Source organism: Ornithinibacillus gellani, from assembly GCF_003730295.1.
GTDB classification, from domain to species: domain Bacteria; phylum Bacillota; class Bacilli; order Bacillales; family Amphibacillaceae; genus Ornithinibacillus_A; species Ornithinibacillus_A gellani.
The window spans coordinates 1-57,671 of sequence record NZ_QTSZ01000051.1 but is presented as its reverse complement, the minus strand read 5'-3'; the positions used below and the strand labels follow the sequence as shown (position 1 = coordinate 57,671).

The window sequence follows — 57,671 nt, the reverse complement described above, 5'->3', positions numbered from 1 at the left end:
CTTTTGATCAAACCGTCGTTATCATACAATCTTCTTTGGATATGGGTGACCAAATCTGAAGAAATAAAGCTCCGCCCCAGAAAAATATGATAAAAGGCGGGAAAACTATTTTTAGCAAATAAGTTCTTTGGATATTGCTTTTTAAGTGATTCAAACTGATCATTCTCACGATCCAGTATATAGATGCTGTTTTTATTCTTCGTGATTGAATGTTTAAATAGTTCGAAGCCCGATTCTGAGGCTCCCTGTGAAAACTTCTCAAAATATATATCATAGACATCTTTATTCCACTTGAACCTCGTCACAAGGTAGGCAAGGAATTCCTTGAACACAATCAGCTTGCTTAAATACGTGGAAACCACAATGACAAACTGACCGGTAATGGATTTTCTTACATACATTTCTACCTCTGTATTCGGAATTTTGGTAGATAGCGTATTGTAAATGAAATGCTTTTTATTATATTTGTCACTCGATTTACCATTAAAGTTGTAATAGTAATCCAGCTCCCTATTATGCAGCTTCACAAACATCGGATTATTGATCTCACTAACATCCTCATAATGCGCATAAATATCCTTTAAAGGAATCCTAACCCAATAGATATGCGCAAGCAAAAGTAACTTATTGGTCTTATAGGAAAGTAAGGAACGAATCTTCTTCGGAAACAGAAAATGCACCTTATACTCCTTCGCCTTATCATAGCCAACAGAGACACTAATATCCTGGAAGTTATACTCCCTAAACCGCAACACACCAAACACATGCAATGAGGAGAACATCGCCAACAGAAAAGTCCTTAGCATCGGATGCTTCTCACACTTATCCGCAATCTGCATCGGCGAAAGAAAGTGATGCCGCTTACTCCGCACAAATGAAATGTTCTTATTCGCATCCGCGTAAAAGATAATCTGCTCATTACCAAACGCTTCCGTAGCAATAAGCTCCATTTCATTGTAATCCTCCGCCTTCACCTTCTCCATCCCATGATTCCGATAAACATAATACTTCTTATTATGCTTCTTACCTTTAAGGTTGGTATTCCCACTAAAATCACAAAAGCCATTCTGCAAATGAACTTGACCACCATAAAACTCACAAAAACGATTACCCAGCTGCTCAACAAAAGATGCCACTATATCTCAAAACTCCTTTGGTTTCTGTTCACCTAGATTCTGCTAAAGCGTATTATAACGTATTTTTTTCGATGCGTAAAATTGAAAAAGGAAGATTAGTGGCAGCAAAGAGCGCTTGGAAGGGGAATGAACGTGAATTGTAATTTTATCACGTAAGCATGGTGGAGAAGGATGAAAACGGTGATGGTGGGGGGAGTGGAGAGGTGGTAAGAGAGGAGTTTATGTTAGTGGTGGCGGAAGGATGACAAGTTGGATAGGTTATACTTAATTGGACAGATTCGTAGTGGTGCGAATATCTATTTTTCATAAAAAATACTATTTTAAAGGATTTTCCTTGTTTGATGAATAACTTATATAGTGTGACTTTTAAATGAAAGAGGAATAGAAAAATCAGTTATCCAGTAGCATGTTTAATTCTTTCCAGATATTAAATATCTAAGATAGGGTGATTATGATTGAAACGAAAAACAAAGGTTCATATCGTTGGATGGATACTAATTGGCATCCTAGGATTACTCAAATGGCAATATCCAGAAGAAACTTATATCATAACTTCTGGCTTTGGGGGACTTATTGTTGTTCTATTTGTTTCTTATTTGATTTTTTATCCGTTAATAGGAAATAAAAAGAACAAATAAGTTTAACCACCACGTATGATGATAAAAATTATTTCATGTGCCTATACTTATTCTGTGTTTTTCGGACGGAAAATTGAGATATTCCTAGTGATATAATGAATGATTTGGATAAAAATTCGGTTGTAAGACTTTTAATGTACCGAAAAGACTGGATTCTTAGTTGGTATGAAAGAGGTGGAATTCATGAATGAAAGAGCATTTGAACGGTGGCTGATTTGGCAAAATATTAAGACCAGGCAACGATATCATGTTGGTAGGTTACTTCACCAAGACGGTACGTATACTTTTACCTACGAAACGAACGGTTATAGAAGAAAGTTAGCTGAAGCAATGGACAATGATTATCGACCGCATTTGGCGTTTCCAGATACGAATAAAGTGTACACTTCGGATAAACTTTTTGGTCCATTTGCTAGGCGATTACCAGACCCGAGAAGACCAGATTATCAGACTGTACTACAAAATTTAGGACTTTCTAATGATTGTACAGAAATGGACGTTTTACGTGCAACTGGAGGTATTTTAGCCACAGACTCATATGAATTTGTAGCACCAACCTTCGTAGAAAGTAAACTCACCGCTTCCAAGTCCCCCTAGTATTATGGTTATGTGTTACGATGGTGCTAATACATACAGAGATATCATATGAAATCACTAGGAGAGATACAATGAATTCAACTGAATTACCCGATCTGTTGTTGAGTGCCGATTATAAAAAGGTACACAGTCAGATGAGTGAAGCATTTCGGAATGAAGTATCCTTGAGGCAACTACGGAAGTTAGGAAAGAAGTTTCATCGGGATGTGGAGGCATACATTTTCCAAAACAAGCTGCCTCTTGCGGAAGGAGTCATGCAATATAGTTGGATGGACGAGCGCCAAACGAAAGGTTTGAAGGCAGTATTTGATGTGCATGCTACGATTCTCGGTTTGCAGATGTTTCCACTTTCCAAGCATCCTGAAACAGACCAGATTTATACGAAGACGGTTTTTGATCTCCCTTTTAAGGATGAATGGTTCGTGTTTTGGGGTGGTACAAACAATCTCGTAAACTATCATTATGACTATGAAAACCAGCGCTATGCCTATGATTTCATCATTATGCAAGGGGACAGTTCTTATGATGGCAATCCTGCCTTAAATGAGAGCTATTATGCATTTGGAAAAGCATATCTGGCACCAGCTGATGGTACGGTTGTTGCTGTGGAAAATGATGTGAAGGACAATGAACCGGTTGGAAAGATGAATGAGGATGATTTGAAGGGAAACTATGTCATCATCGACCACGGTAACTCGGAATATAGTTATCTGGTGCATTTCAAACATCAGTCTATCCAAGTGAAACCAGGTGATCAGGTGAAGCGAGGCGACCTGCTTGGACAAGTCGGCAATTCCGGACATTCAAGTGAAGCGCATATCCATTTTCATGTAGCTGATTCTCCGGACCCAATGACCTCCAAAAGCATTCGAATTAAGTTTGGGGAAAAAGCGGAAATGAAACAAGGAGATGTCGTTTCAAATGAAAAGAAACCGCTAGAATAATGGCGCTGTACCCATTATTCTAGCGGTTGTTATACATAAATTCTACCTTAAAATTCCTCATAAACGGCTGGGTCTTGATCTTTTTGACGCCCATCTGGGCGAGTGAGCGCATGGATTGCATTCATTTCTGCTTCATCAAGAGAAAAATCAAAAATAGAAATGTTTTCTATTTGTCTTTTTCTTGATGCAGATTTAGGAATAGGAATGGAGCCAAGCTGATGGTGCCAACGCAAAATGACCTGTGATGGTGTTTTTTGATATTTGGAAGCAATTTGTTGAATCGCCTCTTTTTCAAAGATGTGATTCGCACGTGCAAGTGGACTCCATGACTCGGTTTGGATATCATGTTCAGCATGCCATTTTCTTTGCTCCGCTTGATTGAAGAAAGGATGCAGTTCAATTTGATTGATACTTGGTTTTACGCCTGTTTCTTTTTCTAGTCGTTCCAAATGCTCCGGTAAAAAATTACACACACCAATGGAACGAACAAGTCCCCATTTTTGGGCTTGAATCAATGACTCCCACGCTTCCACATAATGATCCTGGATCGGGTTTGGCCAATGAATCAAATACAAATCATAATAATCTAAGTTGGCACGATAAAGCGATTCTTGGATAGTAGGAATCGCGCGCTCATATTCCTGATAGCGCCCCGGCAACTTGGACGTAATCCGCAATTCCTCTCTTGGAACGGTACTCCGTCGAACTGCTTCTCCCACGGTTCCCTCGTTCTCATAATTATAAGCAGTATCAATCAGTCGGTAGCCTATATCAATCGCACTTTCTATCGATTGAACACCAGCATTCCCATTCAGCGCATACGTACCAAATCCAATTGCCGGTACATTTAAGCCATCATTCAAAATAATCTCCGGAATTTGCTTATTCATTCACTATCAGCTCCTAACGATATATTATTAGATTATCATTAGGGGAAGAAGGATATCAATAAAATGCAAAGGAAAGACTTTTTGTTTCATTTCGGACACGTCCTTTTTATTTATGCTACCATAATATAAACAAACCAATCGTTAGGAGTTGCGAAAATGCAGGAAATGATATTTGACATTTCGCCTGATAAATACAATACCTTAAGTGAAGCTGAGCGTTATTTATTAAATTATATTTATGAACACTTAGATGATATTTCGACGATGTCCATTGTTAAGTTAAGTGAGAATGCTAACGTCTCTACGGCTACAATTGTTCGTTTGATGAAGAAGATTGGTTATGACGGTTATACGTCTTTTAAATACGCCATTCATGAAAAAATGGGGGCACCCAAAGTTCATAAGGAACTAGAAGATATTGATATCAAGATAAAACGTGCTATTCTCAAAAATGAAAGCGAAGTCATTAAAACCATACAGATGCTATCGATTGGAACCATTGAAGATGCGATACAAAAAATAAACGACTCACAAAAAATCTATATTTTCGCAAGAGGTTTTTCGGAAATGATTGCAAACGAAATGGCGACGAAGCTGCAGTTGCTTGAGAAAAATTGTGAGGTGCACAATGATCCGAATATCATTAAAATGAAATCACAAAAGCTGAAAGGAAAGGAATTAGCTATTTTTGTTTCTTTAAGTGGAGAGACGCAGGAATTGATTGAGGCTTGTAAAAATTTACGGATTAATAATATCAGTACGATTACTTTAACTACGAAAATGGACTCGAGCCTGGCCAAACTATCAGAATTAATTTTCTTGGGATATAAAGATTCACATTCTTATTTTCCCGATTATGAGGTTCGCTCAAGGCTTCCGCTCCAAGTGATATCCCGTATATTGCTGGATGCATATGTGATTCGTACGACATGATTTTTTTACTTAAACATTAATAGTATAGTGACAAAGGGGTGTTCATCCAATCATTGGTTGAACACCCTTTTTTATTTGCAATAAAAGAATGTACTCCTTTTTATCATCCTCGGTTATGTTCTCATGTCATCTATGACCAAGTTAAGAACACAACTCCAATGTAAACCTTTACACAAGCTGAAAACATTTACATCCTTTTTTGTGAAATAATAAATATAACGTTAAGGGAGGTGATTGGATGATATATACATGTACGTTAAACCCAGCAATTGATTTATTCATTGAAGCAGATGATTTGCTGCCGAATAAAGTAAACAGAACGAAATCGGAAGACTATCAAGCAAATGGAAAAGGTGTTAATGTTTCAATCATCTTGAAAAAATTAGGGATGGGTAGTACAGCACTCGGTTTTAAAGCTGGTTTTACAGGAGCTTATATACAAGATGAATTGCACGCAATGGGTATTGATACTGATTTTGTTGAAATTGACGGGATTACACGAGTGAATATATTTGTCCATACGGGAGACCAAGAATACAAAATTGTGAATCGAGGTCCTAACGTAGACACGAATGCTTATAACAAAATGATTGAAAAGATAAAGTCGTTGCCAGACCAATCCACATTGTTTGTTTCAGGAAGCGCTCCAAGAGGCGTTGATGAGTCTATATATAAAGAAATTGCTAAGATTGCTTTTGATAAACAAATAGATTTGATTCTAGATATTAGTTCCGAAGTATTAATGGATTGTTTGCAATATAATCCATTTCTTATTAAACCAAATAAAGAGGAATTGGCTCATTTTTATGGTAAAGAAGATTTGACGGAAGATGACATTATTTACTACGGACGAGATCTTTTGGACAAAGGTGCAAAACACGTCTTAATAAGTTTGGGTGAGGATGGAGCTATTTATATAGATAAAGATCATTTGTTAAAAGTGTCTTCTCCTAAAGGAAAGGTCGTGAACACGGCATGTGCAGGAGACACAATGCTCGCCATGTTTTATCAAAAAATGCAGGCAGGTTTTTCAATTGAGGACACTATGGTTTATGCTTCCGCCGCAGGATCTTCAACAGCATTTTCGGAAGGATTAAGTGATTTACAGGATGTTAGTGAGTTAATGAAACAGATTAATACGATTAATTTAAGGGGAGGAAAGAAGAATGGGTAAAGTGAAAATCGTAGCTGCTACTGGTTGTCCTACAGGAATAGCCCATACATTTATGGCTGAAGAATCATTGAAAAAAGCTGCAGAGAAATTAGGGGTAGACATTAAAGTAGAAACGCATGGGCAAGTCGGTGTTCAACATCAACTAACAAGGCTAGATATTCAAGAAGCAGATGGCGTTATTATTGCTGCGGATAAGGATGTAGATGCTGGCAGATTTAAAGGTAAACCAACCATCGATGTTTCCGTAAGTAGAGGGATTAAAGACGCAGAAAACTTAATCCAACAAATTATCGATGGGAAAGCACGACCTTATAAGGGCGCAAGTAATAATGAGGCTGCTCAAGAAGATTCTTCTGAGACTAGTTCAGGTAAACTTGGAAGAACCATTTATAAACATTTAATGAATGGTGTCTCTCATATGCTTCCATTTGTAGTCGGTGGTGGTGTATTAATTGCTGTATCCTTCTTATTCGGTATTCATTCAGCTGAGCCAGATCATGCAACATACAATCAATTTGCTGAGTTTCTAAAGAATACTGGTGGCGTGGCCTTTGGCTTGATGGTGCCTATTTTAGCAGCATTTATAGCGCAATCCATTGCTCAACGTCCTGGTTTAGTCGCTGGTTTTGTTGGTGGTATGATTGCAGATACGGGGGGCGCAGGCTTCTTAGGTGGAATAGCAGCCGGGTTTATTGCTGGTTATATTATTCTATTGCTAATGCGCATATTTAAAGGCTTGCCAAAAACACTGGATGGCTTAAAAGCTATTTTCCTTTATCCGCTCCTGGGTATATTTTTAACCGGTGCTGCCATGTATATGATCGTTGGTCCAATGACGACGATTAATGAGAGCATGATGAGTTTTCTGTCCCAATTCCAAGGCTCGAATCCGATTCTTTTGGGATTGATCGTTGGGTGTATGAGTGCGCTTGACATGGGTGGACCTGTCAATAAAGCAGCTTATTTAACAGGTACAGCGTTATTATCTGATGGGAATTTCTACTTTATGGCAGGGGTTTCTGCTGCATGTATCGCGCCACCATTAATTACTGCTTTTGCAACAGTCTTTTTCAGAAAGTATTTTAACGAGCAGGAAAGAAATGCTGGATTGGTTAACTTTATTCTGGGATCCACACACATCACGGAAGGTGCCATTCCATTTGCTGCCAAAAACCCATTAGTCGTTATACCAATCTTAATGGTCGGCTCATCCATTTCTGCTATATTGACTTATTTATTTGCTGTTCAAGTGCCAGCACCACATGGCGGATTCCTTGTACTTCCAGTCGTCACACATGGATTCCTTTGGGTACTCGCAATTTTGATAGGTTCCATTGTAGGTGGATTTCTTTTCGGTTTTTATAAAAAGCGTTATTATGAGAAAAACGAGGTAGGTGTTGAATAGTGGAATTATTAAACAAACAATTGATAAAATACCAAACCCAATTAAACAGTCAAGAAGATGTATTCAATGAAATTGCCTCTCTTGCTGTAGAAGAAGGGATTGCAAGTAATAAAAAGCGAGTCGTTAAAGGATTAATGAAACGTGAAAAAGAAAGTACTACAGGCTTTTTTGATGGCTTTGCAATCCCGCATACAAAGGATAAAGCAATCAAAGAAGCAGCAGTTGTGATCATCGTCAATGAAGCTGGGATTGAGTGGCAGTCCATGGATGGAAAACCAGCAAAATTTTTCATATCGCTTCTCATCCCTGAAAAGGAAGCAGGTTCTACCCATTTGAACTTGCTTGCTACAGTATCTAAAATGCTTGTAAGTGATGAAGCACGAGCGGAACTGCTTCAGTTGGATAGTGCGGATAAGATTTATGATTACGTTAATAGTCATTTAGAAGAAGCCCTCAATTAGTATTGGAGTAAAACAGTGAAATAACAATGTGTTAGAGAGAGGGATTGACAGATGGGATTAATAGCCATTGATTTAGATGGTACGTTAATAAATAATCAACATCAAATAAGTACAGAAAACATTAACGCGATTAAACAGGCACAAGCACATGGTCATACCGTTGTCATTGGAACAGGAAGAGCTTATTTTGATGTTCAAGAAATATTTAAAAAAACTCATTTATCCTTATATATCATCGGAGCAAACGGAGCTACTGTTCATTCTCCATCGGGGACCTCCATATTATCCGTTCCGATGCCAGATGAGGATTCTGAGAGAATCGCCAATTGGCTTGAAGCGAATAATATCTATTATGAAGTCTTTTGTGAGCATGCGATTTACACCTTGGACAGCTCTAAAGATATCCTTTTTCAGGAAGTAAAGGATTTGGAACATCATGTTTCGAAAGAGGAATTTCAATTTATAAATATGCATCTCAAGAAGCAATTAAGCCAATCTGGTTACGCTTTTATGAATAGCTTTGGGGAAATTTTTCAGGCTCAAGAGAAAATCTACAATATCCTTGCTTATTCATTTATCAATCAAAAACGTTTGGCCGGTGTGAATGCGTTTAAGGATGAAAAAGACCTTACGCTAGTTACGTCATCTCCATTCAATTTTGAATTGGAGCACAAAGAAGCCTCCAAAGGAAATGCTCTGAAGTATTTAGCCAAAGTGTTAAATCTTGATTTGGATCAATCGCTAGCTATAGGGGATAGTGAAAACGACATCTCTATGTTCAAAGTGGTATCGAATAGTTTTGCCATGGACAATGCAAGCGAAGACGTGAAAAAGCATGCAAAATATATAACGAGTAGTAATGATGAGAACGGTGTAGCGAAGGCCATATATCAATTTATCACAGATTAACTAACCGTCAGTAAAGGCCTGATTCGTTCAACTAATAATCAGTGGGGAAGTGCGAAAGCCCCCACTGATTGAAGTTTCACTTTATAGAGTCATGCAAAAATAGCTACAAATATAAAACAGCTGGAGGAATAGTCATGCAACGTACACCAGGAAAACAAAAAGGCATAGAAGCGATTTCAGATGAAAATGGAATCGTGTTAGCTACCGCAATGGACCAACGTGGTTCATTAGGGAAGATAATTCAATCTTATAATGATAGCATTACTTATGACGAAGGTGTTTCAAAATTTAAGGAAGGGGTCAGCGAAGTGCTTGGAAATAAATCCTCCTCATTTTTACTTGACCCTGAATATGGCTGGGATGCTGCAAAGAAATTAAATAAAGATATCGGCCTGATCATGGCGTATGAGAAAACAGGTTACGACGCTTCCGAAAAAGGGCGTCTCCCCAATTTAGTCGATTATTATGCGGTACAAGACCTCGTTGAAGCAGGAGCGGATGCGATTAAATTACTCGTCTATTATGATATCGATGAAGAAGAAAAATACAATGACATGAAGAAAACGTTTATAAAGCGTGTTGGTGATGAATGTAAACAAAATGATGTCTTGTTTATATTGGAGCCTGTTTCTTACAGTGCGGCTGGCCTCGATTCGAAGGGCGCAGATTTTGCCAAAAGAAAACCAGCTATAGTGGCGTATTTCATGGAAGAATTTTCGAAGGATATGTACGGTGTAGATTTATTAAAAGTCGAGGTACCTGTGTCAATTTATCATATTGAGGGTCACTCGCAGTATGATAATTATGAGCCGGTTTATTCAAAAGAAGAAGCGGCTGCCTATTACCGTCAGTGCTCGGAAAAAAGTCGTCTGCCATTTATTTATTTAAGCGGTGGCGTAACGAATGAGCAATTTATTGACACACTTCATTTTGCAAAAGACGCAGGGTCTACGTTTAATGGATGCCTATGTGGACGTGCAATTTGGAAAGACGGTGTCCGCCCATTCGCAGAAGAAGGCGAAGAAACTTACGTCAATTGGTTAGAGACAACCGGCATCAAAAATTTAGAAAATGTACGTGAAGCCGTGCGGGAAACTGCTACACCAGTGAGATAATAAAAAACAGTAATCATTTGTTTGGCGTATTAAATTGAAAACGAACCTTAACCATAAAGGCTGGGGTTCGTTTTTTAGTATTTGAAACGGCTCGGATTGATTTGTTTTTCCATTCTAGGATGAGTCGTTTGTGTGGCGAGGTGGAATATCATTTAGAATATGAAAACCAACAGGGCGACCCGCTCGGTTAAATCGGAAATTCTAGGAATCAAGTGATTCGCATATTTGTAGTTGATACTCCGAAATGATTGACTTCCAAAAGCATTCAGATTAACTTTGATGAAAAAGAGGAAATTAAACAAGGTGATGTTATTTCATTTAGATGTTAGAATCAATTTCTAATAGGTAGTTCAGTATCCAATAAAAGTGATTATGGGAGGGCCAATGATGAAAGCAATTACTGTAAAACAGCCAGGTGGAGCGGAACAATTACAGGTTGTGGACTATGAAAAGCCCACGCCAAAAGCGGGAGAATTATTAATCAAGGTTAAGGCAGCTGCAGTGAATCGAACCGATATCGTGAATCGGGAAAGCAGCTCAGGATATTTAAACCATCCGATATTAGGTATCGAGGTTGCTGGAATCGTTGAAAGTGCGGGAGCGGATACGAAAACACCAGTTGGCACGCGTGTGATGGGGCTTGTCAATGGCGGGGCATATGCGGAATATGCTGTGATGCTAGATGAGAGGGCGATAGAGATCCCTGAAAACTTTTCATTTGAAGAAGCTGCTGCCATTCCAGAGGTGTTCATCACTGCTTTTCAAACACTATTTTGGATTGGAAAATTATCCGCAGGCGAAACGGTATTAATTCATGCTGGCGGCAGTGGCGTTGGAACAGCGGCGATTCAACTCGCCAAACAACTGGCCAATGCAAAAGTCATTACAACAGCTGGATCTGACGAGAAGTTAGCGTTTTGCCGTTCACTAGGTGCGGATGTATGCATCAATTATAAAGAACAGGATTTTGACAAAGAAGTCTTGAAGGCGACCCAGGATCAGGGCGTCGATTTGATCCTCGATTTCGTCGGGGCATCTTATTGGAATAAAAACCTTGCAAGCATCGCAGTCGATGGGCGCTGGGTACTGATTGGAGTCTTGGGTGGGGCCGAGATAGAAAAAATGAATATCATGGACATCCTCTCCAAGCGCATCCAATTGACTGGAACGCTGCTCACACCAAGAAGTGACGCGTACAAGGCAGAACTGACAGCTGATTTTTACAACCAAACAAAAGAGCTCTTCCACAGCAACAAGATGCTTCCTATCATCGATTGTGTATTTCCGCTTGAGCAAATCCAGCAAGCACATGAACATATGGAGAGCAATAAAAATACCGGAAAGATTATATTGAAGGTGGATTAGAGAGCGGCAAAATAAAAAGCCTGATTTCTTGTAGCACTTTGCAAGGAATCAGGCTTTTCTATGCTTATTCAACATATTTATTTTTCAAATTGTCAGATCCAATCCCACCAATAATCAAGAAAACCAATGGAATAAAATTGGATAAGTTTCTTGGTAGGCCTTCTGGGATGGTAATACTTGCGCTGACAAAATAATGCAAGCCCATGATAACCAATTTGGTAATTAACAGAAATGCGCCTAGCAAAAATACACTGTCAAAAAACGTTTTCCATTTGGGGTAGGCCAACTGTTTGCTGTCTCGAATTACTTTTTCCTTCAATTCCGCGTCACTCCTCAACATTTCATCTATTGTGATACCGAATAGATCACTTAAATCGATGATCACTTCGATACTTGGATAGTTCTTTCCAGTTTCCCATTTCGAAACAGACTGACGACTAACATGAAGTTTTTCAGCAAGATCGGTCTGTGACCAATTTCGTTTTTCACGTTCTTTTTTCAACCGTTCATTAAAAATCATGTTAATCATCCCTTTCCACAATTTCTATTATTGGAGGAGTGAGCAGCGAAGTAAAGATAGTTATAGGCGCACCGAGGTGCAACCGCAAGTTGCGGGCCTTCACATCAAGGTTTTCAAGTTAGCAGTTCCAGAAAAAAGTTTAGCTGAAATTAGTATAACATGGTTTATTTTTGTTTCCGTATTTGCATGTTTCCTGGCTGTTGCGCGAAAATAATTACAAAAGCGCAAAAATTTTAAAAAATAGCTTCACAAATGGAAATTTTCTGATATGATATAGGTATATATACTTAGTTCCAAAGATGGGAGAGGTTAAAAGAACTAGAAAAGATTGTATGTTATCCATTTTTCGACAAATGCTGTGAATGTAAACCAAACGAACTTGACCTTCAAAAGAATCTTCATCCAGAAAAGCTTCTATTTGAGAAAATCCTTCCATGTCACAACTTCTAGAATCTCACTTATATTTACCCTTATTTTTCTAAGTAACTACATGCTGTATGTTTACTGCTACCGTCATTCCAGGCGAGGGGGGCGGGATTGTTCTGCATGCCTTGCTACATATGTTTTCTTGTGACCAAAAATAGAATAGGGATGTGTAAAAATGTTAAAAGGATATGTCAAACACATTTTGTATCTGCCTTACAAAGCCGAGAAAAAAGTTCCTTATCTGGACAGCCATGTGCCAACTATTTGTCCAGTTTGCGAAGTACTGCAGGAACCTGAGCCGACAGCGATTAGCTATTACATGGAGCATGTCGCAAAGGTCGAATTTTATTGCGTCAATCCAAAATGCCAATCCACCTTTTCCGCATTATACAACCAAGGCGCTTACGATAACAAATACCACTTCTTTACCTTTTTATAGGGGAGGGGGTGTTTATACTCTCATAAATTGGATTCAAGGTTTTAACAGCTTCTAACATCCACTGGAAAGCGTATCTGATCCATCACAAATTGGATACATTATGCTTTCAATCACTTCCAAATACGCTTAAGCAGAACCTGTTGCAGAGGTGGGTTTTGCGCCGGGGTAGATGGGAGTGATTTTTTTATGAGATTTACTTGGTTGGGGTAGCCCAAAAGATGTGTTTGCTTAATGAATTCAATTGATAGATAATTGAATAAATATAGATTTTGCTAACACGAATCAAAAATATAGTTTGCCAATGGAGGGAAAATGATATGGCTGAGATCCTGTTATTTCACCATGCAATGGGACGAACGGAAGGTATACTTACTTTCGCGGACAAGATTAGGGAGGCTGGTCATACTGTACATGTTCCTGACCTTTATGAAGGGCGCCTATTTTTCTACAATTGAGGACGGTGTAGCCCATGCTGAGGAAATTGGATTGGAAGAGATCATCGAGCGAGGAGTAAACATCGCGCGCGAGCTACCGCATAAGATGGTTTATGCAGGATTTTCACTCGGTGTTATGCCAGGACAAAAGCTCGCGATGACATGTGAAGGCGCACAGGGTGCATTATTCTTTGGCTCTTGCATTCCTGCATCGATGTTGGGATCTTCTTGGCCAGTAAATCTGCCCGTGCAGATTCACGCAAAGGATGCGGATTCCACCGAATTGCTATTGCAACGTGTACATGATTTCCTACAGCGATTGGATGAGTAGCATGCAAACAGGGGCGTATAAAAATTAAATCATCGTCATGGGCTTTATTTTAATGTGAAAGTTGATGGAGAGGAAGCAGGTGGATATATTGTTCAAGAAAACAGTATATGTGGTGCACGGATTGATATTCTTATTGGTAACTGTTATTGGCATAGGTCCAGTATTTAGCATAGCCACACCAGACCCAGGTGGATCCTACAAGGTTTGGACTGTAATGATTGTGATTTTTGATTTGCTTGTGTTGGTATCTGCTTTTATACAATTAAAGATAAGGAAAACTTGGGTGCTAATATTATCCGCACTAGGATTGGTAGCTCTATTTGCCGTAACATTGCAATACATATATCCTTACATGCTGGATTTTTTTGTGAAATGAATTGGGTAATACATAACAGGCAAGTCACAGGGAAGTCTACACTTATTTTTGATTCACGACTGCTTTAACCCATGTTGTTTTATAGGGCTGTCATAACTAAGCATAAATTGACAGGATGTGCATTTCAAAAGTTGTTAGGATAAAAAATAAGGAGTTGAAGCTATGGCATGGGTAGAGTCGATACAAAAGGCAATTGAGTATGTGGAAAATAACTTATTAGAAGAAGTAACGATTGATAGCATTGCTAAACAAGCCAATGTGTCATCTTTTCATTTTCAGAGAACGTTTACAGTTTTAACAGATATAACGGTAGGTGAATATATAAGAAGGCGAAGGTTAACATTGGCTGGAGAGGAATTGCTGAATACAGATACGAAGATTATTGACATTGCCTATAAATATGGCTATCACACTCCCGAGGCTTTTTCCAAGGCTTTTCGCAGACAGCACAAGATCACTCCGAGTGAAATGCGAAAGAATAAGGGGAAGCTGCAATCCTATAACAGCCTGGTAATCCAGGTAACCTTGAAAGGGGCAGAACCAATGAAGTATAGTGTGATTGAGAAAGAAGCATTTCAAGTTGTTGGAGTGAAGCGGGAATTTTCTAGTGTGGCAATGGAAGAAAACGTGGCAGGAATACCTGAGTTCTGGGAAGAGGTCAATCAAAATGGAACGAGTGATTTGCTGTTTCAATTGAATGACGGAATCGTAAACGGTGTTTTAGGTGTTTGCGGAGAAATCACTGAAGCACAAAAGAAGGCTAATGTGTTCGATTATTGGGTAGCAACTTCTTACGCGGGGGAACTTCCTGAAGGGATGCATAGCATGATAATCCCTGCTTCCAAATGGGCAGTTTTTGAGGTGCACGGGCCAATGCCTTCTGCAATGCAAAATGCTTGGAAACGCATTTTCTCTGAATGGTTTCCTTCTACAGGATATGAGCAAGCCGGAACACCAGAATTTGAATTATATACAGATGAAGATCCGAACCATCCAGATTTATATTCGGAAATTTGGATACCGATAAAATAAGAAATTGATACGTAAATTTCAACGAATAGCAAATGAAAGCTATTCATGGCGGAAGCAAAAGTTACCTTATAAAAGTTACAACCGAAGCAAGTGTTGCGCTTCGGTTGCTTTCGCTTATTTCGTTTTCCAAATGGTAATGGGTATTATTCTTCACGTGAAACGTGTAATCTGCATCATAGATGTTATTAGTGTGGATATTCGGATTATCGTGTGGAATTGGAATTTGCTTGTATATGTAAAATAGATAAAAGGGAATGAATCAACAAGGTTTTTGTTCGACAAACGAACCAGATTGACACAAACCATAAATAAAAAAAGCGAGTGATATAATATTGAAGAATTATGTTGCGGTTACGTATGATGTCTGTGAACATAATGGTTTATACGAGGATATGAATGAATATGTTTTAGATTCCTCTGCCGATATAGACCAACAAGTAATGGGTTTTGCTGAAAAAGACATTGCTCCCTTGGTTAAAGTTTATGAGTCGGTTACAAGTGGTTTTGAAGCATTAACTCTGTATAAGGAATATAGGTTCAAGGAATATGAGTGCAATTGTGAATAGTAGAACGTTCTTCACGAAACGGGCGTGTTATTATAAGATTTATGTTTGTTTATAGGGTCGGATTGTTGAACCATGATTGTATTATTTAACTATACTAAGCAATGGAATTGTATCCATTTTTAAATTAAATTGAAAAGATTCAATTAAGCGTTATCCCAGCAGTTCCCCTGTCTGGACATGCTAGGCACCATGTTCCTTTCTTTACAAGTAAAGAGTAGTACTACGGTACATAATATAGGTGATGTCTGTTACCTATTTCTCGTTCGGCTTAGCGGCTGTGAAATCACGCTCTAAAATATTGGGTGTTACAATCTTCGTTTTGCCTTGAGATTTCCATTCTAACGGTCCATAACAAAGTTTGTTTTCGATGCTTGGTCTGTGCTTAGCCAATTTAGATGGGATAGTTCCTGAAACCATGCCTTTTCAATTTGGTCAGCTTCTGATTTTTTTGCTGTTTTGGTGGAGATTTCAACAACTGTATCTCCTTGATATGTCCATATTTCAATATCTGCTTCTGTCCCAAGAAAATAACCTGTATACGTTTGTACAGATGCGGGACCATAGGGAATCGTGTCATTCAGCGTTTCCTGGTACCATATTTTATTATCCCATCCTTCATATTTTTTGGGTGCTTCCTCTTTAAATAAACTTATCGCATAGCTTGGATTGATATCATCGAAATTTATTTGATTATTCTTTTTGAACTTTTCCTTACGACTGATAGAAAAAGTATCGATACGTTCTTTCCGGTCATTTTCGAATTTGTAATGATTCATATCTCCATGAAATCCTTTGGAATACGCCTCTTCAATCGCATCCGTTATTTCCATTCCCGGAAATACTTTCTTGTATGTCAGGTTTGCTTTTTTATCACCTTCGTATACGCGAAGCCGGTGAATATAATGATTTTTACGGAAAGTTTGTTCAGGCGTATCGAAATAATATACCTTTAGATTTTCATCGTGGGTAGCTTCAAATATTTGCAGTATCTCCGTTAAATCTGGAAAGGCATTCAGATCAAGATTGAATTTAACTTCATACCCTGGTTTAATGCTACTTTTGGCAAATACAGGGGTTGCCAGACATGCCATGATCGATAATAAAAAGGTGAAGAAAACCGCGACTCGCTTCATTGTATCATCCTCCCATTCATTCGTTTTTCTGAAGCTAATGTTTTTAATCGTTTATTTACATCAGTTTGCTTACGATGAAAGAAAATATACTTTAGTTGTATTTCATGGTAATGATATGGTGTCCACATCTATTATAGCTATAACAGAGATAGATGGAAAAATGACCGATTCAAATATTTTCAAATACTGGTGGTTTAAAACAATCCAAGTGGCTGGTTCAAGAGGGAAGTTGCATGCTGTATTTTGTCTGGATTTTTCCCTGTGTAAAATTTGCTTTACATGTACGAGATTCATTGCTTTCCGTATTGGCCATTCGTACAATATAGGTAGTAGCTGGTCTAGCGAGAGGTCGATTATAAATAAGGTGTGACATACATAGATGTTGAATATGGTACATGGTCCATGCGTTTCTGTGCTGCACATAATTAAAATGAATGAAGCAAAACTTCCGAGAATAAATGGCATTTCGGGTCATTTATTCTTGGGAGTTTTTTTGTTTTTTTCGGGAGTGAATTTTGAAAGGGGGGATGGGCTTTCGTTATGTTATAGCAGCATACATCAAAACGCAGCATACATCAGAACAATCAAAAATTATAATGGGGAGCGGATGAAAATTGAAGAAGTTTTATACGATGGTCATGAGTCTTTTATTAGTATGCAGTTTGTTTTCGTTTACGACTGTGGAGGCACAGGCAAGTACAAAAGGAGTCGACCAATTAACGAGTGAATTGATTTACTACTTTGGGGAAGAAGGCCATACGGATGTTTTAAGAACATTGGATGCCATGAAAGAAGTGTCGGCTGAGGATTATGGGCTTTGGAATGGTGTGATGGATCGCTGGTATTGGATTGAAAATGAAATGGTAGAAAATCACGATGTTGCACCAAATGGGCTGCCAGATAATGATAAGCATGTATTTGTCGTGCTGGGATTCGCCTTAAAGGACAATGGCGAAATGGAAGATGAATTGATTGGTAGATTGGAAGTCGCGCTCCGCAGTGCAGAAAAGTATCCCAATTCCTATGTATTGGTGACAGGCGGAGTTGAGAAAAACGGTTGGACAGAAGGCGATCGCATGCATGACTGGTTAATCGAAAATGGATTGTCAGAGGATCGCATTATTGTGGAAAATGAAAGCGCGACAACCGTTGAAAATGCCGCCAACAGCTTTGAGATTTTATACAATGATTACGACATGGACACTTTTTCCATGATCACCAGCCAATATCACCTGAAAAGAGGAAGCATCTTCTATTATACGATGGCCCAGCTTAAAGCTAGGGAACTAGGCGTAGCACCAATCACGTTTGTAGGTGAAGGAAATGCCGGCTGGTATCGCGCCGATAAAACAGAAGAACCCCTCTCCTTAAAGGCTCGGGGAATGTATCAAATTTCCGGAGTAGAACCATCCGAGAACTTGCCAATATCTCAGCTGGAAGACATCACGATTGAGGGCAGCCTGGAATCTTATTTATACGAGGACCTGGATGTAAAAGTAACGGCAACCTATGATACCGACTATCAGCGCGATGTCTCGGTGTTTGCCAATATCACAGGATTTGACCCAGAAATACTTGGAGAACAAAACCTTGAAGTAAGTTATGAAGAAAACGGAAAAACCATCACAAAAAGCATACAAGTTACCGTACTCGAACCAACCATCGACAGCATGCTGCAGCAAGTCGAGAAACTGCATGACAACGGGGAAATAACAGATGACCAAGCAGCCAGATTGCTAACAACGCACCTCACAGCAGTAAAAAGATACGAAGACACAGGCCAAACCGAAAAAGTAATCAAGCATCTGAACAGCTTCCAGGATCTATTAGAACACCAGCTAAACGCAGAACAAATCACCGAAGATGCCTATGACCAACTCAACCGCTCAGCGGAGTATGTGTTGGACGGGGTTAGTGGAGGAATGGCGGGAGCGGCTTAATTAGTGGGGAGGACAGGGGGGAGAACCTGTCCTTCTCTAATTTCTTTTAGTAGAGGGCATATGTTTACGTCGCAGTTGGCGGAAACAATGTCTAAGTTAGATGGCTTTTTCGTGGTTTGAATAAGAACATTATAATTGAATTTTATATAATAATTTATGTGTTTTTATGAAGAGAGAATATATGTTCAGGGCAAAAGGTCTTAGGTATAAAGTTTATATATCTGAATATTTGGTACAATTAAAAGAAAAGGGGGTTGCTTCCAATGAAGAACACAATTCAATTGAAGAAAAAAGAATCCAAACATATTCCTCATTTTGGATATGGAGAAGGAAAGGGGCTTATTATCGAGGAGAAATATGAGTGTCCGTGCAGGAAAGGTACTGTATACTATGATAAAGATGATATTCCTGGATTCAGAGACAAACATATTTATTCAGATTGCGACGAATGTAACGAAAAATATAGCTTTAGTAGAGGAATTGCAATGCCAAAATAGTTTACAGTAGGAACATACTGTGAAGTATCAATTATATTAAGACTAAGATTTACCTCCTCTAACGTGGAATATATTTATAAAAAATGAAGAAATGTATAACAATCTGAGTATTTCAGCTAATTTTTAGGGACATGTTTCACGAGAATATTGTTCTTGCGGATTAGTCAATACTATTGTGAGCCTGGTAGAGTGCTAGAATTTATTATATTAGAATATATTTTTTACTTTCAGTTTCTATGTCTATTAGTATGGTATTCATTTTACTGTAATCCATTTAAAAAGGAGAGTTAGAAATGAGGCGGGATTTGGAATTAGTAAGGAATTTGTTGTTATTAATTGAAGAAAATGATGATTGCAATGAACTTGACATTCCACAAGAATGGAATCAAAAAGTTATTTTTTATCATCTAAAGATTTTGGATCAAGCTGGATTCGTTAACAATAACACTAAAACAGCAGGTAATAAGATCTTTTTCTTGCATGCATCTTTAACTTGGAAAGGACATGAATTCTTAGATTCTATAAGAAACAATCACATTTGGAATAAAACTAAAAAGGGAATAAAAGAAAAAGGTTTAGAACTTGGAAATGTTCCACTTGAAATTATAAAAGAGTATGCAAAACTGCAACTAAAAAAGTTTTTAGCCTAGATTAATAACATTCATATTTATGGTTAACAAATTCTCTCACCCAATAGAATTGTATTTAGAAAGCTTGTATTATTTTAAATCTATGCGACATATATATAGGAACAGCTACCTTTAGAATTAATTTAGTATTTGGTAGTTTGTTCGGTTCATATAACAGGTTAAGATTTAGAAGATACACCCAAACAAAAACCGGCAAGGATTTTCCATGCCGGTTTACTCATGCTATTTATTTGCAAGGCTACTATATGCTTCGTGAATAAGGTTTTCCATTTCATCCAAAAATTCCTCTAGCATTTGCTCGCCTTTTTCCTTAGTGGCTAGTGTAGCATCTCCATATACTCCACTGTCGCTTAAATCTCCAAGAGAAATAGTAGATTTACCATATAAATTGGGTTGTTCTGGATATTCCTTGACGGCTTTATCCATGTCGACGAGCTCTGGCTTAATGGCAAGCATTAGGGATGTTTCAAATTCGCATGCGTGAATCATACCGTCCCAAGTTGAAGATTCACAATGAGCCTGTCTGATTTGTTCCATTTTCGGGTAGAACAGGTAGGAGACGGGCATGTCAATTTCGTCGGCTAGCTCTCTAGCAGCATATTTCATACTTGTATTATTGGAATCATGTCCATTGACAAGGATGAGTAATTTCACACCATATCGAGATACACTATGTGCAACATCTTTAATAATGCTTTCGACATGATGCTGCTGCATGGATACCGTTCCGGGGATATCACGCCATACCCATGAATATCCAAATGGAACCGCTGGTAACAGGAGGGCCCCAGTTCGCTCAGACAATCTTCTGGAAATACCTTCGGCCAAATAAATATCAACTCCAAGCGGGAGGTGATGTCCATGTTGCTCCAATGCGCCCATTGGTAGGATAGCAACTGGATAATCCTTCACTGCAGCAGCCACTTCATCTCTATTCATTTTGATTGATTCTCTAGCTGTATTCATCATTATGACTCCTCTGACAGTAATTGAATATATTGTTTGGCTTTGGCCATGATTGTCTCTTTGTGCTTGAGGCTTGCTCCTTTCGGAATTAAATCACTGCCAATAGCAAAAGAAGAACAACCAGCCTTTTGAAATGCTTGGATATTATCTTGGGTGACACCGCCAACCGCCATGATTTTCATATTTGGAAAAGGTCCGCGCAGACTTTTAATATATTCTGTGCCTAAGCTTGCTGCAGGGAATAGCTTAACTGTTTCAACTCCCAATGCACTTGCCTGCATGATTTCACCTGGCGTAAATACACCTGGATATATTTGTACTCCTTTGTCTAAAACATACTTCACTAATTCTCTATCCCAGCCGGGTGTAATGATATAGGTTGCACCAGCTTCTAGTGCAATGTCCACCTGTGATTCCTTGCAGATGGTTCCAACACCTAATTCGATTTGATCACCAAATGCTTTGGCTATTTTTTCAATACAAGCGAGTCCATTCGCTTCATCACTGAGTGAAACTTCCATACGATTTATACCAACATCCAGTAAAATCCCAGCAACATCTACAATATCATTGGGGGAGACGTTGCGAATGATAGCGATTAAGTTGTTTGTACTCATCTTTATCTCTCCAATCAAAATTGTGCTAACCAGTTTGCAGGATTCTCAATGAATATAGTATCTATTGTCGATTGGCTAATTCCTTCATCCAACAATCGTGGAATGAATTTCTTCAAAATATATCTAAACCCTGGACCGCCGCCATAGGCTTCCAAGTAGACTTGTCTACCCATATCTGCAGAGATAAGTAGTTGTTGGGAAAAACCATGGTTAATCATATTTTGTATCAATTCGACTCTTGTACTGTCTGGGTAATATTTGATTTTACTGGTGCCGTCAAATTGTACGTACGCACCACGTTCGGCGAGCTTTAAGTGATAGTAGGGATCAGCATTACGGTCACTATGTCCCACCCCAACTTTTGTTAAGTCTACGCCTTCTTCTTCCAAAATATCCAGTAGCTCAAGTCCCATCGTACCAGCCTCGGTATGAAGCCAGATAGGTGCGCCAGTCTCTTGCTGTGCTCGTGCTACTGCACGGGTTACTTTTTCTTCCAAAGGATGAATCTGTTGATTCCAAGCTCCTGATTTTAGAAATCCCGCTTTGGATGTAGTACCATCCATACCGTTTTGAACATCTCTTATTAATTTCTGTGTGATTTCTTCAATCGTTAAAGTAGTTACCCAGTTTGGAAAATATATATGCTTATTAAAACCAGATGTTGCAACGACGTGTACACCTGTTTCTTCAGACATACGTTTTAATTTCGAAGCATCTCTTCCATAATCAAGTGTAGTAGCATCAACAAGTGCTTGGCCACCTGCATGTTTAAAGCGCCATAGTTCACTCACACTAGCTTCATAATCGGTTAATTCCAAATCACGATCCTTTTGCGAATGAGGGGGATTTGTCCAAAGGTGCTCGTGACTATATGTGAAACCAAGTTCGTCCTTTTCAATATCTCCTAAAACCGTTCTAATTTTTTTCATTTGATTTGACCTCACTTTTTGATGTAGTTAAATGTTCCGCAAGATGTTCACGATACTAAAAGTTTAAAGTCCAATTCCAAAGAGTAATCCGATAAGCTTAATAAGAATGACTACGATAATCGCATCGGGGGATGCAAACCATAATCCACTAATGTTGTAGACTGATAGGTCGATTAAAGGGTAGGCGAGTGCGACCATTAATGAAAAAGTGAATCCCATGAAGAATCCGCCAATTATTGCGCCACGTAGTCCACCCCTTGCATTTCCAAATACTCCAGCAGCTCCACCCATGAAGAACAAGCCAATAACGGAAGGGAGGACAGCGACTGGTAAAAAGCTAGACATAAAGGTGACAATTAATCCACCGACTAAAGCTGTCAAGAAACCAATTGTTACTGCAACTGGTGCATAGTTGTAGAATATTGGAACGTCCAACGCTGGTTTAGCACCTGGAACGATTTTTTCACCAATTCCTTTGAACGCAGGAACAATTTCAGCTAAGAACATCCGTACACCCATTAATAGGATTAAGATACCTGCAACAAATTCCAAAGCCGAAAATATAGCAAATTGATAGCGGTTTACATCACCAGCAATTTCTGCCATTGCTGCATCACTTACGAAAGTGGCTGTAATTCCGTATGCTAGGACCATAATGATCCCCATTAAAATACTCATGTCCTTTAAGAAGTCCAATGACTTAGGTACTTTTACATCTTCGGTTGATTGTTCCTTGTTACCAAACTTTCCGCCAATCCAACCGGAAAGAGAAACCCATGAACTACCCCAGAATCCAAAAGCCACATTATCATTACCAATCACTTGTCTAACAGATGATTGGGATATGGCTGGAAATACGACCATTGCGATACCTTGGACAATGGATCCGAGAATAATCGTCATGGTAGAGGATAGTCCCATCTGATGAAAAACAATGGCCATCGTAGCAGCAAAAGAGAACATCATATGACCGGTTAGAAATATATATTTGAATCTCGTAAAGCGGGCGATAATAATATTAATTAAGAAGGAAAAGATGAGAATGAACGCTGTTTCTTTTCCAAGAATGACCTGAACTGCCGCCGCAATGGCGTTGTCTTCTGCAACTATTCCCGTTAAGCCGAATGCATCTGTAAACATTGCACTGAAGGGAACAAGGGCAGAAACAATAATATTTGCACCTTGCTGTAAAATAAGGAAGCCGAACAATGTCTTCATCGTTCCTTTGATGACATCGGATGCTGACTTTCTAAGCGCAATCAGACCAACACCAGCAATAATGGCAATGATAATGGAAGGGTTACTTAAAATAGAAACCAATACGTCAATCATGACTATCCCTCCTGGGCAAGTTTTTTAATCATGGGCAGTACTTTTTCTTTGATTTCCTCTTTGTCTAACAGGTTATCAATCGCAATCACTGGTGCAGCCTCATCAGATAACTCAGCTGCAATTTCACTGGAAGCAATAATTAAATCACAGCTTTTTCCTTTAGCACTACCTAAATCAGTTGCTTCACCATCCACGGTGTAACCATGCTCCTTCGCAATGGACTGAACTTCCATTAATAGCATTAAACTTGTTCCAAAACCCATACCACATACACTTAGTACATACATGTTGTTTTCCTCCTAAAATGTGATTATTTTTGATATATCTTCAAAGTTTTGTACTTCCAATAGTTGCTGATGCTTGTCCTTGTCACCAAGTATGCCTGCGACCTTTTGTAGCATCTCAATATGACCATTACTGCCTACTCCAGTAATGGCGCAAACCAATTTTACTGGATCATTTTTATCATGCCCAAACTCAATTGGTGTAGCTAGTCGTACGAGGGAAAAACCGCTAGCCAATGCACCGTTTTCTGGTCGCGCATGCGGGATAGCAATTCCAGGTGCCAATACAATATACGGCCCAACCTCCAGGAAACCTTTCAGCATAGCATCTACATATCGTGGCTCGGCATATCCAGCATCTACGAGTAAATTGCCGCTAATGCGAATGGCATCAACTGCATTTAGAGCCTGAACATCTAGACGAACTGCCTCTTCTTTTAGTAATTTCATGTCGTTCATTCCCCTTAAAACAATTTATTTTTTTCTCTTCCAGAAACCTTAATATTGTACTCGTATTTATCAGATCTACTAATCATTTCTACCATTTCAAATGGTGTTCCATCTGGGAGATAGGTTGTCCGAGTAATATGCATGACAGCCTCATCTGGTGGAATATTTAATGCAGACGCTTCCAAATCTGTCACCAATCTTGCGCGAATCTGCTCTGTTGCTTCTTCTAAGACGATGTCGTAATTTTCCTCTAGTTCTTCATAAAGAGATTCCCTTGTGAAACCTTTATCCAAGAAATCAGGAATAAATTTACTTCTTAAATAGTTAAACATTAGTGCAATTGGTTCCCCATCAACCAACCTGATTCTTTCTACACAAATAATTTCTTCATTAGCGGCCAGCTTCAAATTCTGCTTCATCTTGCGAGAGGGAGACACTGCAAATAACTTTAGCTTTTGCGTATCAGGTGTTTTACCTTTTAAATGCATTTCCTCTGTCCAACTCGTTATGCTGCTCGCATCTTGCACAATCTTGGTAGATCTTACAAAAGTACCCCGACCTTGCTCCTTCGTTACAAAACCTTCCAATACTAAATCATCTATTGCCTTACGAACCGTAATTCTACTAACCTGGTATTTCTCTTCCATTTCGGGTTCAGTTGGAAGTAGATCACCTTCTTTCATTTGCTCATTAATCTCTCTTAAAATCTTCTCTTTCACTTGCTTATATAAAGGCACTTTTGCTTTTGACATATATAGAAGCCTCCAATACATTATGATGTATATATTAAAAATATAATAATGATTATAATGAATATATCATGAAAGTGCTTTCTTGTAAATATAATTGTTTTTTTTGATGTATTTTGAAAGATTTTGAAGGTGGGAGGGGGTGTAAAACTAAAAAAAACCATTCAAGGAAGTGGATTATGAAATCAGCTACCTGAATGGGCTTTACTGCTATATTAAATCTATTTGGCTAAAGTTTTTTTGTTACCATTGATTTGTAAGCTTATTTATTAAAAATGCTTCAAACTCACACTTTCACGCATTTTTTGTAATGCTTTTCTGCCGGATTCTTTCGTTGCAATCATTACGTTGGTGTAGAGAACATCAATGATGGATAATTGGGCAATTCTTGACGATAGCGCTTCCAATCTAAAGTCTGTTTCATCTGAGATAGTAAATAAAGATATGTCAGCGTTCTCTGTCAAATAAGATTTTGCAAAGTTGGTTATGGCTATAATAGGGACGTTGTTTTTCTTCAATACTTGTGAAATCTCCAATAAGTCCTTCGTGGAGCCACTAAGTGATATCAGAATAGCAACATCATTTTCATCCATTTGTGACGCGGACATAATTTGTAGATGTGAATCCAAATCCGCGTTAGCATGAATGCCACTTCTAATAAATTTATGATAAGCATCTAATGCTACAATAGCCGAGCCGCCAGAACCAAAAAAATGTACTTTATTTGCCTTCATGATTGCATTAACAGTTTTTGTAATAAGATGTTCATCTTGAATTTGAAGTGTATCCTCTATGGTTTTAATATTGGAACGAAATATTTTTTCTGTAATTACACCAATGCTGTCATTTTCCTCTATTTTTTCGTTAATCTCATTGATGGGGGAAACAATTTCTGCTGCAAGTGCAATTTTCATTGCCTGAAAACCTTTAAAACCAATACGTTTACAAAAACGAAAAACGGTTGAGTCTGCAATTCGTAATTCTTCTGCAATCTGATTTATGGTGTAATGAATAACTCTATCTGGGTTTTCCAAAATAAAATTGGCAATAAGTAATTCCTTATCACTGAATTGACCATAATTATTTCGAATACGAGCGAGACAGTTTTGCGTGTTATTTAACATAAAATACCTCCTAAAGTAATAGGGAATACATTAAACATTAAAGTATTTATATATTTGATCAAACATTTTTCTAGTTGTTTGAAAAGAAATTTAATCCCGTATATATAGAGTATACGTGGTTTTTAGATAGTTTTCTATATTTTTTGGTAATATATCGAAAAAAATTCTTTTATAATATATGTTGAAAAAATAATATTCTTTTGATACATTAAATAAAATAGTTATTATAAGATTCAAATTTGTATTATATTTTCTGAATAAATTATTTTCTAATGCAAAATGTAAGCGTTGGCAATAGTGGATTTATTTGTAGGGTTTTTAGAATATGCGTTTCTAAAATAACTACAAACTCAAATAATAATTCACACTTTTTGAAAGGAGGATTCAATTTGTCAAATGGTTCTTATAGAAATGAAATTCTTTTATTAACACACGGAGGGTGGGGAGAAACGCTTGTTGATAAGCTGACAATGATTATTGGTCAAATAAAGGGTGTTAGTGAGATAGCTTTAAATCCATCTGATTCTCCAGAGGATTTCCTTCTGAAGGTGGAGGAAAAGATAAAGACGATGCCAGCAAATTCTTTGGTAATTACGGATATTGTTGGAGGTACTACATCAAATATGGCATTAATGCTAAGTAAGAAATACGATATTCATATTTTATCCGGATTGAGTTCTATGATGTTAATTGAAGCGGTTATGAGACAGAATCAACCTTATACCGAGGATAGTGTAAATGAAATTAAAGAAGCTGCAATTATGAATTGCCAGCAATTAAAGCTTCCCGCTGAGGATCAAGCGAAATAATAAAATAAAAATCTTATAAATTAAAAATTAGGAGGAAATTTAAATGGCAGAAATAGAAATGGTTCGGGTGGATTTTCGCTTAATACATGGACAGGTAATTACAAAGTGGATTCGACAAACATTTGCTAATCGAATCATTATTATTGATGATAACTTGGCTAATGATGAGTTTATGAAAAGTATTTACACAATGGCTGCACCTTCAAATATAGCGGTTAATGTTTATACAGTTGAGTCTGCAATTAATGAATGGAAAGAAGATAAGTTAGGAAAAGGTAAGTTATTTATTTTATTTAAAGATGTTGACACCGCTTTCAAGACCATACAAGGAGGAATTGAAATAAAGGACCTACAAATTGGGGGGCTAGGATCCGGTCCTGGAAGAAAAAGTGTATTTGGTCCAATCTCCTTAAATGAAGAAGATGCGGAACAGTTACGGGAACTGGAAGAAAGCAACAACTGCCGCGTTTACTTACATCAGGTCCCGGATGAGCCCAAGATGGAATTTAAGAAGGCTTTAGACAAGTTTTATTCTCTAAAAAAATAATAATTAGGGAAGAGGTGTATCAAAGTTGAATATTTTAATAGCAGCATTATGTGGCTTTCTATACTTTATTGGAACTAGTAGATTAGGTTATGGATTAACGCAAGCAACAGGATCCCCCATTTTCTACGGTATGATTCTGGGTTTAGTATATGGGGATCTTGAGAAAGGCTTAATTATTGGTGCTACGATACAGCTTATCTATATTGGGATTATTTTTACTGGTGGTAACATGCCAGCAGACCAATCTTTAGCAGGAATTATTGCAATCCCAATTGCATTACAGACTGGGATGGATGTAGAGGTTGCGGTTGGACTTGCAGTGCCCTTTGGTATTTTAGGTATATTTATTGACCAACTTAGAAGAATTTCAAACTCCTATTGGATTTCCAAAGCAGAAAAATATGCAGAAGTAATGGATTCGAAAAAAATTTTTCATTGTGCAATCACATATCCAACTATCGTGATTTTCCTATTAACATTTGTTCCTGTTTTTGCAATAACATTATTTGGAGCAGATGCAGTTACAACTGTTATGAATTTCCTACCACAAGGTATTATTGATGGATTTGGAGTGGCGGGCGGACTACTTCCAGCTTTAGGTTTCGCCATCATCATCATGGTAATTGGAAAACGAGATATCATGCCTTATTTCTTTATTGGCTTTTTCTTGGTAGCGTATCTAGGAGTTAGCACAATGGGAGCGGCAGCATTTGGATTCTGTGTGGCAGCTATCATCTTGTTTAACTCTATGAAACAAAATGGACAGGAGGCTGGTTAATTATGTCTTTGGAGGAAGTGAAAGAGCAACGTGTTCTTACCGATAAGGATTTAAAGAAAACATATGCCAGATGGTATTTATCGGTTGAAGTAAGTAATTCGTATGAGCGCTTGCAAGCGTTAGCATTTTGTAATGCATTATCTGAAAGCTTAAAAAAGATCTACAAAGATGATGAAGAAGGATATAAAGAAGCACTTATGCGACATTTGCAATTCTATAACTCTGAGGGTACTTTTGGTGCGGTCATTCATGGTGTAGTTCTTTCAATGGAAGAAGAAAAAGCAAAAAGTAAAGATGAATCCATTTCTGAAGAAGTTATTACAGGATTCAAGACGGGGTTGATGGGACCCATTGCAGGAATTGGAGACACATTAATATGGGGTACCTTAAAACCTATTATTCTTGCACTTGCCTCATCTTTAGCATTGAGTGGATTATTTATAGGTGGGTTAGTTCCATTCCTGTTTCCACTGGCCGTAATTTTAATAGGATACGGCATGTTAAAATCCGGATATTTATTGGGGAAAGAATCTGTTGTCAAATTAATGAAATCTGGATTAATTAATAACCTTATCAATAGTGCCAGTATATTAGGTTTGTTCATGATGGGAGCACTGTCTTCAACCTATGTGAAAATATCGACACCACTGAAATTTTCATTTGAGAATTCCGAGCCAATTGTTATTCAAGACATTCTAGATCAGATCCTTGTGGGCATATTACCTATTGCCGCTGTATTTGGAATCTATTTCTATTTTAAATTGAGAGGCCAATACTATAACAGATTAATTATGTGGTTAATAGTTATATCACTGGTGACAGGTTTCTTTGGAATTTTACAAGGTAGCTAAAAAACATAGAGAGGATAATGAATATATGGAATTAGAAGCAATAAAGCAAAAGTATGATGATTATCTAGATTCAAGGCTTGATGAACTATGGGAAATTGCAAAATATGTTCACAGTAATCCTGAATTGGGTTTTGAAGAAGAAAAAGCATGCAAAGTTCAATGCGATTTTTTAAGAGAAAATGGCTTTGAAGTGGAAGAAAACCTTGGTGGACTCAGTACAGCGTTTAAAGCAGTCTATCAATATGAACCGGGAGAGCTAACCGTAGCAGTTGTTTCTGAATACGATGCATTACCTGAAATTGGTCATGCGTGTGGTCATAACTTAATATGTACTACTGCGCTAGGGACAGCTATTCAGACAAAGAAATATATGGAAGAGCAAAAGATACCGGGAACCCTGGTTGTAATGGGAACACCAGCAGAAGAATTTGGTGGAGGTAAAATTAAACTACTGGAAAAAAATGCATGGGATGGCATTGATGCTATTTTGTTCATGCACCCAACAAGTGATACAACGAGACTTGCTGGAGAATGTATGTCATCTACAAGAATAAAAATTGAATTCAAAGGTAAATCAGCACATGCTGCATCCCATCCTAGTAAAGGGATTAACGCCCTAAATGCTGCTAATTTATACTTTGTAGCAACGGGATTATTGAGGCAGCATACCAAATCAGATTTCCGTTTATCTGGAATTATTGATTCTGGAGGAAATACAACTGGATTAATTCCAGATTTCGCTTCAGTTGAGGGATCACTCAGCTGTTTTAAATCAAGCGATTTGGAAGACTATATTGAACGTGTTAGAAAATGTGCAGAAGGAGCGGCAATTGCCACTGGTTGTGAAGTTGATATAGAATTTATTCCAGGATATTTAGGGAGAGTGCCTAATGAAACACTATCCGAAGTATGTAGGAAGGAATTAATATCAATCGATGAGCCGGTAATGGATGGAATGCCATTTGATTATGGCGGTGAAGACTTGGGGAACGTTTCAAGGATAATCCCAATCTGTAATCCATACGTCACTATTTTTCCCGATTACAAAATTTCAAACCACACAGAACAGTTTAGAGACCTTGCCAACTCTTCAGCAGGGAAAAGATGTATCCAGGTAAGTAGTAAAGCCATGTCTAGAACAGCAATGGAATTGTTCAAGAACCCAGACATTGTAGATGCTGCCAAAAAAGAACTACAAGAACGAATGAAAGATGAATAGAAAATTAAATATGTAGAACGAAAAAACTAAACCCCGTGAGCATGATAAGGGTTTAGTTTTTTTGCTCCAATAATTACCAAATATACAGATAGGGCAGAAAACCATGTATAAACCTTCATTAATAGAATTATATTTTATTAATTTTTTTATTGAATTTCAATCGCTTGCAAAATATCACTTTGTGTAATAGTAGATAAATCCTTATCCGTTATAAATTCCAATTCTACAATTCTGTTTGCTTGAAATGCTAATGAAGATTCGAATAAATTCCTCATTAATCTAGCATTTGCAGAATGTTCTGTCCTGGAATCATAATTCTTTAATATATAGCTGTAAATAACATCTGTTATATCAATTACGGAAGTGTTTTTTTCGCAATAGCAGTGCATAGTCTCTATTTCATACAACCTATTTTACTTTTCCATAAAAATGGTTCCTGTCACGAAAATCGTAACTAGGAACCATTCCATTTTCAGTTTTTATTCAAAATCCTGATATCGTTCATATGCGGCTTGTTGGATTTCCATGTATTCCTCCAAGCCCATATTTTCGATTGTTTTTACATAGTTATCCCACTTGTCAAAGGATTCTTGGCCTGCAATAAATTTATCCTGCATTTCCAGTACGTATTTTTCAATATCGTCACCGATGGAGGATAGCCGTTTACTTTCTTCCTCTGTATATGGTAGTAATGGCAGAGGTTGCTCAATGGTATTCGGTAATAATTTTTCTGCGGCGTCTAATTCTTGTTCGGTTGTTTCTGCCCCTTTAAAATACTTTTCCATAAACATGAGTGGGAAGCCGCCGCCCCAGATGGTAAATTTATTTAATTCATCTGTCAATGATTCCTCACTATTAAGAATATAACCCATATATTGTACTTCGCCATCTTCTGTTTCCTCGAATGTTTCTCCTTCAATTCCCATGAGCATTAGCTTTGCTCCTTCATCACCGTAGAAATAGTCTATCCAGCGAAGTGTAGCTGCAGGATGCTCATTTTCATTGGTAATGGCAAATGCACCTAAAGAGGTTACGGAATCGCCTAAACCGACATATGATTTATCTCCGTTTGGTCCTTCCAATGCTGGTGCGCCTTCGAATACAGTGCCGGGTTCACCGAATTGGAGTCCTGGTGCCCACCAGTTTGTGCTGCCATATCTTCCATCTGCTGCATTGGCAAGATATTGTTCTAATTCAAGTGAGAAGATATTTTTTTCAATCAAGCCTTCACTATATAGTTTATTCGTATATTCCAACATTTCTTTATAGCCTTCGGAAATGGGATAGAAACGTAATTCGCTATCGTTTTCGGGGTTAGCATCAATATAGTAATTTGCATACCCTTTATTTGCGATTCCGAAAGATATGAGATAGTAGCTGGGAGAAGTTGTTTCATTTTTGTGTTATTAATTATTTATTTTAATGGATGGAGGCAAATTTGAATGAAGTTAAAGATGCTACAAAATGAATATTGGTTTGGAGGTTATGTACATGAAGGTATACGTCAGGCAATTGGGGAAACAGATTCATATGAGATAGATTTGCGAAGGAATGAGTCACCAAATCAGTCCATGCCTGTTTTTTTATCGACGAAAGGCAGATATATTTGGGGCGATGAGGGTTTTCACATTACTTTTTGTAAAGGAAATATCGATATCCTTGGTGAGGTGACTTTTGAAGAGGGACATGGTAATTTAAAAGGAGCGTACTTGCATGCCATGAAGCAACATTTTCCTTTTAAACAAATTCACTTGGATTCAGCATTGTTTAAGAAGCCTATTTATAATAGCTGGATTGAGTTAACCTTCTATCAGAATGAAAAGGATATATTAAAGTATGCAGATTCCATTAAAGGGAGTGGCATGCCGCCCGGGGTTTTAATGATTGATGATGGTTGGTCACCATACTATGGAAATTGGGCTTTTAATGAAGCGACATTTCCAAATGCAGAAGAAATGATTAAAAATCTGCATCAAAAAGGATTTCACGTCATGCTTTGGGTCAGTCCATATGTTACACCGGATACTGTAGCGTTTCGTAAACTAAGGGATTTGGATTTATTAATTAAAACAAAGGAGAATAAACCATATATTTTGGAGTGGTGGAATGGCTTCTCGGCAGTTTTGGACTTTTCCAATCCAAAAACGATTGCATGGATGAAGGAACAATTAGATCATCTTCTAGAACTAGGTGTGGATGGGTTTAAGTTTGATGGGGGAGATAGTGGTTTCTATGCAGTTGATAATGTGACCTATGGAAATGTCTCTCCGGAAGAACAATCGAAGCGATGGACAGCGTTTGGCGAAACGTATGATTTTAATGAGTTTCGATTTACTACAGGAGCTGGTGGCATGTCTTTACTGCAAAGACTTGCGGATAAAGATCATTCTTGGGGAGTCGGTGGCATTCAAGGACTGATTCCCAATAGCCTGCTTCAAGGGTTAACCGGTCATCCATTCTCAAGTCCGGATATGATTGGCGGTGGGCAATATTTAAATTTCATTGATTTAGAAGATAGTGCGTTTGATCAAGAATTGTTTGTGCGCCATAGTGAAATTGCTTGCCTTATGCCGGCTATGCAGTTTTCTGCAGCACCATATCGTGTCTTGGATAAGGATCATTTTGCGAAGGTATTGCAAACCATCGAGATTAGGAAAAATTATTAGGACAAAATCAATCAGCTTGTTGATCATGCAAAGAAAACTGGTGAACCAATTATTCGCTATATGGCCTATGAATTTCCAAACGAGCCAGTAGAAGAAATAACGAATCAATTTATGTTGGGAAGTGACGTGCTTGTTGCTCCAGCATTCGAAAAAAGTATGTCGTCCAGAGAGGTATACCTTCCCAAAGGAAAATGGAAACATCAGAATGACATCATAACGAGCCAGGGTGGCTTTTATACATTCCCATGTAAGTTGGGAGAGCTAATTTGTTTAGCGTATTTGGAATGAAGCAAGTATGAAAAGCTCTCGTATTAAGTAAGGTGGGTCTGCAAATAATCGCTAGGAAGCGTTACCTAGCTGGTTTTGCAGACCCTCTTACGGTTTAAGTGTGGAAAGATGAACTCATGGTAGCGATTAGCAAGGCATACATAATTATTATTTTATCTGGATGTACAAGCTGGTCTGTCATGATAATGATTGGCATCGAGTGTTGGAAGTCGCGCACCAAAGGGTGGAAGTCGGGCGTCAAAGGGTGGAAGTCGCGCACCAATGGGTAGAAGTCGGGCGCCAAAGGGTGGAAGTCGCGCGTCAAAGGGTGGAAGTCGGGCGCCAAAGGGTGGAAGTCGGGCGCCAATCAGATAAACTTGCGCGCCACCGAATAGAATTAGCGCACCAATCAGCCCAACTCGCGCAGCCCCGGCCAAGGATAAAAGGATGAAATCGGCCCAAGCCGATTTCAACATTAACATAATGATCAAGGAGGGAATCGGCGCGCCGATTCCAACAACATTCCATTTTTAATCATATGATCTGGCTGAAAGTCGCATGCCTTTGCCTGGAAGTCGCATGGGTATGGCTCCAAGTCGCATGCCTTAGCCGGGAAGTCGCATGGGTATGGCTCCAAGTCGCATGCCTTAGCCTGGAAGTCGCATGGGTTTGGCCCCAAGTCGCATGCCTTAGCCGGGAAGTCGCATGCCTTTGCCCGGAAGTCGCATGGGTATGGCTCCAAGTCGCTTGCCTTTGCCCGGAAGTCGCATGGGTTTGGCCTCAAGTCGCATGCCTTTGCCCGGAAGTCGCATGGGTATGGCTCCAAGTCGCATGCCTTAGCCGGGAAGTCGCATGGGTATGGCCCAAAGTCGCATGCCTTTGTCCGGAAGTCGCATGGGTATGACTCCAAGTCGCTTGCCTTTGCCCAGAAGTCGCATGGGTTTTGCCTCAAGTCGCATGCCTCCAGCGTGAAGTCATACCTGGTAATAAGGATGAAATCGGCCCAAGTCGATTTCAACATCATATAATGAACAATGGAGGGAATCGGCGCGCCGATTCCTGCTACATGAACTGCTGTCATGGGAGGTCAGTGGGGCTGTCAGATTTTGTGATTAAATAGGTCTATTTTACTATTATGGGAAAGTTGGAAATATTGTTGACAATTGTCGAAAAAGTGGCTAATGTTTTAATTAACTAATTTAATTAACTATCGAAAATTACAACAGCTATATTTTTTTCTTTAGTTAATGGAGCGCTTTCAAATTTAGCTGAGGAGGACTGGTGGCAAGAGATTGTGAAAGCAATGGGGTATATTTTATGAATAGGAGAGGAATGGGAGCATGAAATGTAAAAAAATAGGACTTACCTTGATGATGGTGGCGAGTATCTGTTTTATGTTACTCGGGCAGAGCCATTTTTCGGAGGCTAAAGCAGGTCAGTCGCATCAATCGGTTTATCTTTCGGATATGAAATGGAAAAATACAGTTGTTAGCGAAGGGAAAACTCCTGAAAAGGATGCTGCAGCAAATGGACAGGCGCTTACTTTGACAGATAATAATGGGGATGCTGTGGAATTTGCGAAAGGGATTGGGACGTATGCCGATTCGGAAATTGTTTATCAGAAGCCAAACCAGAAGCATAAGTTTTTGACTACGTGGGTTGGCGTGGACAAAGTGGCTGCAGAAGCGGATGCTTCCGTTAAATTTGAAATTTATGTCGATGGCAAGCTGGGCTATGAAAGTAAATGGATGACATCCAGCACACCAATGGAGTTTGCGAAGGTGGATATTAAAAAAGCAAAAACGATTAAGCTCGTTACCAAAGGTGACGGTGGTTATGCAAACTGGGCAGAAACGCAGCTGCATAAGAAGGATCCAGTGGAATCAAATGATCATAAAATCAAGCAATATCAGGGCATGAAGCTTGTATTCCATGATGAGTTTAATGGCAAGAAACTGGACAGTAAAAAATGGGGTTTTGCAACGACTCCGGAAAATGGAACACATCACTACGCGAATAAGTTTGGTAAGGATGAAAACATTTGGCTAGAGGATGGCAACCTGCATCTTCAGGCGAAGCCATATGAAGGGGATGGCAATTTCAGCACAACCTCTGCTGCTGTTTCTTCAGAAAATAAATTTGATTTTAAATATGGTCGTGTAGATGTGCGGGCAAAAATTCCAACAGAAACAGGTATGTGGCCGGCGATTTGGATGATGCCTGCTAATCCGGATTATGGTTGGCCAATGGCTGGGGAAATTGATATTATGGAGCTCATTTCCAACCAGCCGAATAAAATTTGGTCAACGCTGCATTCAGGCGTGTATCAAACGGATTACTACTTCAACAAAGGTGGTACGCTGACGATTGATCAGGGAACATATTATGATGATTACCATGTCTATTCCATGGACTGGGAGCCGGAATCCATTCGTTTCTATGTGGATGATCAGCTTGTCATTGAAATAAATGAGTGGCAAAACTGGATAGAGGATCCGGAAACTGGTGAAATAATCGAGAGGGAATTCCCAGCACCTTTTAATAAGAATTTTTTCTTGAAATTAAATCTTGCAACAGGCGGCTGGTCACAGGATGTGGATGACACGACACGCTACGGCGACCGCACGACCATGAAGGTTGACTATGTGCGCGTGTACCAGAAGCACGGTGGCGAGCAGGGTCCACATGTGAAACATTAATATCGTTAAACAAAAAATCGTTCCGCTGATGGGAACGATTTTTTTGTTTGTTAGCGTTTTGGTGCACGATAACTGGCGCTTTTTGTTCAGGCTTCCTTTTCTTGCCTCCGTCGATAAACCACGTATTCAAAATGCTTTTGAAGGTCGTGTAAATCTTCCGTTGTGAGTTCCGACCATTTTTCTATTTCTAATATGTAAGGATCTTTGATGTTGTGATCATTAAATATGCGTTGAAGCTCGTGGAGTGGATGATAGGGGGGCTCTTTTGCAACCATGGATTTATTTGTTGCAATTCCTCGAACCATCGAGTCAATGGAAACACTGAAAAAATCGGCAATGTGGATAAGTGTTTCTATTGAAGGTGTGCGTTCCTCCCGCTCATATGTACCGAAAACATTCTTACTATATCCTAATTTTGCACTTACTTCTTTTTGATTCAGTCCTGATTCTTCTCGTAATTGTTCTAGCTTCTTACCTAAACCTTCCATATTCCGTCCCCCTGTTCAGCTAAAAAATATCATAGTTTGAAAAGACATAGAGGAAAACATTCAAAATGGGTGTTTAATAGGTTTCTTGGGATAAAAACACACATTTTGGGTGTTTAGTTGGTTTAGAGATTCCATTTTTTGATTTATCAAACTATAATAGAATTAGTGCTAAAGTCGTAATTTTGCACTTTGCCAGCAGGGAAATTTTCAAATATTTTACATCGCCTGCAAACATAAAATACTTTTCTTAAGGAGGAAAATATGGTATACAATCTAAACGAGAAAGCAACATCCGCACCAGAAGAAACCAATATTTTATTCGATTATGTCATTAACGAGGATACAATCGCGATACTGCCGGGGCTTCATACGGATTATGATGTCGTCGTTCTAGAACGGGATCAAAAGTTATTCGTACGGAAACCTGCCTTACATATTATCCAAGAGTCCTGTCTGGAATATGGCGTATCCTATGATGGCTTAAAAAAGGCAGTGAAATACCACACGAGTTTTAGACAAAAGCTGCCAATACCGGTTAGCATTGCAAAAGATGTGTACATGTTTCCAACCCACGCAACAACAAATCATCTCTGTGGCTGGCTCTCACTACGACACATCACCCAAATCTTTCCAACTCATAAACCCACAAGAAACAGTACATCCACATGGGTCCGGCTGGCGGACGGCAAAAAACTTACAATCCAGCAATCCTACCACACCATGACCGAACAACTATCCAGGGCAGTTTATTATCGAACATTAATGATTCAAAAACACGCATAGAAAGTGGGCTATGCTGAATTTTGATGGAGAGAACATCCTTCCGCTTATGATGGGGAGGATGTTTTTATTTTCATAGAAAAAAGGAATCGGTGAGCCGATTCCTTTTCGCTGTGCTGCATGGTTTGTTATCACAGATTAACTGGCTGTAAGCCCCCCACTATAAGCATTTTGTTAATAACAATAATGGTAAGTGGGGGATCAACAACCAGTAAAGGCCTGATTGGTTCAACTAACAATCAGTGGGGGAAGAGCAAAAATTCCCCACTGATTGAAGTTTCACTTTACTATTCGTTTTCTTTTTGATTCATTTGTTCATAGACTTCCTCCAAATGGTTGCCAATCCATTCGTCCAGATTTTCCGTTACATGCAATTTCCATGCGCGATAGAGGGCTACGACTCCGATTACGAAATAGACCTGGTGGGGATCGTTGATTTCTAGTTTTTCCAGCTGGACGTAAATAAACGATTTATACTGCTGAAAGAAGGCGGGAAAAGTCATATGGCTATGCTTGGTAGACATGATGTTGGCCTCCTTTTTGGTAGCAGCATACTTGTTGGATCAGTCCTTGATTGGCTTGGGCGCGTAATTTTTTTCGTACTTCACGTCCCCAGCTTTTTACAGCATGTATCGACACATTTTCCAACTGGGCAATCTCTTTAATAGGCATATCCTCGATAATATAATATTGCACCCAGCGCCATTGGTTGTCTGAGAGGATGGCTTGGATTGCATGCCAATGTACGTCATCATCAAATGTAATGAAAGCTGCGCTCGATTGGACCATTGGTTTTCGATTCATACCAGCATAAACGCCATCGTGCTGGCGCAGCATTTCCTCTTGTACGACAGATTCGCCACGATCCGCCATCAAGCTTTCCTTGCGCAGCATATCCAATAGGCGATGACGAATGGTGTAATTGAGATATGTCGTAAAAGCCCCCTTTGATGAATCATACGACCGCCACGCCCTCCACATGGCGACGAGCCCCTCCGCATAAAAATCATCATAATCATCCCGTATGCCTAGCTTGTGAATATAATAGTAAATCCGATTTTCATGCTGCCGAACGACTGCCGCAAATTCCAAATCATTTTTGACATCGTAATGCTTCAATCCCCTGCACTCCAAAGGGAAAGGCCTTTCCAATATTCCGCGGTACTTGTATTGTAGGAAAATAAAACGAAACGAGCAGAACAGCAGAATTGTACGATGCAGAATTATATTTCAAAACGAAGGGGAAGAGAGAAATATTAAATTTCGAAATAAGAAATAATGAAGCTTTCTGGAAAATAAGCAGGTGAAAAAGGGAAAATGGGTGGGAAATGGATTTTATTCAGTAGATTAGTATATAAAGTTAATAGAAATTTCCATGTTGGGAAACTAGAATATTTGTTCGATTATAAAATGCAATGAATTTTGTCGAATATTCACGAATAAGGTCGATATTATTAATAACTTTCCCAATACGTATTGGGAGCCATTCGTGGTATGTTCAAAGTAATTATTATTTCGTTCGAGAAGTTATATTATCTTCTAAATATAATAAGATCCCATATCTTAAAATTAACTAAACTAGACCAGCTATAAAAAGTAAAGAATGTAAATGAAAGAAATTATTACTTTTAAAGTAGTAAAATATAATAAGATACAAGGAGGTGCTGCTTTTGAAAGTTTCAATGTTATAGCAATATGATTTTTCAAAAAAAGGAGGAATAAATAATGTTTAATAAAAAATTCTATTCAATGATTTTTGCTTTTTTACTAACTTTTAGTTTGTTAATGACTGATGTTTCCGCTGAATTGGATGGAAACAGTCAAAATTATGAGTCCTTTAACCATACTGGGGTGTTGGATGATGTAAGTATATCAGAAGAAGAAATTATTAAATCAGAACTTGAAGAAAAAGAACGTGATAAAGAAATTGAATTATTCTTTAATGAATCCGAAAAAATTCCAAGTTTTAGCTACACTAACTCAAGTGAACTTAAGGAAGCAGTTGAATTTTTAGGTGTTAGTATACCCGTTGACCCGAAGGAAATAAACCAGATACCTGATGGTCAGTGGTATTCAGTTTATATGGCTTCGCGTAAACAGATTAATGGATATTATTGTGGGCCTGCAGCAGTACAACAAAATTTGAGTTTTCATAAAAACTCGACAACTGGATTACCTTCCCAGGATACACTTGCTAAGTTAGCTGGTACAACAAAGGCAGGATCATCATCCTATGGATTAAGGGATGCATTAAATAAATATACTAGCACATATAAATTTACTAAATATGTTGTTGGAAATGTAACTACTTCTCAACAGACTACCTGGGAAAATAGAATTAAAAGTAACCTAATTAATGCAAGAAGGGCTCCAATAATATTATTGCAAACACGACATTTACCTAGGTATAAAAATAAAGATATCCGTCATTATAATTCTGTTCGTTCATGGTCATATGATTATACTAATAATGTAAAGAAGGTAAGAAATGTTGATCCACATTATAGTAATATTTACTATGGTCAACACTGGGACCCAGTAGGTTCAAGTAAAACTAAAGGCGCTTTTTTAGCAACTGCAAAGGCATATAGAAGCGGTGGTAATCCTAATATGATTTATTAACAATAAATACGAATATCATAGGATTACTTGTTTTAGGATGAAAGTAATAAAAGAAGTAATATCCGATTTTTATAGGTATGTTAAGATAAATATTATCCTGTTTTAAAAGAAATAAAATAAAGCATTATCTCCGCTTCTACCAAAAATAAATGAATGAAAGCAACGCGATGGGAGACCTATTATGTCATGCTTTAAAAGATATAACTTTACTATCTTTATATGTTTTATATTTTTAGTATCCTGCGGGGAGGTTCAGGAGAAACAAAAAATTGTTTTAACTGGATATGTCAATAGTTCCAGTATGGAGCTATTTGATAACCAAATATTTATTGCAGTTGGATCAGAAGAGGACTATATTAACAAAATAATAGCGTATGATTTGGATAACCACGCGGAAAAAGTAATATATGAAACGGATGGAGAATTAAAACGGATCAATGATTTAATGGTCAATAAAAATTATATTACATGGGTGGAATCCGCTAATGATGGGGAAAATGCAAAAATAATATTGTTCGACCGTCATCAAAATAAATGGAAAACAATTTATGAAGCTGCGCCGGATATGCTAGATTTAGTTGCACCATACTTAATGGATAATAATGTGGCATGGATTGGGATGGGAGATGGTGACAAGCCCTCCGTTGTGACATTATATGATATAAATAAAAATGATTATAAAACCATTAGTAAAGTAAATAATCATAACTTTTATAATAACTTTATTAAGATGCATATGGGTTCTGTTTATTGGACTGATATGATTAATGGTGAAAACTATTTTGTTTCATACGATTTAAAAACAGAAGAAGTTAAACAAATTGAGGCAAAGCACGGGACACCAGGATATATTGATGTATTAGGAGAGAATATGTTTGCCTTGGAGTTTACCGACCATTTTGATTGGGTAACGAATGTGTTAACATACACAAATACCGCAGGAAATGTCTACGAAAAAATTACCGATGAATGGGTATACAGTTTTACTGTTTTTAAAAATAATATTGTTTATATAGAAAATCAAAATGGGAATGTCGTCAAATATAACTTGGCAAACAAACAGCATGAAAATATAGAAACTGAATTGGAGATAGTCGAAACGATTAAAGCATCAAGTGATGCAAAATATCTTATGATGAACTATATAAATCAAGATGAAGAAAAAATTGAAATTGAATTGATACCGATGAATTAATATTGCATGTTTGCCTGATTGAGAAGGAAGAAATCGGCTACGTCCGATTTCGACATTACGTTTCAATATTGTTGGAATCGGCGGTCTGCCTATTCCTTCCCTTTCATTGAAGTAAAAGAGGGAATCTGCTCGCTGATTCCAACTCTATTTCATTTAAAAGAATCTGTTCCCTTCATTTGGCCAGAAAGTCGCATGCTCCGGCATGAAAGTCGCATGCCCCAGCCTCAAAGTCGCATGCTCCCGCCTTAAAGTCGCATACCTTTAGCTCAAACTCGCATGCCCCAGTACCAATCTCGCATACCTTTGAGCGGAAGTCGCATGCATCAAAAGGGAAGAAATCGGCAGCTGCCGATTTCAACATCATTTAAAAAGTCCTGGAGCCCTGCCAAACTCACGCCCCGAACACCGAAAGTCGCCCACCAACGGGCCAAACTCGCGCCCCAGCCGACCCAACCCGCGCCTCAACCAGGTGAATTCGAGCATCAAATAGTGAAATACAACACAGGGAGGAATCGGCTTATCGATTCTTGCATGTGAAAGAAAGCGATTTCCTATTATCGTAATAATTTTATGAAAATTGTATTGATATTTTTATAGTTTGATATATAATGAGTAAAGAAAGCGGTTTCTTAACTGCTAAGGCCTTTTTTATTTACCCTTTTAGGAAACCGGTTTCCTCAAAAGGATTATGAAAGCAACCGCTCCAATTGGGACATAAAGTAATGGTCTCGGGCGGGAGTCATGAGCTCAGCTTGTTTGCAAAAATGTTGAAGGGGGTGCGCTTGCCGAGCGTCGTGTAGTGGGGGTTGGATGGTTCGTGGTTACCTGGTTTTTAAACAAACATATTGGGAGGTAATTGGTGTGAAGAAGCGGAATTTATTTTTCTTCGTTGCAATGATGTTTTTGGTTGTTTTTGCGTTGTCGGCGTGCAGTGATAAGGGGAAGTCGTCGAGTGAGGCGAAGGATGGCGATGTGACGTTAAATTTCTGGATATTTGGTGCGACGAATTATGAGGAGATGGCGAAGGAGTATGAGAAGGAGCATCCTGGTGTAAAGATCAAGGTGAAGACGTCGGAAACGGATGATCATCATAATAGTTTGTTTACTGCGTTATCGGCTGGCAGTGGTGCGCCTGATATTGCGATGCTGGAGATTGACCAGCTGGATCGTTTCAAGGAGGCACAGGATCGGTTTACGAATCTGTATGATTTAGGTGCAAAGGATATTGAAGATCAGTATTTGGATTGGAAATGGCAAATTGGCGAAAACAATGATGGGGATTTCTTGTTTGGTTTGCCGACAGATATTGGTCCGAAAGCCATGTTTTATCGGACGGATTTATTTGAAGAGGCTGGCCTGCCAACAGAGCCAGATGAAGTGGAGAAGTTAATCCAGTCGAAAAAGGATTTCATCCAGGTTGGAGAACAGATTAAAGATAAAACAGGTAAGCCATTTTTGGATAGCATGGAGATGGCCTATCGGGCAATTATTGATGGGGCGGAAAAGAGCTTTTTTGATGAAGCGGGGAATCTGTTAATTGAGGAGCCTGGTAATGCGGTAAGAGAGGCGTATGATTTGGCGGTTGATCTCAATGAGCGTGGCATTATTGGTGAATACGATATGTGGACACCGGAGTGGGGTAATGCGGTCAATAATGGTGATTTTGCTGCAGAGCTTGGAGCGGCCTGGTTGAAGGGTTGGATGTTTGATAATGCACCAGATGCTTCCGGACATTTTCGGATTGCGACATTGCCAACAGAATTCGCTGGTAACTGGGGTGGCTCTTATATTTCTATCCCAAAGGAAACCGAGCATGCAGAGGAAGCCTATGAATTTGTAAAATGGCTTGTTTCCCCAGATGGTCAATTGACTTCATTTACAAGTGATGCGGGTCTGTTCCCGTCTTCTCCAGTGGTGTATGAGATGGAGGAGTTTAAAAATATCGAGGATGAATTTTTCGGTGGTCAGAGCACGTCCCAGTATTTCGCAAATGCGGCACAGGATATTAGCTTCGTTTACAAAGGACCGAAATATAAAGCGGCCAATGATGAAGTGTTGAATGCAATGAAAAATGTACAGCAGCAAAACGCTGATCCGGAAAAAGAATGGGATGAAGCGGTGAAGCGAATCAAGGATCTGATTAATCGCTAAGGGAGATTAGATTGCTGGCTGCTATGTTACATCGTAACTGGCAGCTGGCATTATGCTAGGAAAGTGAGGGGAGGAAATGGCGCTCAAGCGGAAAGGGAAATATCGCTCAGAGGCAACGAAGGATAAGATTAGTGCGTACTTGTATATCTCACCTTTTTTCATCATTTTTGCGATTATTGGTCTATATCCCGCGGTATTTAGTCTGTATCTTGCGTTTCAAAATTGGAATGGTCTTGGTGACATGACGTTTGTGGGGCTGCATAATTTTAATATCGTATTGCATGACCCGACATTTTGGAAGGCGTTGTACAACACGATCGTGATGGGGATTATGGGGACCGCTCCCCAAATTATCGTCGGGGTCATTCTCGCATTTATTTTAAATCAGGCATATTTGAAATTTAAAAATGCCTTTCGTGCGATGATATTTCTACCATATATTACGTCGATGGTTGCGGTGGCATTGGTGTTTGGGGTATTTTTCAGCAGTAATGACACGGCGCTGGCCAACTATATATTGAATCTATTTGGCATGGATTCGGTCGCCTGGAAAACAAGTGAATGGGGCGCGAAAATCGCAATTTCCATTATGGTGTTTTGGCGTTGGATTGGCTATAATACGATTATTTATTTGGCTGGCTTGCAAAGTATTCCCAAGGACTTGTACGAAGCGGCTCGCATAGATGGAGCGGGTGTGGTTCAGCAATTGCGTTATATTACGATTCCATTGTTAAAGCCATTCATCGTGTTAACCGTATTCTTTTCGACGGTTGGTGCGTTGCAATTATTTACCGAGCCGACGGTTTTCTTAGGGGCCCAAGCCTTTAGCCGGACAGAGGCAATGACGGTTGTGATGTATTTGTATCGTGATGCCTTTAGTCTGCAATCGTTTGGAACGGGTTCTGCAACGGCGGTTATCCTATTGTTTATTATTGTGGTGGCTTCAGCAATTAATACGTATTTGACATCTGGAATTCGTAAAAAGGGAAGGAGGATCAAGTCATGAAAAAACAATGGAAGATTGGTCGATTTTTCATGTATCTCTTTTTAGTTATTGCTTCCTTCCTGTCTATTTTTCCGTTTTATTGGATGTTTGTCATGGCGACAAGACCGAGTGCGGCATATAACGCGATTCCGCCCACCATGACGCCAGGGGATATGCTCGTTGAAAATTTTCAAAAGGTATTGGAAAAGATCCCGTTTTTCGGGGCGATGTGGAATACGTTGGTCGTCTGTCTGGTCGTAACGCTAGTCGTGCTATTCATTAGCTCGCTTGCTGGGTTTGCCTTTGCTAAATTTAAATTTCCCGGGAAAAACATCTTTTTCATTTCAATCTTACTAACGATGATTATCCCACCACAGCTCGGCTTAATTCCACAGTATTTCCTGGTGGCGAAGCTTGATTTATTGGATACATTGTTCGGGGCAATGATTATTTTTTTCCTGAATCCACTGGGAATATTTTTAATGCGACAATATATTTCGAATTCGGTTCCGGATGAATTAATCGAAGCGGCGAAATTGGATGGATGCTCGAATTTTCATATTTTCAGAAGCATTGTCCTGCCCATTATCTTACCGGCATTTGCTACATTGGGAATTATTGTCTTTACGGCAACCTGGGGCGAGTTTTTATGGCAATTTACTGTTCTTAGGGACCCTGATATGTATACAATACAGGTAGCTTTATCATCGATGAATACGACAAGTAACGTCGACTTCGGCATGATGCTGTCTGGCGTATTTTGGGCAACGATTCCACTTGTCATTGTATTTTTGATGTTTAATAAATTATTTATCTCCAGTATTACAGAAGGTTCGGTAAAATAAGGATAAAAGATCGCACAGACATGGGGTAGAATGATGAAACTAACGATTAAAGATATTGCAAAGCTAGCCAATGTTTCTCCTGGTACAGTGTCAAAAGTAATTAATCAAAGGGGAAATATTAGTCAAAAGACCATTGATAAAATAAAAGGAATTATTGAAGAAACAGGCTATCAGCCCACTTTTTCAGCTAAATCCTTGGCAACGAAAAAATCGAATTTGATTGGTTTGATTTATGCCGGGAATATCAATGCGGAGATGAACCACCCGTTTTTTAATGATGTGGTAAATGCGTTTAAAAATGCGATTGGTAATCTCGGCTATGATATTTTGCTGTTTTCCAATAATAAATTTAGCAAGGATGAACAGGATTATTTGGCACGCTGTAATCATTTCCAACTGGATGGCTGTTTAATTATTGCCGGGGATCGGATTGAGGATGCGACAAATGAGCTCGATAACAGCCTTGTTCCTTGTGTTGGGATTGATATTGAGTTAAGTGGTCCGAATTCCAGTTATGTAACAACTGAAAATCGGAAAGTTTCCGAGCTGGTCGTGACGCATTTATATTCCAGTTCGATCAAGAAAGTCGCTTTTATTGGCGGGCCGGATGATTCAGTCGTGTCTAATATTCGTAAGGAAAGCTTTACCCAGCATATGAATGCATTTGGCATGACGGTGGAGGAGGAGTGGATCCAGCACGGGGATTATTTTGAAGCAAGTGGCTATGAGGCGATGAATCGGATATTGGCGCATGCGGATATTCCTGAGGCAGTGTTTGCGGCTTCAGATATGATGGCCTTGGGTGCATTAAAGGCATTAAAAGAAAAAGGAATCCGCGTGCCAGAGGATATCAAGCTGATTGGATGTGATGACATCGAGGCTTGTCGTTACAGTGATCCGCCACTTGCGACCGTTCGGCAGGATAAGGATAAAATGGGGAAATTAGCGGCGCGCATGCTTCATGACCTAATTAATAAAGATGTGCAGCCAAACGCGGTCATGGTAGACCCTGAACTGGTCATCAGAAAATCCTGTGCAATCAGCTAAGCTGCAAACAGAAAGGAAACAACAGGTAGGTGTTTGTTGTAACAGGTAAGGCATCGAGGTAAGGGGTGAAAGGAAATGAAACAGTATTTGGCTGTAGATATTGGTGGAACATTTATTAAATTTGGTCTGGTCGATGAAGCAGCATCGATTTTGACGATGGGAAAAGTAAAAACGCCAGCCACATTGACTGGATTAATCGATTTTATCGTAGAAAAATATCATGCCTATCCAGATGTAGCTGGCTTGGCCATCAGTAGTCCTGGTGCAGTTGCCGCATCAGGGGTCATTTATGGCACCAGTGCCTTGCCCTATTTGCATGGTCCAAATATAAAACAAATGCTGGCAGATCGGATCGGCATCCCGGTATTTATGGATAATGACGGAAACTGCGCCGGCTATGCGGAAATATGGAAGGGCAAGGCAAGTGATAAACAGGATGTACTGGTCATTGTGATTGGTACAGGTATTGGTGGAGCGGTAATCAAGGATGGACGCATTCATAAAGGTGCGAACCTGCACGGCGGCGAATTCGGCTATATGATGATTCCGACCGATGCGGGCTATGATACGTGGAGTACAACTGCCTCGACCGGAGCCCTGGTGAAAAAAGTTGCTAGCTTAAAAGGCTGTTCTATCCATGATTTATCCGGAGAATACATCTTTGAAATGGCGAATGCAGGAGATGCCATTTGCCATCAGGCTGTGGAGGAATTTTTTGAGCTGCTCGCCATAGGTATTTATAATTTACAGTACATGTATGATCCAGAGGTAATTTTAATCGGCGGAGGAATCAGTGCGCGAGAGGACCTCATTGATCATATTAATCGGAAATTAGATGAATTATTAGCACGTTTTGAAGCATCACATATTAAACCAAACGTGGAAGCTTGTGCATATCGCCAGCACGCCAATATGCTTGGCGCGGTGTACGGATTAATGCTCGAGCTGGAAACGGTATAAAAAATATGTAAAAAAGAGGTTGATACCATGCATCATGCAAAATTGGATCATTTTCCAGATGATTTTCTCTGGGGATCGGCATCTGCCGCATATCAGATTGAAGGGGCTTGGGATGAAGACGGCAAAGGTCCCTCTGTTTGGGATCATTTCACCAAAATCCCCGGCAAAACCTTCAAAGGAACAAACGGAGATATCGCCGTTGACCATTACCATCGCTTCAAGGAAGATGTCGCTTTAATGGCAGAAATGGGGTTAAAAGCCTATCGCTTCTCCATCGCCTGGAGCCGCATTTTTCCAACTGGAAAAGGCGAAGTAAATGAAGCAGGACTGGCGTTTTACGAACAGCTCATTGATGAACTGCTGAAACACGATATTGAGCCCATCGTCACGCTCTATCACTGGGATTTACCACAAGCGCTTCAGGATGCATATGGCGGCTGGGAATCCCGTCAAATTATCGAAGACTTCGATGCTTATTGTGTAACCTTGTTTAAACGTTTTAAAAATAAAGTGAAATATTGGGTCACCTTGAATGAGCAAAATGTATTCATCAGCCACGGCTATGAACACGCATCTCATCCACCAAATGTCTCCGACAAAAAGCGGATGTATGAAGCGAATCACATTGCCAATTTAGCTAACGCAAAGGCGATCCAATCCTTTCGACAAATCGTTCCTGAAGGCAAAATCGGCCCAAGCTTCGCATACGGCCCAGCCTATGCATACACAAGCAACCCAGCAGACGTCCTGGCAGCAGAAAACGCCGAGGACCTCAATAGCAATTGGTGGCTCGATGTATACAGCTGGGGCGTCTACCCAAAGGCAGCCTGGAAATACTTAGAAAAACAAGGTCTCACACCAACTATCGAACCCGGTGATGAAGCATTATTAAAAGCAGGCAAACCAGACTTCATGGGCGTCAACTATTATCAAACCGGCACATTCACCAACAGCCCACTTGATGACACATTCAGCAACACCAAAGCAAACCATGACGGCAAAAAAGGCAACTTCGTCGAGGGAGGCATCGCCGGCCAATTTAAACGCAAACGTAACGAGGCACTCGAAACAACAAACTGGGACTGGGAAATTGACCCGATCGGCCTGCGCATCGGATTACGCCGCATCACCAGCCGCTACCAGCTCCCCGTCTTAGTAACAGAAAACGGCCTCGGTGAATTCGATAAACTAGAAGCAAACGACACCGTCAATGACGACTACCGAATCGATTTCATCCGCAAGCACATCGAACAGCTGCAAGCAGCCATCACAGACGGAGTCGACCTATTAGGCTACTGCACCTGGTCCTTCACCGACCTACTCAGCTGGCTCAACGGTTACCAGAAACGATACGGCTTCGTCTACATCAACCGCGACGAACTCGACGAAAAAGACATGCGCCGTATCAAAAAACAAAGCTTCCACTGGTACAAAAAAGTAATCGAAACCAACGGCGAACAGCTGTAGAACGGCTGTTGCGTGGGGGGGGCGGCTCCCACTGGATTGCGCGGAGACTGGGGGGCGCGTGCCGTACACCGGAAGTCGCGCCCCGACCACTGAAAGTCGCGCGCTAGCCGGGTAAAGTCGAGCACCGAATGGTCGAAGTCGCGCGCCACATGCTGAAAGTCGAGCACCGACCGGTCGAAGTCGCGCGCCGCATGCTTAAAGTCAAGCACCAACCGGTCGAAGTCGCGCGCCGCATGCCGAAAGTCGAGCACCAACCGGGTGAAGTCGCGCGCCGCATGCCGAAAGTCGAGCACCAACCGGGTGAAGTCGCGCACCAGGCGGCCAAACTCGCGCACCAAATTGCGAAATCTACTGGTGTTATATAATGAAATACATCATGAGGAAGGAATCGGCGCGCCGATTCCTACTTCATTTAATAATATATTTTTTCGAAATCGGAGTTATCTATTACTAGCTCTGACTCTAGCAGTCCACCCGCCTAAGCCGCACCAACAAACTTCTTTTTCGATAAGGATGAAATCGGCATTGGCCGATTTCTACAACCTCATATAAATATGGAAGGAATCGTCTAGGGACGATTCCCACAAAACATCATTCCGCATATAAGTATAAATACCTACATATTCAGGTGATATATAATTGATAGATGGTATAATAAAAAGAATATAATAGGAAGGGAGGACCCCATTATGCTTGAACCAACCCTAAGGCAAATTTTAGATGAATTGAAGGAAGTACGATCAGACGTTAGTGAACTAAAATCAATGCGTTCGGATGTTAATGAACTGAAAGAAATGCGTGCAGACTTCAGTGAATTAAAATCAATGCGTTCGGATGTTAGTGAGCTGAAAGAAATGCGTGCAGATTTCAGTGAATTAAAATCAATGCGTTCGGATGTTAATGAACTAAAAGAAATGCGATCAGACGTCAGTGAATTAAAAACAATACGTGCAGATGTTAGTGAGCTGAAAGAAATGCGTAACGATGTAAAAGAATTAAAAACAATGCAAGCAGATATTCATGAACTGAAAGAAATGCGCGTGGATATCAGCGAACTCAAGCATGGACAGAAGAGGCTAGAATCCAGCTTGGAGTCATTTCAAAAGAATCTTATTCAAAGTTTGGGACTTTACACGGACAAGATTATTGATCATTTTGATGTGAAAACCGATGTATTAAACAAAAGAATCTACAATGTTGAAGTAGAAATGGAACAATTAAAAAGACAATAATCATAGATGAACCTTCTTTTCAGACAACAAACTCGCATAGGTTAGTGCAGAAGTCGCATACCTCAAGCCGAATCCCGCATACCTTTGTACTGAAGTCGCATACCTCAAGCTGAAACTCGCATACGTTTGTACTGAAGCCGCATACCTCAAGCAGAAATTCGCATACGTTTGTATCAAACTCGCTTGCCCCAGCCTATGACTTGCATACCTTTTCTGAAACTCGCATACCCAAGCCAAAAAAAGTTTCATTTTTAAATTGCTATTCGAAGCATTTGTCTATTTTGGACGAAATGCTTGTTTAACTGTCTGTATAAAAATAGTATGATAGTAAAGTGAATATACATCGGTGAGGGGAATTGTGGATGTCTATCTTTTTACTATTGGGATTTGTAGTTGTACTTATTTTATTCTTAAATAGAAATATATTTTTAAATCGAATTCGTTCAGATTCATTTCTGGTAAAAAAGCTGTCCAGTGCAACATGGTTTAAAAGTCCATGGAAGAGTGGATTATTTTTATTTGTGTTAAATACGGTTTTATTCAGTGTGTCACTGCTGCTGATCATTGGTGTAGGATATTTACAAATACCATTCATACATTTATTTGTCATGGCCGCAGCAGTTTTAGTCAGCTTTTATTTGTGGAATATCGTGTATAAATGCTGGGAGGGTACCTCAAAAGGCAGACTGATGCAGGGCTTTATTGGCAGCGGATTTTATCTAATTCTTACAATTAACTTTATCTATATGATAGTTACGATGGATCCAGAAATGCCAGAGGAAGACAGCTTTATGGGCTTCATTGGATTTTCAATGGGCGGATTTGTCACGCTTGTAGCTTATATCGCCTGCTTCTTCACGACAGGTTTCACTGCCAAAAAATAGATTCATCTAATCGAAAAGATGAAATCGGCAATTGCCGATTTCCACATAATATAAATGTAAGGTAGGAACCGTCCTCGGACGGTTCCTTTTGAATTTTCCATGAAGAGTCCCGCATAATGAGGGAATCGGCCCGCCGATTCCAACCCCATTTCATCTAAAAGCATCTGTTCACTTGAGTTGGTCAGAAAGCCGCATGGGTTTGGGAAGAATTCGCATGCCCCGACGCTGAATTCGCATGCCCTCGCATGAAAGCCGCATGCCTTGGCGTCAAACTCGCATGCCCCCGCATGAAAGTCGCATGCCCTGGCATGAAAGTCGCATGCCTTGGCGTCAAACTCGCATGCCCTTGCATGAAAGTCGCATGCCCCAGCCTCAAAGTCGCATGCCTTGGCGTCAAAGTCGCATGCCCTTGCATGAAAGTCGCATGCCTCAGCCCCAAAGTCGCATGCCCCAGCCTCAAAGTCGCATGCCTTGGCGTCAAAGTCGCATGCCCTTGCATGAAAGTCGCATGCCCCGGCCCGGAAGTCGCATGCCCTTGCATGAAAGTCGCATGCCTCAGCCCCAAAGTCGCATGCATCAAGAGGGAAGAAATCGGCGGTAGCCGATTTCAACATCATATATAATTCTAAACCTCGGAACCTTGATATAGTCACGCCCCAACCTGCCAAACTCGCGCGCCAACGAGTCAAACTCGAGCACCGATCGGTCAAAGTCGCGCCCCGAACGTCAAAAGTCGAGCACCAATAGGCCAAAGTCGCGCCCCGAATGCCGAAAGTCGCGCGCCAACCGGGCCAACTCGCGCGCCAACGGGTCAAACTCGAGCACCAGCCATGCCAACTCGCGCGGACATCCTTTACAAATAAGGAAGAAATCGGCTCGCCGATTTCACCGTCATCATCTTTAAAGTTAAAATGTCATACCTTTGCCATAAAATCGCTTTATTTCATCCCAATCCCGCGTGCTATCTACTAAAATGCTTATTCGCCCCTCAAGCCTTGTCTTTTTTCACTTACATAATAGCCGCATACATAAGGGGAAATCTATTTTATCCATTAGACGATGAATCTATTTTGGTGATATAATTATCCCTTGGTAATATATGCTGAATAATAGGAGCTAGAGTACTATGAATCAACCAATCATTAATATTCAGAGCAGGTTTAGGCCCGAGATTGAGGGGCTTCGTGTTGTGGCGGCACTGCTCGTTGCTGTATATCATATTTGGTTCCATCGGGTTTCGGGTGGAGTGGATGTGTTTTTTGTTATATCAGGATTTCTAATCACGACTTCCATTATATCAACCATGAATCGTACGGGGGAATATCGCTTTTTACCTTATATAACGAAGCTCATGAAGCGCCTGCTGCCTTCGGTGTTTTTCATACTTGGTATTGTGCTTGTGCTGAGCTGGTTTTTCTTGCCGCGGTCGATCTTGGGTAAGACGATTAAGGAAATATTTGCATCGATGTTTTTTTATCAGAACTGGCAATTGGCATTTTCCAGTACGGATTATTTAGATGCGAGTCAAATGAAAACGCCGTTAGAGCATTTCTGGGCGTTGTCGATACAAGGACAATTTTATATCATTTGGTTTCTTGTATTTACGTTTATCTTTTGGTTTGTAAAAAAGTATCAATTATCCAATGTAAAACGGTTGATGAATACCGTTTTAGGAACGCTATTTATTGTTTCTTTTATTTATTCCGTATATTTGACAGAAGTAAACCAGCCGTTCGCTTATTTTATTACGATGACGCGTGTATGGGAGTTCGCTCTTGGTAGCTTGCTCTGTATCAATTTGTCGTCGATTCGCGTTCATAAATCGGTTGCCACGATAATAGGTTGGCTTGGGTTAATTGGTTTAATTTTGACAGGAATTGTATTTAACGTATCCGAAATGTTTCCTGGATATATCGCTTTGTGGCCAATGATTTGTGCGTTATTTATTGTTTTATCTGGTACAGTCGATACCGATTATGGCGTGAAACGTTTTCTAGGTTCGCCTATCATGATAAAGCTGGGCGGCATATCGTTTGGCATCTATTTATGGCATTGGGTCATTTTGGAATTTTATCGATACAATGTTCAGGATACACCAGGATTTTTCGTTGGGATGCTCATTATTCTTCTTTCCATCGGCTTGTCCTTTTTCATGACGAGATATATTGAAGAACCAATCCGTCAATCAAAAAATAATAGATTTTCCTTCCGTAGACTTGGATTGATGGGCGGTATCAACCTGCTGCTGATTGGTTCGCTTGTTGTTGGAACATGGATTGGCGAGCAGCATTTGGAAAAGCAAATGACCGCTAAAAATTATCCAGGTGCGATTGCTGTGGAAAATCCTGACAAGGTGCCGAAGCTGGATCCAATCCCATCTTTTGCTGAAGTGTTTGATGATTTACCACAGGCACATCTGGATGGAAGCAATCAAGGTTTAAAGGAAACCGACCTGAAAATTGGTGAATATGGTAAAACGGAAAACTATGACGCAACCATAGCACTTGTCGGCAGCTCTCATTCGGAGCATTGGCTGGGGGCTCTTTTAAAAGCAACGAAGGATTCCAATTATCGGGTCTTAAGCATTACCCGTTCAGGAACGCGTTTTTCTACAGGCTATGAGGATGATGATTTGAAAGGGATTTGGGTTCAAAATGTGCTGGATTATTTGCAAAAGGATGCAGAAAATATTGATTTAATCATTTCTCAAGCAACAGCATCTGATACGGATGTAGATGAGATACAGCAGCAAATGATTGATCAGCTGCAGTTCGTTCACGATGCGTATGATATCGAGGTGCTCGCCGTTCGCGATGATCCAAGATATAGCTTTAATGTGTTGGAATCATTGGAAACAGAAGGAATTAAAAAGACGACGAAGAAAATGAATGCAGAGAATAACCAGCAGGATGAAGCGTTCTGGAATGAATTTGAAATAGAGAACGATACGTTGCATAAGCTGGATCTAACCAATTATTTCAAGGTCAATGGCAAATTCAAGCCGATAATCGGAAACATCGTTATCTATCGTGATAACCGACATTTAACCAATTCCTACTCCGAAAGCTTTGGACCAGTATTTAAAGAAAAAATTGACGCTATTGTAAGCGATATGGATACGCCGTGAAAATGGCAAAAGGATGCTACTAAATTTCAAATCGGAATTTAGTAGCATCTTTTTAAGTTATGCCGCGGTATTTTTAGGTGGCAGTTCGATATCTACTGATAAGCCTTCTGTTCTATTTTTATTTCCTTTCCAAAAGAATAGTGTTGCACAGAGAATTGTCATGATGAATCCGCCCGCATGTGATAAGGGATAAGATAATCCAAAGCCCAGGTTGTTGTCATATAAAATATAGGTAAGTACCATATCTGTAATGAAGAGCGCTGGCAGCAAGGCTACAAAGTAATTTTTCTTTTTCACAAAGAGATACATGGTACCAATCCAAAGCGCTAATGCTGCAGTACCTTGGTTGGCAAATGAGAAGTAACGCCATAACAAATTAAAGTCAATAGTCGTTAACCAGTAGGAAATAACAAACATGGGAATGGCAATGATTAAGCGCTTGGAAACCTTGCGTTGCCCCATATGAATGTAATCAGCTACAATATTACGTGCTGCCCGGAATGCAGTATCCCCCGAGGTAATTGGCAGGACAACCACTCCAAGCACCGCAATCGTACCGCCAACTGCCCCAAGCAAGGTAACGGCAACCTCATTGACAACAAGTGAAGCAGTTCCTTCATTAATTAAGCCTTGCAAACCTTGACCATCAAACATACTCATCGCTGCCGCTGCCCAAATCATAGCAATGATCCCTTCCGCAACCATCATTCCATAGAAAATATAGCGTCCTTGTTTTTCATTCTTTGTCGTTCTGGAAATGAGCGGCGACTGGGTAGCATGGAAGCCGGATAAAGCACCACAAGTAATGGTTAAAAATAGAATCGGAAATATCGGTGTACCCGCTGGATGCAGGTTTGTCATATTGGCTATTGTTAGCTCGGGAATCTGGTAATCTGTGAACAGCAGCATCCCGCCAACACCAACCGTACCAATTAAAAGGATAGCTCCGAAAACTGGATAAATCCGGCCGATAATTTTATCAATTGGTAGTATCGTTGATAGAAAGTAATACGCGAAAATCAACAGAATAATGACAATTAGCGCTACTTTTCCATTGATTAATTCATGCAATAATGCAGCCGGTGTCGTAACAAATACAGTTCCAACGAGCAATAATAACAGCAATGCAAAAGCATTCACCAAATGTCGGGAAACCTTCCCCAAAAATTTACCAGCAAGCTCCGGAATGTGAGCACCGCGATTTCGAATGGAAATCATGCCTGTTAAATAATCATGAACAGCCCCTGCAAAGATAGTACCAAGGACAATCCATAGAAAAGCAACCGGACCATATAACGCCCCCATAATCGGACCAAATATCGGACCAGTTCCAGCGATATTCAATAATTGAATCAGTGCGTTTTTCTGTTTATGCATCGGCACATAGTCGACACCATCTTGATTTGCATACGCTGGCGTGGGCCGATTTTTATCTGGTCCAAACAATTTTTCAATATACTTGCCATAAGTAAAGTAGGCAACAACCAACAACGTAATGGAAACAAAAAAAGTAATCATTCTCGTATTCTCCTTTTTCATGTATGTGTTAGCGCTTACAATTATATGACAAAAATAAATGAAAGCAAACAACATTGCAATGTAAAAAATATCCAACCACTAGCGGAGCGCGGCAGATTTTGAACTACAGATGTTTATTCTTCATGATATATAGTAAAATGAAACAAACATATTATTTTTGCTTCTATAATTTTAGGAGGTTCCCAGTGAAAGAAATCATTATTAAATTGGCAGAATTTGTGAACGATATCCATGATGTTTTGTTTGATTTGTTTGGATTACATATGACGGACAAACAACTCCATTTTTGGGTCATCGGTATCATTGGAATGATCACCTTCTTTATCGTATATTTTTTCTTCAAAATCATTGAAAAAATGAAATGGAGCACGACTATCCTTTCCTTTGTTTATACATTTACCATGATGATTGTCCTTGTCTTTGCCATCGAACTACAGCAAGCAATTACGAACAGAGGAAACATGGAATTCGCAGACGCAGTAATGGGGCTATGGGGATTTCTCGTATTCTTTCTAATATATGCTGCAATCGCCATCCTCATTTATCTTCTATTCAAGATATTTAACAAGAAAAAATGAAATGAATGATGATGATCGAAACAAGGATGATATGGGAAAATCACAAAGGGGGAGCTCACATGGGATTACTTATTATTGCAGTGATTTTGATATTATTATTTTCTATGCTAAGTTTCTATTTTCTGCTCAGCTTTATTGAACATGTACAGAAAAAGGATGAACGAGTAGCCAAACAGTCCAAATTTGCAGCCATAGCCTACTTCGGAATCGCCATGATTGCCATCGTCGGATTCTGCTATTACTCCATGGTGTTTTATTTGATGTAGAGCTTTTTTAGAAGCATGGGACATATTAGGGTGGAAAAAGTGTTTAAAAACAGGAAATTAGATTGGTGCGAGTATGGCGTATTAATTTCCTCCTAACCCGATTTCGTTCCTTGATCTATTGGATGTAGTTAGTGAAAGGGGCGGAATAATGAACGATTTTTATACAGTATTAAACTATGTAAATAAAAGGATTTACGAACCAAATGGTTTATCTGTAACATCGGCTCAAGAAGAAGAGCAAAATGCAAAGTACGGTGCGGGGACCTTGATGTTGTGTTCAAAGACAGTTCGTTTCAGAGTTGCAAATATTACCCCAAACAAATTGGGGCAGTTTGTAGCATGTTGGGAAAAGGATGAAAACAATAAAAACCAACCTTTCTTATATGAGCATGCACCTGATTTATTAGTCATAACAGTCTTTAAAAATCAGCATGAGTTTGGTCAATTTGTTTTTCCAAAAGAAGTACTTATCCGACAGAACATTTTAAGATCTGCCTCGACAAAGGGGAAGATGGCTTTAAGAGTCTACCCAAGCTGGGACAACCCGAGCAGTAAACAAGCGGTAAAAACACAAAATTGGCAGTTGCCTTACTTTGTGGATATATGCAATTCAAATCCATTACCTTCAGAAAGAATAAAAGAACTATATGTACTTTAAAATTCTAAAGAAGCGTTTGAAAATGATCCCAATGAGACCGACAAAAGATTTCCCGGGAACCCAACACGATCCTACAGATCCGTATCACCGCTAAAAATAATTGCTGAATTAGGATCATGGGAAAGACATTCTGATAAAGAAATAAATCAGATGATGAACGCTTTACCTGAACTACGTAAACAAGGGAAAGCAGTTATTGATGATTAGACATTTTAGAAGGTGGGGCCACCATGCAGATATGGTGGCCCCATTTTCTTAGCCCTTTTTGATATCTTCTAGACTAGCACCATAATTAATATGGTACACATTTCCGCTAATTAATAATGCTGGTACGGATTTAATACCTGCTTTTTCTGCCTCGTCTATCCGATCTTTCGCTGTACCTAAATGTACAATTTCCGTTCTGACCTTAGATTTGTCAAGATGATTTAACACCACTTGCTCTGCATCTACACAAACAGGACATCCAGCATGATAAAAAATTGCATCAACCATGGACAAACACTCCTTTTCATATGATATTGTATTTCGCAAGTGAAAAGTGAACCACTTCGCAATTAAATTTTGAACCACCCTAAAATAAATAATTATTCATCAGTTGATTCGTTTTTTAACCATTCCTGCGTCTCACGCATTCTAAAAGATGGAC

General features: G+C 39.4%; 62 protein-coding genes and 2 pseudogenes (1 of these 64 running past the window's edge). 43 read left to right on the top strand and 21 right to left on the bottom strand.

Going from position 1 to position 57,671, the window contains the following annotated elements; all coding sequences use genetic code 11:
• A protein-coding gene (locus DX933_RS16065; protein ID WP_123317450.1) for a CDP-glycerol glycerophosphotransferase family protein crosses the window boundary here: on the bottom strand, positions 1-1,136 show its 5' portion. It extends 796 nt beyond the left edge of the window; only the first 1,136 of its 1,932 coding nucleotides appear in the window; the start codon lies at positions 1,134-1,136; the stop codon falls past the left edge of the window.
• Between the two features lie 455 nt (positions 1,137-1,591).
• Between DX933_RS16065 and DX933_RS16060 the strand changes: the two genes are divergently transcribed.
• The 3 genes and pseudogenes from DX933_RS16060 to DX933_RS16050 all read left to right on the top strand — a co-directional run bounded on the left by DX933_RS16060 (position 1,592) and on the right by DX933_RS16050 (position 3,315).
• Positions 1,592-1,774 carry a hypothetical protein gene (locus DX933_RS16060; protein ID WP_123317449.1) on the top strand — a complete coding sequence of 61 codons (183 nt, stop codon included), beginning with the start codon at positions 1,592-1,594 and terminating at the stop codon, positions 1,772-1,774.
• Positions 1,775-1,957: 183 nt separating this feature from the next.
• Positions 1,958-2,338, top strand: a pseudogene (locus tag DX933_RS16055) (HIRAN domain-containing protein); the annotation flags it as partial.
• A gap of 104 nt (positions 2,339-2,442) precedes the next feature.
• On the top strand, positions 2,443-3,315 hold the full coding sequence (locus tag DX933_RS16050; RefSeq protein WP_123317447.1) for a M23 family metallopeptidase: 873 nt from the start codon (positions 2,443-2,445) through the stop codon (positions 3,313-3,315).
• 47 nt (positions 3,316-3,362) lie between these two features.
• Here the strand turns inward: DX933_RS16050 and DX933_RS16045 are convergent, their stop codons facing one another.
• Entirely contained in the window at positions 3,363-4,205 is an 843-nt protein-coding gene (locus DX933_RS16045) for an aldo/keto reductase (protein ID WP_123317446.1), read from the bottom strand.
• A gap of 156 nt (positions 4,206-4,361) precedes the next feature.
• Between DX933_RS16045 and DX933_RS16040 the strand changes: the two genes are divergently transcribed.
• From DX933_RS16040 to DX933_RS16010, 7 genes are all read left to right on the top strand, one after another.
• A complete protein-coding gene (locus DX933_RS16040) occupies positions 4,362-5,138 on the top strand; it encodes a MurR/RpiR family transcriptional regulator (protein ID WP_123317445.1) in 777 nt (258 codons plus the stop codon).
• 238 nt (positions 5,139-5,376) lie between these two features.
• A complete protein-coding gene (gene pfkB / locus DX933_RS16035; RefSeq protein WP_123317444.1) occupies positions 5,377-6,312 on the top strand; it encodes a 1-phosphofructokinase in 936 nt (311 codons plus the stop codon).
• Positions 6,305-7,717 (top strand): PTS fructose transporter subunit IIC, encoded by a 1,413-nt coding sequence (locus DX933_RS16030; protein ID WP_123317443.1) that lies wholly within the window; start codon positions 6,305-6,307, stop codon positions 7,715-7,717. Before pfkB ends, DX933_RS16030 begins: the two co-directional genes overlap by 8 nt.
• Positions 7,717-8,178: a PTS sugar transporter subunit IIA gene (locus DX933_RS16025; protein WP_223806008.1), complete on the top strand. Its 462-nt coding sequence runs from the start codon at positions 7,717-7,719 to the stop codon at positions 8,176-8,178. The genes DX933_RS16030 and DX933_RS16025 overlap by 1 nt, the downstream gene beginning before the upstream one ends.
• Before the next feature lie 51 nt (positions 8,179-8,229).
• Positions 8,230-9,087 (top strand): Cof-type HAD-IIB family hydrolase, encoded by an 858-nt coding sequence (locus DX933_RS16020; protein WP_123317441.1) that lies wholly within the window; start codon positions 8,230-8,232, stop codon positions 9,085-9,087.
• Between the two features lie 134 nt (positions 9,088-9,221).
• Entirely contained in the window at positions 9,222-10,202 is a 981-nt protein-coding gene (locus DX933_RS16015; RefSeq protein WP_123317440.1) for a tagatose 1,6-diphosphate aldolase, read from the top strand.
• A gap of 387 nt (positions 10,203-10,589) precedes the next feature.
• Positions 10,590-11,567, top strand: coding sequence for an NAD(P)H-quinone oxidoreductase (locus DX933_RS16010; RefSeq protein WP_123317439.1), 978 nt, complete (start codon positions 10,590-10,592; stop codon positions 11,565-11,567).
• Positions 11,568-11,631: 64 nt separating this feature from the next.
• On the opposite strand, the gene DX933_RS16005 is transcribed toward DX933_RS16010, so the two are convergent.
• The gene (locus DX933_RS16005) at positions 11,632-12,087 is read right to left on the bottom strand and encodes a helix-turn-helix domain-containing protein (RefSeq protein ID WP_123317438.1); all 456 of its coding nucleotides are present in this window, start codon (positions 12,085-12,087) and stop codon (positions 11,632-11,634) included.
• Positions 12,088-12,688: 601 nt separating this feature from the next.
• On the opposite strand from DX933_RS16005, the gene DX933_RS15995 reads away from it, so the two are divergent.
• The 5 genes from DX933_RS15995 to DX933_RS15975 all read left to right on the top strand — a co-directional run bounded on the left by DX933_RS15995 (position 12,689) and on the right by DX933_RS15975 (position 15,691).
• On the top strand, positions 12,689-12,952 hold the full coding sequence (locus tag DX933_RS15995) for a hypothetical protein (protein ID WP_123317436.1): 264 nt from the start codon (positions 12,689-12,691) through the stop codon (positions 12,950-12,952).
• A gap of 312 nt (positions 12,953-13,264) precedes the next feature.
• Positions 13,265-13,717, top strand: coding sequence for a hypothetical protein (locus DX933_RS15990; RefSeq protein WP_223806007.1), 453 nt, complete (start codon positions 13,265-13,267; stop codon positions 13,715-13,717).
• A 79-nt stretch (positions 13,718-13,796) separates the two neighbouring features.
• The gene (locus tag DX933_RS15985) at positions 13,797-14,093 is read left to right on the top strand and encodes a hypothetical protein (RefSeq protein ID WP_123317435.1); all 297 of its coding nucleotides are present in this window, start codon (positions 13,797-13,799) and stop codon (positions 14,091-14,093) included.
• A gap of 162 nt (positions 14,094-14,255) precedes the next feature.
• A complete protein-coding gene (locus DX933_RS15980; protein ID WP_123317434.1) occupies positions 14,256-15,125 on the top strand; it encodes an AraC family transcriptional regulator in 870 nt (289 codons plus the stop codon).
• 332 nt (positions 15,126-15,457) lie between these two features.
• The gene (locus DX933_RS15975) at positions 15,458-15,691 is read left to right on the top strand and encodes a hypothetical protein (protein ID WP_223806006.1); all 234 of its coding nucleotides are present in this window, start codon (positions 15,458-15,460) and stop codon (positions 15,689-15,691) included.
• 338 nt (positions 15,692-16,029) lie between these two features.
• On the opposite strand, the gene DX933_RS15970 is transcribed toward DX933_RS15975, so the two are convergent.
• Positions 16,030-16,824, bottom strand: a complete 795-nt coding sequence (locus DX933_RS15970) for a CYTH domain-containing protein (RefSeq protein WP_123317432.1) — start codon at positions 16,822-16,824, stop codon at positions 16,030-16,032.
• Between the two features lie 614 nt (positions 16,825-17,438).
• On the opposite strand from DX933_RS15970, the gene DX933_RS15965 reads away from it, so the two are divergent.
• The 3 genes from DX933_RS15965 to DX933_RS15955 all read left to right on the top strand — a co-directional run bounded on the left by DX933_RS15965 (position 17,439) and on the right by DX933_RS15955 (position 19,911).
• Complete coding sequence (locus tag DX933_RS15965) at positions 17,439-18,764, top strand: YdcF family protein (protein ID WP_123317431.1); 1,326 nt, start codon at positions 17,439-17,441, stop codon at positions 18,762-18,764.
• A 263-nt stretch (positions 18,765-19,027) separates the two neighbouring features.
• Positions 19,028-19,261 (top strand): hypothetical protein, encoded by a 234-nt coding sequence (locus tag DX933_RS15960; protein WP_123317430.1) that lies wholly within the window; start codon positions 19,028-19,030, stop codon positions 19,259-19,261.
• A gap of 293 nt (positions 19,262-19,554) precedes the next feature.
• A complete protein-coding gene (locus DX933_RS15955) occupies positions 19,555-19,911 on the top strand; it encodes a DUF2513 domain-containing protein (protein ID WP_123317429.1) in 357 nt (118 codons plus the stop codon).
• Between the two features lie 222 nt (positions 19,912-20,133).
• On the opposite strand, the gene DX933_RS15950 is transcribed toward DX933_RS15955, so the two are convergent.
• The 8 genes from DX933_RS15950 to DX933_RS15915 all read right to left on the bottom strand — a co-directional run bounded on the left by DX933_RS15950 (position 20,134) and on the right by DX933_RS15915 (position 26,362).
• Positions 20,134-20,880, bottom strand: a complete 747-nt coding sequence (locus tag DX933_RS15950; protein ID WP_123317428.1) for a creatininase family protein — start codon at positions 20,878-20,880, stop codon at positions 20,134-20,136.
• Positions 20,880-21,494, bottom strand: coding sequence for a bifunctional 4-hydroxy-2-oxoglutarate aldolase/2-dehydro-3-deoxy-phosphogluconate aldolase (locus tag DX933_RS15945; RefSeq protein WP_123317427.1), 615 nt, complete (start codon positions 21,492-21,494; stop codon positions 20,880-20,882). The genes DX933_RS15950 and DX933_RS15945 overlap by 1 nt, the downstream gene beginning before the upstream one ends.
• 14 nt (positions 21,495-21,508) lie before the next feature.
• A complete protein-coding gene (locus DX933_RS15940; protein ID WP_123317426.1) occupies positions 21,509-22,423 on the bottom strand; it encodes a phosphotriesterase family protein in 915 nt (304 codons plus the stop codon).
• A gap of 63 nt (positions 22,424-22,486) precedes the next feature.
• Positions 22,487-23,755 (bottom strand): PTS ascorbate transporter subunit IIC, encoded by a 1,269-nt coding sequence (locus DX933_RS15935; protein WP_123317425.1) that lies wholly within the window; start codon positions 23,753-23,755, stop codon positions 22,487-22,489.
• A gap of 2 nt (positions 23,756-23,757) precedes the next feature.
• The gene (locus DX933_RS15930; protein WP_123317424.1) at positions 23,758-24,042 is read right to left on the bottom strand and encodes a PTS sugar transporter subunit IIB; all 285 of its coding nucleotides are present in this window, start codon (positions 24,040-24,042) and stop codon (positions 23,758-23,760) included.
• Between the two features lie 12 nt (positions 24,043-24,054).
• Positions 24,055-24,489, bottom strand: a complete 435-nt coding sequence (locus tag DX933_RS15925; RefSeq protein WP_123317423.1) for a PTS sugar transporter subunit IIA — start codon at positions 24,487-24,489, stop codon at positions 24,055-24,057.
• Positions 24,490-24,503: 14 nt separating this feature from the next.
• A complete protein-coding gene (locus DX933_RS15920; RefSeq protein WP_123317422.1) occupies positions 24,504-25,241 on the bottom strand; it encodes a GntR family transcriptional regulator in 738 nt (245 codons plus the stop codon).
• Positions 25,242-25,507: 266 nt separating this feature from the next.
• Positions 25,508-26,362, bottom strand: a complete 855-nt coding sequence (locus tag DX933_RS15915; RefSeq protein WP_123317421.1) for a MurR/RpiR family transcriptional regulator — start codon at positions 26,360-26,362, stop codon at positions 25,508-25,510.
• Between the two features lie 389 nt (positions 26,363-26,751).
• Between DX933_RS15915 and DX933_RS15910 the strand changes: the two genes are divergently transcribed.
• Genes DX933_RS15910 through DX933_RS15890 form a run of 5 tightly spaced genes read left to right on the top strand, consistent with a single transcriptional unit; the run spans position 26,752 to position 30,566 of the window.
• Positions 26,752-27,171: a PTS sugar transporter subunit IIA gene (locus DX933_RS15910; protein WP_190279557.1), complete on the top strand. Its 420-nt coding sequence runs from the start codon at positions 26,752-26,754 to the stop codon at positions 27,169-27,171.
• A 43-nt stretch (positions 27,172-27,214) separates the two neighbouring features.
• The gene (locus DX933_RS15905) at positions 27,215-27,718 is read left to right on the top strand and encodes a PTS sugar transporter subunit IIB (protein ID WP_123317419.1); all 504 of its coding nucleotides are present in this window, start codon (positions 27,215-27,217) and stop codon (positions 27,716-27,718) included.
• A gap of 25 nt (positions 27,719-27,743) precedes the next feature.
• Positions 27,744-28,496: a PTS mannose/fructose/sorbose/N-acetylgalactosamine transporter subunit IIC gene (locus DX933_RS15900; RefSeq protein ID WP_223806004.1), complete on the top strand. Its 753-nt coding sequence runs from the start codon at positions 27,744-27,746 to the stop codon at positions 28,494-28,496.
• Positions 28,497-28,498: 2 nt separating this feature from the next.
• The gene (locus DX933_RS15895) at positions 28,499-29,347 is read left to right on the top strand and encodes a PTS system mannose/fructose/sorbose family transporter subunit IID (RefSeq protein WP_123317418.1); all 849 of its coding nucleotides are present in this window, start codon (positions 28,499-28,501) and stop codon (positions 29,345-29,347) included.
• Positions 29,325-30,566, top strand: coding sequence for a M20 family metallopeptidase (locus DX933_RS15890; protein ID WP_223806003.1), 1,242 nt, complete (start codon positions 29,325-29,327; stop codon positions 30,564-30,566). The genes DX933_RS15895 and DX933_RS15890 overlap by 23 nt, the downstream gene beginning before the upstream one ends.
• Before the next feature lie 146 nt (positions 30,567-30,712).
• Here the strand turns inward: DX933_RS15890 and DX933_RS15885 are convergent, their stop codons facing one another.
• Positions 30,713-30,955 carry a hypothetical protein gene (locus tag DX933_RS15885; protein WP_123317417.1) on the bottom strand — a complete coding sequence of 81 codons (243 nt, stop codon included), beginning with the start codon at positions 30,953-30,955 and terminating at the stop codon, positions 30,713-30,715.
• A gap of 90 nt (positions 30,956-31,045) precedes the next feature.
• Positions 31,046-31,825, bottom strand: a complete 780-nt coding sequence (locus DX933_RS15880) for a type 2 periplasmic-binding domain-containing protein (protein ID WP_123317416.1) — start codon at positions 31,823-31,825, stop codon at positions 31,046-31,048.
• Between the two features lie 183 nt (positions 31,826-32,008).
• Between DX933_RS15880 and DX933_RS15875 the strand changes: the two genes are divergently transcribed.
• On the top strand, positions 32,009-33,232 hold the full coding sequence (locus DX933_RS15875) for a glycoside hydrolase family 31 protein (RefSeq protein WP_397316747.1): 1,224 nt from the start codon (positions 32,009-32,011) through the stop codon (positions 33,230-33,232).
• Positions 33,233-33,238: 6 nt separating this feature from the next.
• A complete protein-coding gene (locus DX933_RS18920) occupies positions 33,239-33,520 on the top strand; it encodes a hypothetical protein (protein ID WP_397316798.1) in 282 nt (93 codons plus the stop codon).
• A gap of 152 nt (positions 33,521-33,672) precedes the next feature.
• Here the strand turns inward: DX933_RS18920 and DX933_RS15870 are convergent, their stop codons facing one another.
• Both DX933_RS15870 and DX933_RS18760 read right to left on the bottom strand, forming a co-directional pair.
• Complete coding sequence (locus DX933_RS15870) at positions 33,673-33,975, bottom strand: hypothetical protein (RefSeq protein WP_145962287.1); 303 nt, start codon at positions 33,973-33,975, stop codon at positions 33,673-33,675.
• Between the two features lie 213 nt (positions 33,976-34,188).
• Positions 34,189-34,311, bottom strand: coding sequence for a hypothetical protein (locus DX933_RS18760; protein WP_263363203.1), 123 nt, complete (start codon positions 34,309-34,311; stop codon positions 34,189-34,191).
• 528 nt (positions 34,312-34,839) lie between these two features.
• Between DX933_RS18760 and DX933_RS15865 the strand changes: the two genes are divergently transcribed.
• Positions 34,840-36,198 carry an NPCBM/NEW2 domain-containing protein gene (locus DX933_RS15865; protein ID WP_123317414.1) on the top strand — a complete coding sequence of 453 codons (1,359 nt, stop codon included), beginning with the start codon at positions 34,840-34,842 and terminating at the stop codon, positions 36,196-36,198.
• 86 nt (positions 36,199-36,284) lie between these two features.
• Here DX933_RS15865 and DX933_RS15860 read toward each other — a convergent pair whose 3' ends face one another.
• Positions 36,285-36,686 carry a helix-turn-helix domain-containing protein gene (locus DX933_RS15860; protein ID WP_123317413.1) on the bottom strand — a complete coding sequence of 134 codons (402 nt, stop codon included), beginning with the start codon at positions 36,684-36,686 and terminating at the stop codon, positions 36,285-36,287.
• Between the two features lie 261 nt (positions 36,687-36,947).
• On the opposite strand from DX933_RS15860, the gene DX933_RS15855 reads away from it, so the two are divergent.
• The gene (locus DX933_RS15855) at positions 36,948-37,469 is read left to right on the top strand and encodes a competence protein ComK (protein WP_123317412.1); all 522 of its coding nucleotides are present in this window, start codon (positions 36,948-36,950) and stop codon (positions 37,467-37,469) included.
• A 284-nt stretch (positions 37,470-37,753) separates the two neighbouring features.
• Here DX933_RS15855 and DX933_RS15845 read toward each other — a convergent pair whose 3' ends face one another.
• Both DX933_RS15845 and DX933_RS15840 read right to left on the bottom strand, forming a co-directional pair.
• Positions 37,754-37,990 (bottom strand): hypothetical protein, encoded by a 237-nt coding sequence (locus tag DX933_RS15845; RefSeq protein WP_123317410.1) that lies wholly within the window; start codon positions 37,988-37,990, stop codon positions 37,754-37,756.
• Complete coding sequence (locus tag DX933_RS15840) at positions 37,974-38,585, bottom strand: RNA polymerase sigma factor (RefSeq protein WP_190279556.1); 612 nt, start codon at positions 38,583-38,585, stop codon at positions 37,974-37,976. The genes DX933_RS15845 and DX933_RS15840 overlap by 17 nt, the downstream gene beginning before the upstream one ends.
• Positions 38,586-39,191: 606 nt before the next feature.
• Between DX933_RS15840 and DX933_RS15835 the strand changes: the two genes are divergently transcribed.
• The 12 genes from DX933_RS15835 (at position 39,192) to DX933_RS15770 (ending at position 53,981) form a co-directional block, all read left to right on the top strand.
• Positions 39,192-40,088, top strand: coding sequence for a C39 family peptidase (locus DX933_RS15835; RefSeq protein ID WP_123317408.1), 897 nt, complete (start codon positions 39,192-39,194; stop codon positions 40,086-40,088).
• A 181-nt stretch (positions 40,089-40,269) separates the two neighbouring features.
• Complete coding sequence (locus DX933_RS15830; RefSeq protein ID WP_123317407.1) at positions 40,270-41,283, top strand: hypothetical protein; 1,014 nt, start codon at positions 40,270-40,272, stop codon at positions 41,281-41,283.
• 894 nt (positions 41,284-42,177) lie between these two features.
• Positions 42,178-43,434, top strand: coding sequence for an ABC transporter substrate-binding protein (locus tag DX933_RS15820; RefSeq protein WP_123317560.1), 1,257 nt, complete (start codon positions 42,178-42,180; stop codon positions 43,432-43,434).
• 76 nt (positions 43,435-43,510) lie between these two features.
• The gene (locus tag DX933_RS15815; protein WP_123317405.1) at positions 43,511-44,440 is read left to right on the top strand and encodes a carbohydrate ABC transporter permease; all 930 of its coding nucleotides are present in this window, start codon (positions 43,511-43,513) and stop codon (positions 44,438-44,440) included.
• Complete coding sequence (locus DX933_RS15810) at positions 44,437-45,264, top strand: carbohydrate ABC transporter permease (RefSeq protein WP_123317404.1); 828 nt, start codon at positions 44,437-44,439, stop codon at positions 45,262-45,264. Before DX933_RS15815 ends, DX933_RS15810 begins: the two co-directional genes overlap by 4 nt.
• Before the next feature lie 33 nt (positions 45,265-45,297).
• Positions 45,298-46,311, top strand: coding sequence for a LacI family DNA-binding transcriptional regulator (locus tag DX933_RS15805; RefSeq protein ID WP_123317403.1), 1,014 nt, complete (start codon positions 45,298-45,300; stop codon positions 46,309-46,311).
• A gap of 75 nt (positions 46,312-46,386) precedes the next feature.
• Positions 46,387-47,271, top strand: a complete 885-nt coding sequence (locus tag DX933_RS15800) for an ROK family protein (RefSeq protein ID WP_123317402.1) — start codon at positions 46,387-46,389, stop codon at positions 47,269-47,271.
• Between the two features lie 27 nt (positions 47,272-47,298).
• Complete coding sequence (locus DX933_RS15795; protein WP_123317401.1) at positions 47,299-48,738, top strand: glycoside hydrolase family 1 protein; 1,440 nt, start codon at positions 47,299-47,301, stop codon at positions 48,736-48,738.
• Positions 48,739-48,866: 128 nt separating this feature from the next.
• A complete protein-coding gene (locus DX933_RS15790; protein WP_123317400.1) occupies positions 48,867-49,103 on the top strand; it encodes a hypothetical protein in 237 nt (78 codons plus the stop codon).
• A 324-nt stretch (positions 49,104-49,427) separates the two neighbouring features.
• Positions 49,428-49,970: a hypothetical protein gene (locus DX933_RS18665; protein ID WP_223806002.1), complete on the top strand. Its 543-nt coding sequence runs from the start codon at positions 49,428-49,430 to the stop codon at positions 49,968-49,970.
• Between the two features lie 362 nt (positions 49,971-50,332).
• On the top strand, positions 50,333-50,854 hold the full coding sequence (locus DX933_RS15780) for a hypothetical protein (RefSeq protein ID WP_123317399.1): 522 nt from the start codon (positions 50,333-50,335) through the stop codon (positions 50,852-50,854).
• A 1,126-nt stretch (positions 50,855-51,980) separates the two neighbouring features.
• Positions 51,981-53,981 carry an acyltransferase family protein gene (locus DX933_RS15770; RefSeq protein ID WP_123317397.1) on the top strand — a complete coding sequence of 667 codons (2,001 nt, stop codon included), beginning with the start codon at positions 51,981-51,983 and terminating at the stop codon, positions 53,979-53,981.
• 57 nt (positions 53,982-54,038) lie between these two features.
• On the opposite strand, the gene DX933_RS15765 is transcribed toward DX933_RS15770, so the two are convergent.
• Positions 54,039-55,499, bottom strand: coding sequence for a carbon starvation CstA family protein (locus DX933_RS15765; RefSeq protein ID WP_123317396.1), 1,461 nt, complete (start codon positions 55,497-55,499; stop codon positions 54,039-54,041).
• 206 nt (positions 55,500-55,705) lie between these two features.
• Here DX933_RS15765 and DX933_RS15760 point away from each other — a divergent pair, with 206 nt between their 5' ends.
• The 4 genes and pseudogenes from DX933_RS15760 to DX933_RS15745 all read left to right on the top strand — a co-directional run.
• A complete protein-coding gene (locus DX933_RS15760) occupies positions 55,706-56,098 on the top strand; it encodes a hypothetical protein (RefSeq protein WP_123317395.1) in 393 nt (130 codons plus the stop codon).
• Positions 56,099-56,157: 59 nt separating this feature from the next.
• Complete coding sequence (locus tag DX933_RS15755; protein ID WP_123317394.1) at positions 56,158-56,364, top strand: hypothetical protein; 207 nt, start codon at positions 56,158-56,160, stop codon at positions 56,362-56,364.
• A 148-nt stretch (positions 56,365-56,512) separates the two neighbouring features.
• Positions 56,513-57,022, top strand: coding sequence for a MepB family protein (locus tag DX933_RS15750; RefSeq protein WP_123317393.1), 510 nt, complete (start codon positions 56,513-56,515; stop codon positions 57,020-57,022).
• A 12-nt stretch (positions 57,023-57,034) separates the two neighbouring features.
• A pseudogene (locus DX933_RS15745) lies at positions 57,035-57,229 on the top strand (NAD(+)--rifampin ADP-ribosyltransferase); the annotation flags it as partial.
• 48 nt (positions 57,230-57,277) lie between these two features.
• Here the strand turns inward: DX933_RS15745 and DX933_RS15740 are convergent.
• On the bottom strand, positions 57,278-57,517 hold the full coding sequence (locus DX933_RS15740) for a thioredoxin family protein (RefSeq protein WP_123317392.1): 240 nt from the start codon (positions 57,515-57,517) through the stop codon (positions 57,278-57,280).
• Between the last annotated feature and the right edge of the window lie 154 nt (positions 57,518-57,671).

Bases quoted from the DNA above. Each gene is read 5' to 3' on its own strand.
- DX933_RS15795 (WP_123317401.1), top strand. From the start codon at position 47,299: ATGCATCATGCAAAATTGGATCATTTTCCAGATGATTTTCTCTGGGGA.
- DX933_RS16050 (WP_123317447.1), top strand. From the start codon at position 2,443: ATGAATTCAACTGAATTACCCGATCTGTTGTTGAGTGCCGATTATAAA.
- DX933_RS16015 (WP_123317440.1), top strand. From the start codon at position 9,222: ATGCAACGTACACCAGGAAAACAAAAAGGCATAGAAGCGATTTCAGAT.
- DX933_RS15855 (WP_123317412.1), top strand. From the start codon at position 36,948: ATGGTATACAATCTAAACGAGAAAGCAACATCCGCACCAGAAGAAACC.
- DX933_RS15815 (WP_123317405.1), top strand. From the start codon at position 43,511: ATGGCGCTCAAGCGGAAAGGGAAATATCGCTCAGAGGCAACGAAGGAT.
- DX933_RS15870 (WP_145962287.1), bottom strand. From the start codon at position 33,975: ATGTTGAAATCGGCTTGGGCCGATTTCATCCTTTTATCCTTGGCCGGG.
- DX933_RS15805 (WP_123317403.1), top strand. From the start codon at position 45,298: ATGAAACTAACGATTAAAGATATTGCAAAGCTAGCCAATGTTTCTCCT.
- DX933_RS15835 (WP_123317408.1), top strand. From the start codon at position 39,192: ATGTTTAATAAAAAATTCTATTCAATGATTTTTGCTTTTTTACTAACT.
- DX933_RS15990 (WP_223806007.1), top strand. From the start codon at position 13,265: ATGATATGGCTGAGATCCTGTTATTTCACCATGCAATGGGACGAACGG.
- DX933_RS15960 (WP_123317430.1), top strand. From the start codon at position 19,028: ATGAAGAACACAATTCAATTGAAGAAAAAAGAATCCAAACATATTCCT.
- DX933_RS15925 (WP_123317423.1), bottom strand. From the start codon at position 24,489: ATGAAATTACTAAAAGAAGAGGCAGTTCGTCTAGATGTTCAGGCTCTA.
- DX933_RS15770 (WP_123317397.1), top strand. From the start codon at position 51,981: ATGAATCAACCAATCATTAATATTCAGAGCAGGTTTAGGCCCGAGATT.
- DX933_RS15905 (WP_123317419.1), top strand. From the start codon at position 27,215: ATGGCAGAAATAGAAATGGTTCGGGTGGATTTTCGCTTAATACATGGA.
- DX933_RS16010 (WP_123317439.1), top strand. From the start codon at position 10,590: ATGAAAGCAATTACTGTAAAACAGCCAGGTGGAGCGGAACAATTACAG.
- DX933_RS15920 (WP_123317422.1), bottom strand. From the start codon at position 25,241: ATGTCAAAAGCAAAAGTGCCTTTATATAAGCAAGTGAAAGAGAAGATT.
- DX933_RS15980 (WP_123317434.1), top strand. From the start codon at position 14,256: ATGGCATGGGTAGAGTCGATACAAAAGGCAATTGAGTATGTGGAAAAT.
- DX933_RS15915 (WP_123317421.1), bottom strand. From the start codon at position 26,362: ATGTTAAATAACACGCAAAACTGTCTCGCTCGTATTCGAAATAATTAT.
- DX933_RS15810 (WP_123317404.1), top strand. From the start codon at position 44,437: ATGAAAAAACAATGGAAGATTGGTCGATTTTTCATGTATCTCTTTTTA.
- DX933_RS18760 (WP_263363203.1), bottom strand. From the start codon at position 34,311: ATGCGACTTCCGGGCAAAGGCATGCGACTTGAGGCCAAACCCATGCGA.
- DX933_RS15970 (WP_123317432.1), bottom strand. From the start codon at position 16,824: ATGAAGCGAGTCGCGGTTTTCTTCACCTTTTTATTATCGATCATGGCA.
- DX933_RS15895 (WP_123317418.1), top strand. From the start codon at position 28,499: ATGTCTTTGGAGGAAGTGAAAGAGCAACGTGTTCTTACCGATAAGGAT.
- DX933_RS15955 (WP_123317429.1), top strand. From the start codon at position 19,555: ATGAGGCGGGATTTGGAATTAGTAAGGAATTTGTTGTTATTAATTGAA.
- DX933_RS15845 (WP_123317410.1), bottom strand. From the start codon at position 37,990: ATGTCTACCAAGCATAGCCATATGACTTTTCCCGCCTTCTTTCAGCAG.
- DX933_RS15750 (WP_123317393.1), top strand. From the start codon at position 56,513: ATGAACGATTTTTATACAGTATTAAACTATGTAAATAAAAGGATTTAC.
- DX933_RS16005 (WP_123317438.1), bottom strand. From the start codon at position 12,087: ATGATTTTTAATGAACGGTTGAAAAAAGAACGTGAAAAACGAAATTGG.
- DX933_RS15880 (WP_123317416.1), bottom strand. From the start codon at position 31,825: ATGTTGGAATATACGAATAAACTATATAGTGAAGGCTTGATTGAAAAA.
- DX933_RS16045 (WP_123317446.1), bottom strand. From the start codon at position 4,205: ATGAATAAGCAAATTCCGGAGATTATTTTGAATGATGGCTTAAATGTA.
- DX933_RS15780 (WP_123317399.1), top strand. From the start codon at position 50,333: ATGTCTATCTTTTTACTATTGGGATTTGTAGTTGTACTTATTTTATTC.
- DX933_RS15865 (WP_123317414.1), top strand. From the start codon at position 34,840: ATGAAATGTAAAAAAATAGGACTTACCTTGATGATGGTGGCGAGTATC.
- DX933_RS16020 (WP_123317441.1), top strand. From the start codon at position 8,230: ATGGGATTAATAGCCATTGATTTAGATGGTACGTTAATAAATAATCAA.
- pfkB (WP_123317444.1), top strand. From the start codon at position 5,377: ATGATATATACATGTACGTTAAACCCAGCAATTGATTTATTCATTGAA.
- DX933_RS15800 (WP_123317402.1), top strand. From the start codon at position 46,387: ATGAAACAGTATTTGGCTGTAGATATTGGTGGAACATTTATTAAATTT.
- DX933_RS15935 (WP_123317425.1), bottom strand. From the start codon at position 23,755: ATGATTGACGTATTGGTTTCTATTTTAAGTAACCCTTCCATTATCATT.
- DX933_RS15940 (WP_123317426.1), bottom strand. From the start codon at position 22,423: ATGAAAAAAATTAGAACGGTTTTAGGAGATATTGAAAAGGACGAACTT.
- DX933_RS15755 (WP_123317394.1), top strand. From the start codon at position 56,158: ATGGGATTACTTATTATTGCAGTGATTTTGATATTATTATTTTCTATG.
- DX933_RS16040 (WP_123317445.1), top strand. From the start codon at position 4,362: ATGCAGGAAATGATATTTGACATTTCGCCTGATAAATACAATACCTTA.
- DX933_RS15830 (WP_123317407.1), top strand. From the start codon at position 40,270: ATGTCATGCTTTAAAAGATATAACTTTACTATCTTTATATGTTTTATA.
- DX933_RS15860 (WP_123317413.1), bottom strand. From the start codon at position 36,686: ATGGAAGGTTTAGGTAAGAAGCTAGAACAATTACGAGAAGAATCAGGA.
- DX933_RS15740 (WP_123317392.1), bottom strand. From the start codon at position 57,517: ATGGTTGATGCAATTTTTTATCATGCTGGATGTCCTGTTTGTGTAGAT.
- DX933_RS15875 (WP_397316747.1), top strand. From the start codon at position 32,009: ATGAAGTTAAAGATGCTACAAAATGAATATTGGTTTGGAGGTTATGTA.
- DX933_RS16030 (WP_123317443.1), top strand. From the start codon at position 6,305: ATGGGTAAAGTGAAAATCGTAGCTGCTACTGGTTGTCCTACAGGAATA.
- DX933_RS15950 (WP_123317428.1), bottom strand. From the start codon at position 20,880: ATGATGAATACAGCTAGAGAATCAATCAAAATGAATAGAGATGAAGTG.
- DX933_RS15790 (WP_123317400.1), top strand. From the start codon at position 48,867: ATGGTCGAAGTCGCGCGCCACATGCTGAAAGTCGAGCACCGACCGGTC.
- DX933_RS15930 (WP_123317424.1), bottom strand. From the start codon at position 24,042: ATGTATGTACTAAGTGTATGTGGTATGGGTTTTGGAACAAGTTTAATG.
- DX933_RS15765 (WP_123317396.1), bottom strand. From the start codon at position 55,499: ATGATTACTTTTTTTGTTTCCATTACGTTGTTGGTTGTTGCCTACTTT.
- DX933_RS15885 (WP_123317417.1), bottom strand. From the start codon at position 30,955: ATGCACTGCTATTGCGAAAAAAACACTTCCGTAATTGATATAACAGAT.
- DX933_RS15995 (WP_123317436.1), top strand. From the start codon at position 12,689: ATGTTAAAAGGATATGTCAAACACATTTTGTATCTGCCTTACAAAGCC.
- DX933_RS18665 (WP_223806002.1), top strand. From the start codon at position 49,428: ATGCTTGAACCAACCCTAAGGCAAATTTTAGATGAATTGAAGGAAGTA.
- DX933_RS15820 (WP_123317560.1), top strand. From the start codon at position 42,178: ATGATGTTTTTGGTTGTTTTTGCGTTGTCGGCGTGCAGTGATAAGGGG.
- DX933_RS15945 (WP_123317427.1), bottom strand. From the start codon at position 21,494: ATGAGTACAAACAACTTAATCGCTATCATTCGCAACGTCTCCCCCAAT.